This window comes from Micromonospora sp. DT227, from assembly GCF_049841835.1.
GTDB lineage: Bacteria > Actinomycetota > Actinomycetes > Mycobacteriales > Micromonosporaceae > Micromonospora.
On sequence record NZ_JBNCLA010000001.1, the window covers coordinates 1,061,226 to 1,112,821 of the forward strand.

The window sequence follows — 51,596 nt, forward strand, 5'->3', positions numbered from 1 at the left end:
ACGACGTCGTGGCCCGCCGTGGCCAGGACGGCCACGGCAGCCCTACATGCGCTCTCCACCTGAGGATCAGGTGTCGGAGCGCCCAGGGAAGGCACCCAGGCGATACGTGACGGAGCGGTTCGGGTCTCCGCCCGGTCGACGGGCAGGGACCACGGATCAAGGGGATCCGGCCCGGCCATCGTTCGGTACATCAGGGCCGCGTCCGCCACCGTGCGAGCCAGCGGTCCGGCATGCGACAGAAGCTCGGTGCTGGCCGGTACGTACGGGATCCGACCGAACGACGGCTTGAAGCCGACGACGCCGCAGAACGAGGCGGGGATGCGAATCGATCCTGCGCCGTCGGTGCCGACCGAGCCCACCCCGAATCCCGCCGCCGTCGCCGCGCCGGCGCCGGCACTCGAACCGCCCGGGGTGCGATCCCGCACCCAAGGATTGCGCGTACGCCCGACGACCCGGTTGCCGCTCGCTCCGCTCCAGCCGAACTCGGAGGTGTTCGTCTTGCCGACGATGACGGCGCCGGCCTCACGCAGCCGTCGCACCAGCGGCGGGTCGAAGTCCGGCACCCAGTCGCGGTGCAGCAACGAGCCGCGGGTGGTCCGTATCCCCTGGGTGGGGATGAGATCCTTGATCGAGATCGCCATCCCGAGCAGGGGTTGCCGCCCGAACGCGGCCGGCCCCTGTGCCCCCAGTGTCCGCTCCGCCCGGCGGGCGGAGCGCAGCGCGCCGAACCGGTCGACCGTCACGAAGGCACCGATCGCGGGATCCCGGTCCGTGATCCGGTCGAGGACGTCGGTGACGTACTCGACCGGTGAGACGGCCCGCCGACCGAACAGTTCCCGCAGGGTCGCGATGTCGGCGTGGACCAGGTCGTCAGCCATAGAACCGGCGGTACCAGTCGTTGCCGAAGTCGGAGACCACCGGCGGATCGGCCGCCATCGCCTGGTGCAACTCACCGATCAGCCGTCCCACCGCGACCGCCGACCGCAGATCCTCCGTCCGGTACGCCGGCCCCCGGGCGCGCATCAACCGCAGATCGAAGAGGCCGGGGCGCCAGCCGCCGTCGAAGTGGATGCCGACCGGCACCCGGATCGCGTAGCGGACGCCGAACATGACATGACCGGTGTGATGCTGGTCCGACCAGTCCGTGACGTCCGGCATGGTGGGCGCGAAGAACCAGTCGTCCCGCGTCCGCCCGGTCAGGCCGAACGTGTGCGGCAGGTAGTGCCACGTGTTGTAACGCATCCGGCTGCTGTAGGCCGAGAGCGCCCGGACCAGTTGGTCACGGTCGCCGGCGAAGCGCCGTTCGAAAGCCGCACTCGGCGTCACGCAGCAGTAGAACTCGCTCGTGCCCATTTTCAGCTGCACGTCCGCCGGGGCGGCGGCCCGGGACAGCGCGGCCAGCGCGCGCGGACCGCGGCCCATCGACACGTCCGACGCGGTGCTGTTCGCCACCCCGGTCAGCAGCCGGTGGAGGAACTCCTCGAAGGGAGTCGTGAAGTCCTTGACCGCGGGCGCCAGGGGGAAGCCGGCCACGATGGCGCGAAGCGCCTCGCCCGCCGGGCCGAAATCCTCCTTGACCGGTTGGCCGAGAACGTCGGCCAGAACGGCGTGCACCTCCGGCGGCACCTCGGCATAGGTGATCGGTTCGGCCAGGAGGTACTCCCGCTTGTGCAGCGTCAGGCCGTTGATGGTCCGGTAGAACAACACCCCGTTGTCGACGAGCTCGTGCCGCAGACGCGAGCAATGCTCAGCCAGCGTGTCGAGGCGGCCCAGCCGGCCGAGGTGGTGCAGGTCCGGCACCGGTCCGCCGTACGCCTCGATGCGTTCCAACAGGAAGGTCTCCACGCGGTCCGGGGTGAGCTGGACGCCGTTGAACTCCTCCGCGCGTACCGCGGGACCGGAACGCAGCAACGCCGACAGGCACGCCACGAAGACCGCATCCTCCACCGCCCATTCGGCGATGGGCGTATCACGCAGGACGGTCAGCACCGAAGCGGGCGAATCCACCCGGATCGACTTGCCCGGCAGGTTGGAGAAGGCGCCGAGGTTGCTGTAGGTGCGGTCGGCCACGTAGAGCAGCACCGGGGCCAGGTGGACCAACGAGTACCCGATCCGGGTCAGCTCCTCGTGGACCTCGGCGAGCGGCCGGGCGGCCAACTCCCGCGCGATGTCGGTGAAGATGCGGCGTTCCAGGCCACCGGCCATCTGCCAGACCCGGTCCGCCGCGGTCATCGTCGCCGGGAAGCGGATGCCGCCTAGAATCTGGTCGCCTGACAGGGGCTCCGCCTGCGGCGGCAGCACCCGGGCCCGTCCGGTAGCGGTGAGCGCCAGCCGGTATCCGTCACCCCCCTCGTCGACCAGCACGGCGTCGGCACCGACCGCCAGATCCAGCAGGCACTGCTCGGCCAGGGTGAGCGAGGCGGTTCCGATCTCGTCCGGCACCCGGCCGTCGAGCGCCTGGGCGATGCGTACGGCCTCTTGCACCTTCGCGCACTTCCGCGCTCGTTCGGCCGCCTCGGCGACCAGCGCCGCGAATCCGTCGGTTCGAAGCGTCATCATGTACGAGCCCCCGCTCTGTCTTCACGTCGTCGGAGCGACGCGACCGGGTCAAGATTCGATCGGGTCGAGCACCCAGGCCGAGTTGTGCTGCTTGAACCCCACGTGGGGGTAGTAATCGGTGGCGGCCGGCGCGGAGAGAAGGATGATCTTGGTAGTGGGTGCTGCCTCCTGAGTGGCGCGAAGCAGGTCCTTGCCCACGCCCTGCCGCTGGAAGCGGCGGTCCACCGCCAGATCGCAGAGGTACGTCGCGTAGGACCAGTCGGTCAGGCTGCGGCTGATGCCGATCAACAGGTCTTCCTGATAGGCAGCCGTGACCAGGTTGGCGTTCCTCAGCATCTCGGTGAACCGCTTCCGATCGCCGACGGGCCGCCGCTCGGCCAGCGTGGAGGCGACATACAGGGCCGCAACCTCTTCGACGTCCAGTTTCGTGCCGTCGACGATCTCAGTGCGCCACATCTAACTCGTACTCCTCGATCAGATTGGTCAGGCGTTGCCGGAGGTGTCCGCGGCTGGTCAGGAACCGCTCCGGCCGGAAATCGGATGCCCCCACCTCGACGCCGGCTTCCTTCAGGGCCTGGGTGAACTCCTGCTCGTTCTCCCACGCGTGCTTGGCGGCGGACTGCGCCAGACGGTGGGCCGACTCACGGTCGACGCCGGCGGCCACCATGTCCCGATAGGCCAGTGAGCTGTAGATGAGGCCACGGGTAGCGCCGATGTTCTTCCGCATCCGCTCGGCGTCGACCCGCGCCCCCTCGATCAGGCCGGCAGCGGTGGAGAGTTGGAAGTGGGCCACTGTCAGGCTGTCCGGCAGAATGACCCGCTCAACCGACTGGTGGGCCAGGTCACGCTCGTGCCACAGCGCGACGTTCTCCAGAGCGGCGGACGCGTTGGCCCGCAGCAGCCGCGCCAGGCCGACGAGCCGTTCGCTGGTGGACGGGTTGCGCTTGTGCGGCATGGCAGAGGACCCCTGGTAGGCGACCGCCCGGGGCTCCTCCACCTCCGCCACCTCGGTGCGCTGCAGCAGGCGGAACTCCAGTCCGATCTGTTCGACGACGGCCCCACCGACCGCTATCGCCGACAACAGCTCCGCGTGCCGGTCCCGGGCGACGACCTGCGACGGGATCGGTTCCACCGCAAGACCCAGGGCCCCGCAGACGTGCGCCTCGACGGCGGGCGGAAGATCCGCGTACGTGCCGACCGGGCCGGAGACGGTGCCGACCGCCACCGATGTCCGGGCCGCGGCGAGCCGGCGCAGGCCGCGCTCCACGGCAAACGCGAACAGTGCCATCTTCTGGCCCCAGGTCGTCGGCTCGGCATGCACGCCGTGCGTGCGTCCGATGCAGATCGTGTCCCAGTGGCGAGCCGCCTGGCCCGCCAGCGCGGTGAGCAACCGGCGCCCCTCGGTCAGCAGAAGGTCGCAGGAGGCGGCAAGGGTGTGACCGAGGCCGGTATCCACCACGTCATAACTGGTCAGGCCGTGATGCACCCAGCGTGCGGCGTCGGCTGGCATGGCCTCGGTGTAGGCAGCGAGGAAGGCCAGGATTTCATGGTCCCGCAGCTGTTCGTTGCGCCGGACCGCCTCCACGGCCGGAGCCGGGGTCGACCGGATGATCTCGAAGGCCCCGGCCGGAATGATTCCGGATCGCGCCTGCACCTCCGCGACCAGGCTCTCTATGCGAGCCCACAGAGCGTACTTCGCCTCGTCGGCCCAGAGGCGCGCCATTTCCGGCAGAGCATAACGCTCGATCACGGCCGGACTCCGCTGATTGCCGCGCCCTCGGTGGACGACCGTTGCGCATTTCCGCTGTTTCGAATCAATAATCCACTCCAGATCGGAAATCGATCATCGGGTGTCGTGGAGGCCACTCACTGGCGGGAGGTGCCACGCGTCATCGCCTCGTGGACGACACCGGCCCTGCTGATCTCCGGGCCCGCCACCGCGATTCCGGCATGGTTGGCGCGCAGGAGTCCAGCTGATGGCAGAGCAGATTCGGAAACCTGCATCAGTACTTCCCCCGTGAGATAGTCCACTGTCACAGCCCCGAAATCGTTGACAAAGGCAGACTCGGATCTGATCCATCGACGTTCGCTATACTACGACGTGGCTCGATCAACCGCCAACCCCCGCCCGCTGGCGAACCTCCGCCGTTCGCGCTCGCGCCCGCGCCTTCACCAGGACAGACAGGCGGCGAGGCGGGTTCCGTCGGCGCTCCCGACCGGTCGGGAACGACCCCTCGACTACGCAGTGGACGGACCCTCCGTCCGGTACGGGTGGCTGATAAGTTGGTCGTCGGCCCGGCGGTTGGCGAACTGTCTGAATAGCGCTTATCGTGATGAATCAATCGCCGTCATGCCAGCCCGAGGAGGTCAGAAAACATGTCAGTCCTGCGATCCCCCGGCGACGCCGTCGACCGGCGTGTCCGCCTGCTGGGTCAGCCGGTCGACGATTTCCCCGAGCTGGCGCCGGACACGGAGCACGGCGGCATCCTGCGGATCACCGAGGTCGGTGAGGCGATCCTGAGCCGCCGCTGCCGGGACGTGACCGAATTCGGGACCGCTGAGCTCGAGCAGTTGATCGCCGACATGTTCGCCACCATGTACGCCGCCCAGGGCGTCGGCCTCGCCGCCAACCAGGTCGATGTCGATCTGCGCCTGTTCGTCTACGACTGCCCGGACGACGACGGCATCCGCCACGTAGGGCACATCCTGAATCCGGAGGTCGAGCTGCCCGCCGACGATGCCCGCCGGCTCGTGGACGCCACGGAGGGCTGCCTGTCCGTGCCGGGTGCGGGGCATTCCCTCGCCCGTCCGGATCAGGTGGTGGCGCACGGCTTCGACCTGCATGGCAATCGGATTCGCATCGCCGGCACGGGCTACTTCGCACGATGCCTGCTGCACGAGACCGACCACGTCGACGGAATGCTCTACATCGACCGGCTCAGCAAGCGCAACCGCCGGGCCGTGATGCAGGAGATGAGCGAGAGGCGGGACCAGGTCTTCGCGGAGCGCGCGGCCCGAGCGGCGGCCATGGGCAAGGAGCCGGCCGAGGTCCGGCCTGGTGGCCCACTCGCTGACGGCGCCTCCGGCGACCTGGACCATTAGGTTCGGCGCCGGCAGGCCCCCCCGAAGGGGACGGTGGATACCGGCCACGCCACATCACCGCGAATCATGAGCGCTCTTCTGATTTTCATCGACCGGGATTACGCTCTGGGCCCGTCCTGAGGTGGATCACATCGGAGGTTCCCATGAAGAAGATGACCATCCGTCGCACCACTGCACTCCGCCTGGTGTCCGGCGCACGTCGGCTGTGGATCGAGTGGTGCTGGTAACTGCCGGTCCGGCGGGCGCTCCCGGGCGCCCGCCTCTGCGGCGGTGGGCACGGCGGTGACCGGCGGACCGGAGCGCTACGACTGCCACCGCGACCACGGGCCGTACGCCGGGGTTTCGGCCTTCCTCGGCCGGGTCGCCGCCGACCGGCCCCGCATCGCGGCCCGGCACACGGTCGAACTGCGCGCGATCGCCCCCCATCTCGATCCGGCGGCCCGGCCGGCCGCCGAGGAGGAGCCGATCCGGTTCCACCCCGCCCGCCGGACCGCCTGCCTGGCGTACGGCGCGGCGGAACTGGTGGAGGCATGGGCCGGTACGCTCCGGCGACCCGTGACCATCCGGTTCGATCACGTCGCCAGTGCCGACGAGACGACCGCCGAACTGCTGGACGCGCTGGGCCGCCGACTCGGGTCGACCCCGGTGCGCCTCGACCTACGCGATGGCGGAGCCCCCGACCCGACGCCCGACGAGCGCACCCCGCAGGCGTTACGGCGGGCCCTGGGTGACGGCCTGGCCGGCGGCTTCTACCACCACGCGGCCCGGGTCGCCCGGCGCGGGCGGGCGGCGGTCACCCCGGACGGCGACCTGCGGCACTGGTGGGCATTCACCACCGGCCTGGCCACCGCACTGGCAGCCCTGGACCGGGCCACCGAGGCGCTCGACCTCTACGACGAGGCGCGGGCCGGCACCGACGATCCGAAGATCACCATGTCGGCCGCGTACGCCACCGCCATGCTGCACGCCCGGCACCTGCCGGCGGCCGACCAGGACCCGGAACAGGCCCGACTCTGGCTGGAACGGGCGCTGCACCTCGCCGCCGGGCTGGCCGACCCCCGTCAGCGGCTGCTGTCGACGGTCTTCTACGAGCAGGGCCTGGCGCTGCTGGACAGCCGGGCCGGCCGGCCCGACCAGGCGCTGCGGCGCGTCGACGACGGGCTGGCCCGGCTGACGGCCGCACTCGGCCCCGGCGAGCGTCCGCAGGACCTGGCCCGGCTGCGCCACAACCGGGCGCAGGTCCACCTCGCGCTGGGCGACCCGGCGCGGGCGCTGGCCGACCTGGACACCGTGATCGCCCACGACCCCGGCAACTGCGAGTACTACGTGGACCGCGCTGCCCTGTACCGGGCCGCGGGCCGGACCCGGGCCGCGATCAAGGACTACGACGCCGCCATTCGACTGGGACCGCACCTGCCTGAGGCGTACTACAACCGGGCCATGCTCCAGCAGGAACGGGGCCGCCCCGGGCGAGCGCGCGCCGACCTGGAACGCGTGCTCGCCATCGACCCCGGTCACCTTGACGCCCGGATCGCCCTGGTCAACCTGCATGTGGAACGCGGCGCGCTCGACGCCGCCGAGGCCGGCGCGCGTGCCGGACTGGCCGGCGCACCGCAGGAGCCCGCACTGCTGTGCACCCTGGGCCTGGTCCGCGCTGAGCGTGGCGGAGCCGCCGAGGCCGACGAACTGCTGACCCGTGCCCTGAGCGAGGACCCCGAACTGGTGGAGGCATGGACGAACCGGGCCGCCGTCCGGTTCGAGCGCGGTGACGTGGCCGCCGCGCTCGCCGACCTGGACCGGGCGGTGGCGCTGTCGGCTGCCCCCGTGCCGCGCTACAACCGCGGCACCGCCCTGGCCCGACTGGGCCGGTGGGACGAGGCGGCCCGCGACTTCGCCCAGGCACTCGCCCAGCCCGGCCTGAACCGTGCCCTACGCCGGGACCTGCGCGCGGAACTCGCCCGTTGCCGCCGGGCGCTCGCTGGCTGACCCACCGGGAAGCCCGGCGTTCATCGTGCGCCGGTCTCCTCCGTCGCCCCCACCCTGTCCTCGGCGCCCCCGCCACCGAGGCAGCCGGGCGAATGGACAACGGAGAACACGGGTCCGGGGAACGTGGGTGAACGCCTGCCACTTTCTGCCACCCGGGTGAACCCCAGGTCGCGAGACTGGGCGCTCGCGCCCTCGTTGCTCGGGGGAAAGAGCATCGGTGTCCCAACCCGACGCACTGCGTGTGTCCGCAGGCTGTTGGCCTGCTGCTTCTCTCTGTCCGGGCTACCTGACCAGTCGCTCGTGCGCGCGTTCAACCTGTCCGGGCACGTGCTGCACTCGATCTTCTGGAACAACCTGTCCCCGGACGGCGGCGACCGCCCCGACGGCGAAGTGGCCGCCGCGATCGACGAGCACTTCGGCTCCTTTGACGGCTTCGCCGGGCAGCTGTCGGCGGCGACGAAGAGCGTGCAGGGCTCCGGACACTTACTCCGATCGACATGAGCAGGACAAACGGGGCGAGGAACGCAGCGTCGGCCGGTCAGCGCAGTGCGGCGGCGATCGCTTCGGCCGGGGTCGTGGTCGGCCGTCCGATCAGGCGCCGCAGGTCGCCGGAATCGGTGAACATCTCGTCGCGGCTCATGGCCAGATCAGCGTCAGCGAGAACGGGAACCAATTCGGCGGGTACACCCGCGTCGGTCAGCACCCGGGCGAACGCGTCGGCTGTCATATCGACGTACTCGATCTGCTTACCGGTGGCGGCCGAGATTGCCGCGGCCAACTCGGTGAGGGTGAAAGCTTCGTCCCCGCCCAGTTCGTACACCTTGCCGGTGTGGCCGTCGGCGGTTAGCACGACCGCCGCGGCGTCGGCGTAGTCGGCGCGGGTCGCGGCGCTGATTTTTCCCTGGCCGGTGGCCCCGACAACGGCTCCCCCCTCCAGCACCTGAGGGAGCTGGGCGGTGTAGTTTTCCAGGTACCAGCCGTTACGCAGCGACATCTGGGGGCAGCCGAGTACGGCAGCTGCCGTTCGTGATCTGAGCTGAGACCCTCGGAAACAGGTCCGGCCACCACATGATCATCTGTACGTTGTGGACAGCTTTAGACCTTTCGGTGGCCGAGAGGCTCAGCGTAGACGCTGCCCGGTGGCAGCGGCAGTAACGTCCGCGCCGCAGCCTGAAGCGGCCCGCTCTCCGCCGGCGCGACCCCATCGCGCCGGCCGCTTCACCCTGCCCATAAAGATCAACTGGAGTCACCTGGAGACTCCGTCTGCTGAAGATTAGCCGAGGGCCCGGCTTCCGATGGGGCGTTGTCTGAGTGGCCTTGCACCCGCGGCTACATGGAGGGTCTGGGTTGCTCGGGTGGGTTGCCGCGGGCCCGGACGCCGTCCGCGATGGCGACCCCCGCCAGGACGAGGGTGGCGGTGAGCCCGGCCACCAGAGTGGGTGCGAGCAGCAGAGCGGGGCCGGCGATGATCAGCGCGAGCAGCGCGACCAGCCGGGATGGTGACACCCGGCTGAACACCTCGTATTCAAATCGGGCTCGTCCGGTCAGGAACAACGCGGGGCCGCCGAGGATGACGCCGGCCAGCCAGGGGGTGGTGTGGTCGGTGGGGTGGGTGATGACGACCTCGAAGCCGGCGGAGGCGGCGACGACGCCGGCCACCATCAGCAGATGGGTGTTCGGTGCGGAACGCACGAATCCGCCGGGATCTCGGGAGGATTCGATGGTGGCCTTGAGTAGGGCGCCGGCGCGGTGGACGTAGATCTGCCACAGCAGCACGCTGACGGCGAAGGCCAGCACGAGCGCCGCTGTGCGGCCGATCGTCGCGTCGTTGTCGGAGTAGGTCAGAGTGGTGAGGAGGATGAGATCACCGAGGGCGAGAGTGAAGAACTGCTGGTAGCGCTCCGCCAAGTGGTCGGCCGCCACCGTGTACTGGGACGTAGGTACCCGACCGAGCCGGGGCGTGGGGTACCGGAGCCAGGCTGCCCCGTAGTCGACGGCGAGCGCCGCGGCCCACAGCAGACCCCGCGCCGTGCCCGCCACGAGACTGCCGGCGAGCCACGGTACTGCGGACACGACGAACCAGAAGGTGAACCGGCTGGAGCGCACTCGCGTCCTGCTGCCGTGCAGCGCGGCGATGAGGAAGATGCCACGCCCCACCTGGATCGCCACGTATGCGCCCGCGAAGATCAGGGCGTGATCGGAGAAGGCTCCGGGCAGCGAGCCAGCCATCAGGACGGTGCCGAGCATGACCCAGAGCGTCATGACGAAGATGGGTGGCCGCTGCGTGTGGTACAGGTCGGTCACCAGCGCGGTGACCGACCAGACCCACCAGATCGCCATCAGCAGCACCACGGTCTGGAAGGCCCCCACCCAGCCGAGATTCTGCGCCAGGGTTCTTGACGTCAGGGCGAGCGCGGCGACGAATACCAGGTCGAGAAACAGTTCCAAAAGGGTCGCCCGCTGGGGCCCCTCGCCCTCCCGGGCCAGCCCTACCGCTTGGTCGATCGTCATCAGGTTCCCGTCTACTGACTCCGGGTCCTCAGGACTGGAGAGGGACTGCAGTAGGGGAACTGACCGAGTCGGGTGGCAAGGAAGCCCCTGAACGACCTTATCGAGGGTGTAAGCCTCAATGCGGCAAAGATGCGGTTTGTCCTGTGCGATTGTGCCAGTCACTCGCGCCACGTGGGCTGCCCGTGACTACTGGCGGGGCCTGACCTGCCCGGGGCTGTGTCACAGATCCCGAGCAAGTGTGGTGAGTATGCCGCGGACGACCGGTTCGGCCCGCCGCACGCAGTCGCAGGTGTCGCCGTGCGCGTCGCGGTGCCAGGCGATGAGGTATTGCAGGGCGAGCTGGTTGACCTGGTAGTCGTGTTCGGCCTTCACCCGGTCGGTGTCGGCCTGGCGGTTCTGGCTCAGCAGGATCAGTGGGGCGGCGTAGGCGGCCTGGGTGGAGAAGAGCAGGTTGAGCAGGATGAACGGGTAGGGGTCCCAGCGGTGCAGCACGGCAGCGACATTGACGGCTATCCAGGCGCTCACGATGCCGGTCTGGATGATGATGAATCGCCAGGAGCCGAAGATCGAGGTGACCGAGTCGGCCAGCCGTTGTCCGGAGGTGCGGTGGTCGAGCCGGTACTGGTTAGCGGGGTGCCGGTGGTGACGTGGGTTCATGCCGACCGTCGCCCTTCCGGTTGATTGGTCTTCCGACCGGAGCCGTGCCGGAGCGGAAGTCCGCCGGCGGAGGTCGGTCGATGGCCTGGCCGGCCGGCAGCCGCGGTGCGTGCGCCGGTCCCGGGTCGTCGGTGTCGAGCATGCCGAAGCGCAGCACCAGGTACGGGTGTCCGAGGTTGGCCACCAGCCGCCGGATGGTCTGCCGGCTGTCGGCTACCTCGACGGGGGCGCTGATCGGGAGCACGGACACGCCGAGTTCGGTCGCGGTGAGCCAGGCCGACGACAGGGCCTCGCCCGCTCGTAGCCAGTCCATCGGCTGGTCGGCGCGGCCGTAGAGCACCGCGTAGGTGGCGTTGTGGTCATGCCCGGTGCTGACGGGCAGGTCGCCGCGGTGGCCGAAGTCGCGCCCGGGCACGGTCGTCTGCGGCGCATGGAGCGGAATCGCGGTGTCGGGAATGCCGGTGCCCGCCGGCCGGGAGCCGCCGGTCCAGTACGCCAGCTCCGCCTGCCACGCCGGCTCGGCGGTCTCTGTCTCCTGGGCATGGCTCGTCGCGGCGGCGAGATCCACCACCTGATCGGGTCGCAGGACGTGCAGCAACGTCGCTTCAGCCCGTGCCGCCGCGCTGATCGCCCCGAGATCGTCGGACCCGACCGGAAGGCCGGTGACGGGACGGCGGTCGGTGCGCCGGAGCCGGATGGTGTGCGTACGGCGGACGGCCTGGAGCTCGACGGGTGCCCGCCCGTCGACGCGCAGTCGCGCCAGATGGCCGGGGTCGGCCGGGTCGGGCATCCGGGCGACGGTGACGTGCCAGCCCTGCGCGGCCAGGCCGATCCGGGCGTGGTGCAGCGCGGCTCCGCAGCTCAGCGTGGCGAGCAGGGCGTCGGGGTCGGTGCTGTCGAGGACCCGGTCGTGGTCGATGAAGAGGTCCAGCCGGTTCCGGGCGATCCGCCACCGCCATGGCTGGGTGTTGAGGATCGACGGCGCGTGGCCCGCGACGGTGGCCGCATCGACCAGCGCCTGGGTCATGGATCCACTGCCGGTCGGGTGAGTCTGCGTGGACACGACGAGGTCCCTTCTCGGGCCTTCTCGCGCGGTCACCGGTACCGGCTGGTCGCAAGGGGCCCGCGTGGGCGAGGAGAGGGGAGGGGTGCACCGCGTCCGCTGAGGGTTGTCTTCCGGCCGGGGAGTGGGCCGTCATCGGGTCGGCAACCGTCAGGAAGGGCCGGCCTTGCGGTGGGTGGGACAGCCACCGGGGGCCCGGGCGACACGTTGAGCCTAGGCTCCGGTGGGACCGGTGACGAAGACCAGCGGACCGGTACCGGTGATGCCTGGTGCCGCCGATTCTCCCGCCGCCTTTTCGTACGGCAGCGCGTATGGTGGGGATGTCGCTCGGGTCCCCGGTGGCTGACCGCCCGCCGCCGCCTCCGATCCGCTCGATGTCGAGACCGACGTCCAGCGGCTTTCCCGGCAGGTGCCGAGGACCACGTCCTCCGTCGCATCGGATGTTGTGCCGGCACCGACCCACCCGTGTCCAGCAGGCCGCGGCACCGCGCGACGAGCAGAACAAGGAATGTGAGTGCGATGGCCTACATCGCCAGGAACCACAATGCAGCATTACGGAACGCCGTGCCGGCCGCCGGGTTGGCGCTGCTGGTACCGGACACCTCCGCACACCGGCCCGGCGTCGAGTCGGTGGGTGTCGGTCCGGACCGAGCCGGTGGAGCCGTGGCGAGGGCAGCGACCGAGGGCGACCCGCGGGTCGACGCCACGGTGCGGTACCTGCTCGCGGGCATCCGCCTCGCGCTGGGGTGGATATTCCTGTGGGCGTTCCTGGACAAGGCGTTCGGCCTGGGGCATGACACGACCGCCGCGAAGTCCTGGTTCAACGGAGGAAGCCCGACGAAGGGATTCCTGGGATCCGCGACGACGGGCCCGTTCGCCGATTTCTACCGCTCGATCGCCGGTGTCGGTCTGACCGATGTCCTGTTCATGGGCGCTCTGCTCGCCATCGGCGTCGCGTTGATCCTGGGCGTCGCGATGCGGCTGGCGGCCGGCGCCGGAGCACTCCTGACCCTGATGATGTGGACCGTCGTCCTCCCCCCGGCGAACAATCCGTTCATGGACGACCACCTCGTCTACGCCGCCGTGCTGGTCGTCCTGGCCCTGTCGGGCGCCGGCAACACCCTCGGTCTGGGCACCTTCTGGGCCCGGATTCCGCTGGTGCGACGCACCGGCTGGCTGAAGTAGACGACGTCAGGTGACAGCCTCCCGAGAGGAGTTCGGCATGACGGACCAGGCCGAGGAGCATGACCGGCGCATCGTGGTCGGAGTCGACGGATCACCGGGCTCACGGATCGCCCTGCGATGGGCGGTGGCCCAGGCGGAGCTGAGCAACGCACGGGTCGACGTGGTGGGCGCGTGGCACGACCCGGCGGAGTACGCATTCGCGTACGGGTGGTCGCCCGCGGTGTTCGAGGATGTGAGCATCGCGGCGATCACCGAGAAGATGCTGGTGGAGGCGGTCGCGGACGTGGCCAGCGGCGGTGCGCCCGTCCAGTTCACCACCCACGTGGTACGCGGGCATCCGGCTCAGGTGCTGCTGGACGCCGCGGACGGGGCGCAGTTGCTGGTGGTGGGCAGCCGGGGACACGGAGCCTTCGCCGGGATGCTGCTCGGCTCGGTCAGCCAGCACTGCGTACAGCACGCGTCGTGCCCGGTGGTGGTCGTTCCGTCGACGGACCGGACGGTCGACGAGGTCGGGAGCGGCTGAGGGACGCCCTGATCCGGCCTCCAGGAGCCATCGTGCCCAGCCGCTTCGAGGTTCTCGTCGCAGCCGGGCACGGTGACCGGGCCCGCGCCGTGCACCCGGTGCGCGGCGCGGCAACCCGGCACCGGCGCCGCCCGCGACGACCCGTGAGGGATGTCGCGGGCGGTGCCGGTGCACCGCCTCCACGGCGGTCGGTCAACTGCGGCTGAGGACCACCTTCGATGGCCGGCGCGATGGCGTAGGGTGGGGCGGAACGGCCGCCCTGGTCCCTGGTGGTGCCTCAGCCGCAGGCACACCACCAGGAGCATCGGATGCCTGTTTCCCCTGTCTACGTCGCCCCCGGTCCTGAATCGGTGAACGACCTCGTCAAGCGGGTCGCCGACCGTGACCGGGCCGCCTTCGGTCGCCTCTACCGCCGTCTCGTCCGCGTTGTCTTCATCCAGGTGTGTGAGGTGGTGCGCCGCCCGTCGGTCGCCGTCGCGGTGACCCGGGCGGTGTTCGTCGAGGTGTGGCAGCTTGCGCCGAGGTGCGCCGCCGGTCAGGTCGATGGTCTCGCGTGGGTGACGGCCATCGCCGATCGCCGGGCCGCGGAACGGCTTCGCGAGATCGATGGCCGCACTCCGCCCCTCGACGCCGGATACGACGAGTTCGTCGGTCGCGAACTGATCGCCGCGCTGGACGGCGAGCCGCCGGCACTGCTGGGCACGTCGGTTCCACCCACCACCGGATGACCGGCTGCCGACGGGCCTCGGCCCGGTGACACACGCGGTCACCGGGCCGAGCAGCCGTTCCTGTCGGTCAGCCCACCGGCACCGCGGCCGTCGTGGGCGCGGATTCGGGAAGGATCCGCCGGACGTCCGGCATCGTCGCTGTCTCCGCTGCCCGGGGGCGGGGCGCGACGACCGGCGCCGGCGGGGGCGTCGCGTGGTCGAGGAACCGCAGCAGTTCGACGGGGAACGGCATGACGAGGGTGCTGTTCTTCTCCGCGGCGACCTCCACCACCGTCTGCAACAGTCGCAGTTGCAGGGCGGCGGGATCGGCGGCCATGGTGGCGGCTGCCAGGGCGAGCTTCTCGGCGGCCTGGTACTCACCGTCGGCGGCGATGACCCGGGCGCGGCGTTCACGCTCGGCCTCGGCCTGACGTGACATGGAGCGTTTCATCGATTCCGGCAGCGCAACGTCCTTGACCTCGACGCGCTCGACCTTGACACCCCACGGACCCTCGGTGGGTGTGTCGATGATGCCGGTGAGTGGGTGGTGGAGAAGTCATTGGCGGGGCGGCGGCCGATCGAAGCGGTGCTGCCCCCTTCGTTGTCCCACACCGCGTCCGCGGCGGAGCCGGTCGCCGTCGCGGCCCGGGGCCCGACCGGTGCGCCGGCCAGGATGTCGGGCGCGCGCCTGAGGTTGGTCGGGTCGGCGGCGGTCGCCATCGCCCACTCGGCTGCCGCCCGTGGCGTGGCGGGCGGTACCACCAGCAGATCGACCTGTATGTCGCGGCCGGTGGTGGCGACCAGCAGGGCGGGGTCGAGGGTGTCGAACCAGCCGATTCGGACCATGTCCGGTCCGACGGTGAACCGGCGGGTACGGCCTTCCCAGGTGTGGATGTTGAGCATGAGATGCCGGATCCGGCCGTGGCGTTCGGACAGGGCGAGGACGAGGCCGGGGAGTTCGGCGGCCGGGTCCCAGGAGCGCGGCCACCACCCGCCGTCCAGGACCGCCCGGTCCCGGGTGGGGGCGAGGACGAGCCGGGGCGCGGACGGCGCCGGCGCGGGGGACGTGGCGAGTCGTCGCGGGCTGACGGACATGGCTCAGCCCCCCTCACGCGGTGGGCGGGACGGCAGCGGGACGCCGATGACGTCGGTCGTCGACGGGGGAGTCGGGCCGGACCCGGCCGGGTCGCCCGGCTGCGTGACGGGACGGCGGTCGAGCATCCTCAGCTGCACGATCCGGGCGGTGCCGGGCAGGGCGACGAGCAGGACCCCGAAGACCGCGGCCAGCAGCAGCGCCACTCCCATCGGCAGGGTGCCGTGTGCGCCGAGGAACGACACCTCGGCGCGTTGCCCGTTCTGCAGTACGAAGATCAGGAGCAGCAGGAGCACGACCGCGAACACCACGGCAGCGACCCACACGCCGCCGATTCGTGAGCGCTTCACCGGCCGCCGCGGGGGCACTGCGCGAGAAGCATCGGTGCCGCCACGGGCGCCTGGCGAGAAGGATCGAACATGACTGTTCCGAGGTGCGGTCATCACGAACCGCCGCCTTCCGATGAGGATCTGGCGCGCCTGGACGCCGTGGTGCGCTGGCGCGTCTGGATGATGACGGGCCTGCGACCGACTGTCGCGGTCCGACGTGCCGGTGCGAGGGAAATGCCTGGCCAGGAATGCGACGGAGATCCGGCGGCCTGACCGGTGCATGGGATGCGGCGGGTGGCCAGCACGGTGACCTCGATCGGTGGGGGTGCGTCCGCCAGCGGCGGACTGTCCAGCCACCGGGGTCCCGAGCGACACCGCAAGCGTACGCTTCCGCGACCGGCTCGTCAGCCGCCGGAGCCGTCGCGGGTCCGGTGGGCCGCCGGTCGCGCCGTGGCGTCACGCGGGAGTACGGTGTGACCGTCGCCCGGGACCTCGGCGCCGTACGGCAGTGCGTCCGTTCGACTGATCCGGGTCGGAGTCAGCAGTGGGCAAGGGCAATCCGGGGCGCGGCGATCCGATGAACGTCGATCGTCGGCGGCTGTGGGCTGTTCTCGTCGATGCCGCCCGGGGTGGCGCCGTCGCGGTCGATCATGTCTGCGCGGCGGCGGTCTCGGTTGCGGGCGTCGACTCCGCCGCCGTCGCAGTGGTCCTCGATGCCACGCCGCGCGAGCTGCTGTACGCCACGGACCGGACCGCGTCGGAGCTGGAAGAGCTGACCCTGACCCTCGGTGAGGGGCCCGGCATGGACGCGACCACCGGTGGACCTGTCCTGGTCGCCGATCTGACCGTGCCGGAGTGCCGGAACCGCTGGCCGGTGTTCGCGCCCGCCGCGGTGCTCGCCGGGGCCGGTGCGGTATTCGCGTTGCCACTTCGGGTGGGCGGGATCCGCCTCGGTGTCCTGGACCTCTACCGGGTCGGTGCCGGTGAACTCGGGGCGGAGCAACTGGCCGACGCACTGGTCCTGGCGGACACGGCATGCGCGGTGCTGCTCGACGACGCGACGCGCCACAGGGTGGACCAGGACGATCAGTGGCCCGAGGGGACCGGCCTGCACCACCCCGAGGTGCACCAGGCGACTGGCATGATCACGGTCCAGTTGGGAGTGACGGCGGCGGTGGCGCTCGTCCGGTTGCGCGCCTACGCGTACTCCCAGGACCGGCGCCTCCGGGACGTGGCAGCCGACGTCGTCGCCCGCCGCCTGCGTCTCGGCCCGACCGGGACACCTGGTGGCCGAAATGGGTGAACAGGGGATCGGCGCCAGTACGGCGCGTTACGGACCATCCCGCCGGGCGACCGGCGGAGACACAGATAGACGAGGTGACTGACATGGCCGAGACCCCGCTGGCCGACATTTTCGTGGAGATGGCCGACACTCTCGTCGACGACTTCGACGTGATCGAGTTCCTGCACGTGCTGACCGAGAGGTGTGTCGAGCTGCTGGGTGTGTCGGCGGCCGGGCTGCTCCTGACCGACCAGCGGGACACGCTGCAGTTGGTCGCCGCCTCCTCCGAACGCACCCGACTGCTGGAGCTGTTCCAGCTCCAGACCGACCAGGGGCCCTGCCTCGACTGCTTCCGTACCGGGCAGCCGGTGTCGGTCGCCGACCTGACCCGGACCACCGCCCGATGGCCGAGGTTCACCGCCGCCGCGGCCGAGGTCGGCTTCGCCGCGGTGCACGCCCTGCCCATGCGCCTGCGCTCCGAGGTCATCGGCGCGCTGAACCTCTTCGACGTCCGGCCGGGGGCCCTCGACGAGGACAAGCTCCGCATCGGTCAGGCGCTCGCCGACGTGGCCACCATCGGACTGCTGCAACACCGCGCCATCCACCGGCGTGACATCCTCACCGAACAGCTACAGACCGCCCTGAACAGCCGCGTCCTGATCGAACAGGCCAAGGGCGTTCTCGCCGAACGCCTACAGGTGGACGTGGGTCAAGCCTTCGCGATCCTGCGCGACGGTGCCCGCAGCCGCAACCGGCGACTGTCCGAGCTGTCCCAGGCGATCGTCGACGGCTCCGAGCAGCTCGCGCCGGGGCCGGTCACCCACCGGTCCGGCTGACGCCCGGGTTCGACACCCGAGTGCGCTTCCCAGAGCCCATCCGGGTGTCGGTCGGGGGGATGAAGGCGTACGGTTACGGTGTCGCCCGGGTCCCCGGTGGCCGCTAGTCTCGCCGCCACCAGCCCGTTAGGGGCATTGGAACAATGGTCACCTCCGCCGTGACATCCACAGCCGTTTCGTCCCCTCCACCGCTGAGCCCGACCACGGGGAACAGCGAACACCTGTTGCGTCAACGCGCAGCCCTGAACGCCGATGATCCCGACCGCGCAGGGCTGCGTAACCGGATCATCGAGGCGAACCTGCCGATGGCGGGTCGACTGGCCCGCCGGTACACCGGCCGCGGGGAGTCCTACGACGACCTGGCGCAAGTCGGCGCGCTCGGCCTGATCAAGGCCGTCGACGGATACGACAGCAGTCGGGGCGTGCCGTTCGCCGCCTATGCCGTTCCGACCATCCTCGGCGGCATCCGGAGGCACTTCCGCGACACGGCGTGGGCGATCCGGGTCCCGCGGGAGGCCCAGGAACTGGGTGCACAGGTGCCCGAGGCTCGGGGCAGGCTGGCGCAGCAACGCGGTCGCCAGCCGACGGATCGAGAGCTCGCCGACGACCTGGAGGTGACCGTCGCCCAACTCGGGGCCGCCGTCGCCGCCCTCGGTGCCTACCGCCTGGTGTCGCTGAGCGAACCGCGGCCCGGTGCCGACGGCACCGATCGTCGGGCGCTCAGCGGCGCCGCCGACGCGGGATACACCGGCGTGGACGATCAGCTCACCCTCGGGCTGCTCCTCGCGGCTCTTCCCCCACGCGAACGCCGGATCCTGACCATGCGGTTCTACGGCGACCTGACCCAGGCGCAGATCGCCACCCGGGTCGGGTTGTCCCAGATGCACGTCTCCCGGCTGCTGAGCCGTTCGCTGGCCCAACTGAGAGCCGGGATGCTCCGCTGACCGATCGCCGGCCGGACCGCTCAAGCAATCAGGCCGAATCGTCGAGATCACCAGGAGACGATGACGTGGCCGTTCGTCCGATCGCCACTACCGGGTCGCCGCCGGTCAGCGGGACATCCACCCCCTTGACCTTCGGGGGGCGGGTCAGGCGGGCCCTTGACGTCCGCGCGCTCCGCCTGCGGGTGTTCTTCCTGGTGGCCGTCCTGCTTCTGCCCTTGGTGCTCGTCGCGACGTTCGCCGACCGCTGACCGCTGACCGCTGACCACGACCGTCCCGAACGACTGATCGAGGGGATAGACGATGAGGATCGCCAGACACCGGATCGTTGCCGCGCTGCGCGAGCGCGGACAGCAGACCAGAGCCGAGTGGGTCGAGCGGGAACTGCCGGAGCGGGTGGACCCCGCCAAACACGCGGGGCTGCTCGCCACCCTGCGTCTCGATCCGGCCGACCTCGCCGACGCGCCGTCCCGGTGAGGGTTGCCCTGCTCGGTCCGGTCGCCTGGCGCACGCCGCCCCACCGCTACGGTCCCTGGGAGCACGGCCGGCTGATCCGCTCCGCCGACGTGGTCGTCCTGCCCTACGACTCCCCGCGAACAGGTCACCTCGGGGGTGCTCATCGAGGCGGTGGCCGCCGGGGTACCCGTCGTGGCCACGGCCTTCCCGCACGCCGTCGAGCTGCTCACCGGCGGCCCCGGTCTGGTCGTACCGCATCAGGATCCGGTGGCACTGGCCGACGCGATCCGGCGGATCCTGACCGAACCGGGCCTGGGCGCGCGGCTGGCCGGCCGCGTCCGGCCGCTGGCCGCGAACCTGCGCTGGCCTGCGGTGGCGGCCCGCTACGGCGCGCTCGCCGAGCGGCTCGTCGCCGCCCGCCGTCCCGCGGTCAGCGCGGCGTCGGCGTGACCGCGACCACCGGGCTGCCCAGCATGCCGGGCAGCGGCCGCCGGCATCCGACGCCCCAGCCGAGCTTCGCGCACCTGAGCCGGTTGAGTGACGACACCGGCCTGTTCGAGCACGCCCGGCACGCCATCGCCCGCCGCGAGCACGCCCGGCACGCCATCGCCCGCCGCGAGCACGGCTACTGCACCGACGACGTCGCGCGCGGCCTGGTCGTCACCTGCCGCGAGCCGGAGCCCGCAGCGGAGGTGCTCCGGCTGGCGGAGCGCTACCTCGCGTTCCTCACCCACGCGCAGGACACCCGGGGCGCCTTCCGCAACCGGCTCGGCCACGACCGGCGCTGGGCCGACGAGCCCGGGCTCGGCGACTGGTGGGGTCGCGCGCTGTGGGGGCTCGGCACCGCCGCGGCCCGCAGCCCCGCGCCGTGGATCCGCGAGGAGGCGCTCGTCGCGTTCAGCCGGGGTGCCACCCGACGCGCCCCGACCCCGCATGCGATGGTCTTCGCCGGGCTCGGCGCGGTCGAGGTGCTGCGCCGCCACCCGGCCCACGCCGCTGCGGCCGCACTGCTGGCGGACGCGGCCAGCACGATCGGCGCCCCCGGAGCCGACCCGCTCTGGCCCTGGCCACAGGCACGGCTGACCTATGCCAACGCGGCCCTCGCGGAGGTCGTGATCGCCGCCAGCCAACTGCGCCACGACGGTCCGTCCCTCGACGGCGGCCTGCGGATGCTGACCTGGCTGCGCGACCTCCAACTGCGCGACGGGCGGCTGTCGGTCGTACCCGCCGACGGTTGGGAACGCGGTGCGTCGCGGCGGCGCCACGATCAGCAGCCGATCGAGGTCGCCGCGTTCGCCGACGCCTGCGCCACCGCCGCCGACGTCACCGGCGATCCCGCCTGGGAGGCCGGGGTGCGGCAGGCGGTGGGGTGGTTCCTCGGTGACAACGACGTTGGCACGCGGATGTGGGATCCGGCGACCGGCGGCGGCTACGACGGGCTGACCGCGCACGGACCCAACCTCAACCAGGGCGCCGAATCCACCCTCGCGCTGATCTCCACCCTCCAGCACGCCCGGCGGTGGTCGTGACCGACACGTTGGCAGTCCGGCACGGCACCAGTGCCGCGCCGACGGCGAGACCATCGGCCTGACCTGCCTGGGCGGTGCGAACCGGTGGCAGGAACCGGTGCCGCTGCACGCCCCGCGGGACAGTTGGGAACTGATCCAGGTCGGCAACTGCGGATCCCCCATCGCGACCGACGCCGGCTGGCTCGTGCTCACCCACGGCGTCGGCTCATCCACGCCGACGAGCTGCGGTTGCCGTACGGGACCAGCGACGCCCGGGTCGGTTCCGTCACGGTGTTGGTGGCCGCGCTCCTCGATGCGATGGCACGATCGCCGTACCGCCCCGCCGCACCGGCAGCGGAGTAGGCTGGGGGCGTTCGCCCCGGACCCCGGCGACGTGCTTCGCGTCCATGCCGGGAGGATCCATGAGCACCATCGATCAGACAATCCCAGCGGCGCCGCCAGGGGCGCGGCGCCGTCGTGGCAGCGACTACGCCGAACTGTTGAGTCGGGTGCGCCGGGCGGGTCTGCTCGACCGTCGCCCGACCTACTACCTGGTCCTGATCGCCGCCAACGCCGCGCTGGTCGTCACGGGCTGGACGATCTTCGTGCTGGTGGGGGACTCGTGGTGGCAACTGGTCACCGCCGCGTACCTCGCCGTGGTCTTCACCCAGAGCGGTTTCCTCGGCCACGATGCCGGCCACCGGCAGATCTTCCGGTCCAGGCGCGCCAACCACCTGGTCGGGCTGGTGCACGGCAACCTGGCCATCGGGCTTGCCTTCGGCTGGTGGGTCGACAAGCACCATCGCCATCACGCCCACCCCAACACCGAGGGCCGCGACCCCGACATCGCGGGTGAAGCTCTCGCGTTCACCGGGGCGCAGGCCGACCGGCGGCGCGGTGCGGGACGGTTGCTCGCCCGCCACCAGCGGCTCCTGTTCTTCCCGATGTTGTTGCTCGAAGCCGTGTCCCTGCACGTGGCCAGCGTCCGTGCGTTGTCCCGGTCCACCTACCGGGAGCGTGGCCGGGAGGCGCTGCTGCTCGGGCTGCACGCCGCCGCATACCTCACCGCGGTCTTCGTGGTGCTGTCCCCGCCGCGCGCGGTGGCCTTCGTCGTCGTACAGCAGGGCCTCTTCGGGCTGTACCTGGGATGTGCCTTCGCCCCCAACCACAAGGGCATGCCGATCCTCGGTGCGGACGAGGAGGTGGACTTCCTCCGCCGCCAGGTCCTCACCTCCCGCAACGTCCGTGGCAACCGGCTGACCGACTTCCTGCTCGGCGGCCTGAACCACCAGATCGAACACCACCTGTTCCCCAGCATGCCCCGCGCCGCACTGCGCCACGCCCGGCCGATCGTCCGCGCCTTCTGCCGCGAGCACGACCTGCCCTACGTCGAAACCGGGCTGCTCGACTCGTATCGGCAGGCGCTGCGCCACCTGCACCGCGTGGGGCGCAACGCCCAGCCGGCCGGAGAATTCGCGTCATCCGTCGAGCTGACCGGACCGACGGGACCGACGGGACCGGCGGCGCGGCTGCGCGAGGCGGAGAACGTCGATCGTCGATGACATGCGCGTCGTCGGCCGGGGGGCGAGTAGGGCCTGAGGGGCGTCCCCAGCTTTTCGCTCAGGGCGACCTCGCTCGGGCCGGACCGGCTACCGCAGAGCACGGACTCGCCTGCTGGGCCCGGCCGCGATCGCCAAAGGGCGGGGGAGGCCCGCAGGCCACCGCGGGCGTACCGGCGTGACGCCCCGACAGCCGACGCCGACGGCAGCAGACTCCAGGAGTCTGTCCGGACCCGCGCCCAGACATCGAAAGCCCTGACCCACTACTCCCGATCACGCGCCTACTACGACAAGAAGAGAGCCGAAGGAAGACCCACCGCCAAGCCACCGCCGCCCTGTCCAGACAACGCCTCAACGTCCTCTGGCCTGCATCCGCGACAAGACCCCCTACCAGCCCAAACCGCTAAGATCAGCAGAGGTGGCGCTGTGTGACTCGCGTAGAGACACCTCCAGCGGATGCCAACCGGGGTGAACCGGTGCCGACGCGGGTCACTGCGGCCGATCGCCGGTCGCAACCGGGGTTCGTGTGCTCCGGGTGTGGTCCTGGGCTGGGCGAACGGCGGTCCGGAGAACGTGGGTGAACGTGGGCCACTCCCTGCCACCCCAGGTGAACCCCCAGGTCGCTAGACTGGGCCCTCGCGCCCTCGTAGCTCAGGGGATAGAGCATCGGTTTCCTAAACCGTGTGTCGCAGGTTCGAATCCTGCCGGGGGCACCAGGCAAAACGTAGATCCATTGATCTTGTGATCGATGGGTTGGCATCACCTTGGCATCACGACTTCTGCGACACGCCGAAATCGTGATGCCGGGCGGTGCCCGGTGGGCCCCAGCTCCCACCGGGCCGCCGGCGGTCACCGCCGAAGGCTACGCACGTTCGATCCACCGTCGCGCAACTCCGCGGCCCGCTTGTCCAGGGCTACCTGCGCGCGGGCCAGGGTGCCCTCCGCGCTTCGCATCGCGCCGAGTTGGCGCTCGACTGCGGCCACCCGCTTCGCGGTGGACCGGGCGACTCGGCCGGCCGCGGCCAGGCTGCCGCACCGCTCGTCGATAACGCCCTTCAGCTCGTCGACCGCCTCAGCGATCTGGCCGACTGACTCGCTGACGTCGGTGACCATCTTCTTGATCTCGGAGATGTCCTCCTGGGCCGACGCGCGGTTGCTGCCCTCCAGGAGCGCCGAGCTGAGCAGCAGGCACAATGCGCCGATGACGAGGGTGCCCGAGAGGACGCCGCCGACGGCTACGCCGCTGCTGGGCACTTCAACCTTCGACGCGAGGAGGGCGAGAAGCCCACCGAAGGTCATGAATCCGAGTAAACCGGCAACGAAGCCGGCGACCTTCCAAGCGAAAACCTTGCGCATGGTTGCTCCAACCAGAGTTGCGGGGAGGGGGTTGGAGGTTGTGCACCTCCTGGGCGCGGCGTCGTCTGAACGCTTGCCCCAGTGACCGCGAGGGCGGTCCTGGGCGGCATCAAGCGGGCCGGGAGCCGGGAGTCGGCTGCCGGCCGGTCGCCGTGACATCCGGGTGCCGGGTCGTGCCCACGAGCCGCAGCTCCGGGAGCGCGGGCCCGGCCGAGCGAACGCCAGCCGGACTCGTGCCAGATGCCGAAGCCTCGATCCCGCCACGCGCGGGTTGTTCCACGGGGTTGTCGCCGCCGAACTGAGGAGCATCTTCGGTTGTGTTCACGTCGCCATCTGACGCGGTGCCAGGTAGACCGGCAGCAGCCTGCCGGCATTTCCATTGCTCGCCTCGGTCAACGGACGACAACGAGGACGTAGGAACGCTGGTCCCATGGGTGGCGCCGATGGCGACGGTATGAGTGCTGGTCCCGGTCCTCGAAGCGGTAGGGGCCGGCTTGGTAGCGAGCGGGCCGCCTGGAGCGGCCTGGGGAAGGGCGGCCCGAGGCGGGGAGCCGGTTACTGGATCCGGAGTGGTCGGTGAACTGGCCGGAGGCGTGGTGAGGGCGCCACCGACGATGGGCACGCGCGGATCATTCAGCACGGGACCGGTGACCGGCTCGGTGAGATCCAGGACCGGATCCAGGACAGGTCCAACAACAGGCCCCATCTGTTCGACGATGGGCCGCAGTTGCTGGTCGACCTGCTGGACGACCTCGCCTACAACGGGTACGTCGACGACCTCGCGGAGCACCGGGCTTACGACCTTGTCGGTCACGGGACGCGTGGTGGTCAGCACCGGGTCAGTGATCGGCTTCAAGGGCTTAGTGGCGGCCTTCGTCAGCCCGCCGACGACTTCGAGGCCACCGCGGACGGGTCGGGTGCTGGCCCTTGGGGGGCGTCGCTTCGTCGGACTCGTCGGGCCATTCTGGGTGCTGGCGGCCACGCGCTGGGACTCGGGCCGTTCCGTCGCCTGCGTGCCCTTCTCGTCTCGTGTACGTGACGGGTTGCGGTCGCGAGATTGCTGGGGATGATGTCCGGCGTTCGGCTCGCTATCTGCCGCCTGCCGGTCTTCTGGCCGAGGGGCATCGCCCTTTCGGAGGTTGGGCGGCGCGGGAAGCACTACCTTGATGACGTCGCCAACGCTCACCGTGAGGTTGTGGACGACCGTTGGTCGCGGCTTGTCAGAGGCGCTGGCTTGCCCGGGTGTTGCAGCGTCGAATGCGAGGGCGGCGCCGGCCATGCCGAGGCACAGTGCGCCGAGGCGGAGCGCGGTCCTCATTGACCTCAAACGCATCGCGCCAGCACCCCCCGGTGGCTGAGACGTTCCACTTCTCTTCGTGCCGCAACCGGTTCCGCTCGATCTTCAAGGTCCCGGCGGCGGGATTGTTAAGGCTGTACCTTTTCTCAAAAGTCGCGGACAGCAACATGCAGAGAACGCACTGTTCACCATTTGCACACAGTGACTGACTTCGCCAATGTCACCCTCCCGTGCGGCTCCGTACACTCTTCGTGATCATGGACGGGCTTCGCGGGCCGATCTTCGGCCTTGCTCAACTGTCGGCAACGACCTGCGCGAACTCGAACGGTGCCGCGGGGAACCGGAAGGTGCGCCGTCCGATAAGCGCAAAATGCGCGAGGACTGCTCACGTTCAGAGCCTGCCGAGCGCTCATCTCTCGGATGACCGCGTCCCCAGCGACGCGCCGCAGCGCCTTGACTCTGCCGAGAAGTACCTACGTGCCAGCGCCGCAGACCGGTCCGATACCACCGGCATCCACGAAGCCGCAGCGGCCACAGCAGCGGCACACCAGCCACCGACAGCGAATCCCCGAGGGAGTGCGCCAGCACACCCCACCCGACTGCGGCAGGAACCCACCACCACACGCCATCGCTGGCGACCACCACCGCCACCGTCGCCACGGCAGCGAACACCGACGCCCCGAAACGGCCCCGTAGCTGCCACGGCAGCACCCCACGTACCGCCAATCCGACCGTCGCCCAGATCACCGGACCAGCAACCCACCCGCCCACCAATGCGACCCCAGAAGCAAGCAACAACGCGACGACAGCGGCGAACACCAGCGTGTGCGTGATCCCGCGATGCCCGTCGTTCAGTCCTCGCCGCGCGCAGTGCTCGCATGTAAGCACCTGCAACCGCGCCGACGCGCCCCCGATCCGCTGGGCGAGCCGCTGCGTCGCCGGGCCCCCCGACCAGGAGATGGTGGACCGCGGAAAGTCGATGTCCGGGATCAGTGATGCGCCGGCGGTTACCGCGGCGCCAGCGAGCGCCACGCTGATCGACGGGGGGTGGCCGATCGTCGGAAGGAACGCGCACCCGGCCAGCCAACTCGCTGCGCTGGTCCAGCAGTGCGTGCGCGCCATCATGGGGTGTCCGCCTTCAGGTGCACGATGACCGGTGCGGGTAGGAACCGCTCAGCGCGGGTGGAGTGGCGTTCGGTGAACTGGTGCTCGACGTCCACCACGCGGTACCGGCGGCGTCCCCACAGGCTGTGCTCCAGCACGACGGCCTGGCCCTCGGCCGGCACCGTCCCGTACTTCGTGCTGCCCACCTCTCGGCCGTCGGAGACGAAGTTCAATGTCATCAGCATCTTCTTGCTCCTACGATTCGTCGCCGCGGTAGACGTAGACGCCTCGCGGCCCGCCGGGCTGGTGGATCTTCCTGTCCTCCACGGCCTTCTTCAGGGCGGGGTAGATGGAGGTGCGTTCCTCCCAGGCAGTGCCTTCTCGGGTCATCCGAGCGAGGATCCCGCCGGGCTTGATGCCCGCCTCTCCGGCCTCCTTGATGATCTGGAGCATCCGGTCGTAGCGGCTGGCCTTCCCAGGCACCTCGGGTTCCGTCGGCTTGTACTCGACCTCGTCGGCGGTCACCTGGTCGAAGTGAGCGACGATCGCTTCCCACTCCTCGGCGTACGGATCCCGCCCGGCTGGCTTGGAGTCCGGCCGAGCTTCGCGTCGCCCGTCGCTGTCGCGGTGCCGGGTGCGCTGGAAGAACCGCCCCCCGCGCTCCCGTGCGCGCCGGTCCGGCTCTGACGCAGTCGGGGTACCGGCGGCCGGTGCTGCCGGCTTGGGCGTGACCGGCACACCGGCCGACACCAGTTGGTCGTCGATGTCCTCGTCCGTCCAGTCGTCATCGAGGTCGTCGCTGTAGAGGTGCGCGGCGCGGTCCTCGCTCCACCGGTCGTTGTAGCCCTGGCCGTCGCCGAGCGCTCGCACTGCGGCGTCGATCGTGGTGGCCCCGGCCGCGTCGAGAGGTGCGGGAAGGAGAGCGTGCTCGGTCGCAGCCCGGTAGATCAGGTCCAGGCAGTCTCGGTCGTCGCCCATGAAGAACGACTTGCCGGGGGCGATGCGTCCACCGTCGCCGTTCTGCACGAGCACTGCGCCACGGGTGGCGAAGTTCTTCAGCTTGGTCAGCAGCTTCGCCGCGACAGTGTTTCCCTGGAACACCGACTGCGCGTCCTGGGGGTTGGTCACGCCGAGGCCGATCCGCATCTCGCACTGCGACTTGAGGTCACCGCCCCCGATCATGGTGACGGTGGCGCGCTGCGTTGCGAGGACGAAGTCCACGGCCTCGCTGCGGCCGAGCTGGATGCAGGAGGTCAGCAGAGCGACCAGGTCGGACAGCTTCGGGCCGCGACCCTGCGGCTTGGCGTGCCGGCCGACGAGCGCCGCTACCTCGTCGCAGATCACGATGACGGCGGGACGCCGCCGCGTCGGCTTGACCTTGGTGCCGCCGTAGCCGGCGTTGCTGCGCTGCTCGATCAGGGCTTTCGCGGCGGTGAGCATCCGGTATGCCTCCACCGCGGTGGTGGCCACCCAGTCCAGGACGGGGCGCTTGACCGTGCCGTCAAGCCACGGCCGCAGCCACGGCTTGGCCGCACGGCCGCCCTTCAGGTCGATCATCCAGAGCACCACGTCGGTGCAGCGCGAGAGCTGGTAGATGATCACGTTGAGCAGGTTCGTCTTGCCCCTGCCCCGCACGCCGACGATCAGAGCGGCGATCTCGCGCAGCTTCAGCAGGATGGGCGCCCCGTCGGCGAACAGGCCCACGGGGAAGGCGTCGTTGACCGACAGCTCGGTGTGGTCCTCCGGCATCGGCAGCGTCTGGGTCAGGATGTCCTCGACGTCGAAGTACACCCACACCTCGCCGGCAAGCTCACGGCCGCGCGCGTCGACGGCCGGCTCCACGGTGATCGATCCGGCGGGCATGCCGGCGGCGATCTCCAGGTCCTCGGCCTTGTTCGCCAGGGTCCGCGTCTTGACCCTGCCGTTGACCGGCAGAGACATGTGGAGCGCGAAGCCGGCGCGGGTCGGAACCCGCTCCCGGAACCGCATCCCCTTGATGTTGATCGACGTGAAGAGGGCTTCCCACTTCGCGGCGTCCGGGTCGACCGGCTTCGCCGGGGTCACCTGCACCGGCGGGGGCGTGGGAGCAGTGCGGAAGGCCCGCCACCGGGCCTCGTGCAGAAGCTGGGCGTGGCGCATCCCGGGGTAGCCGGCCGTGAACAGAACCAGCCCGCCGGCCCAGATCAGCAGGGGGATCGGCCCGTACATCTGCACGATCGCGACAACGGTCAGCCAGATCCCCGAGACCGCGCCGGTCGCCCCCATGTAGAGGCGCGCGACGTCGGCGAACTTTTGGCCGGCGGCGCTGAGGACCCCGGCGACGGTAGCGAGCAGGCCGATGAAGATCGTCGCCAGGGCCAGTCCCCAGGTCGGATACTGGCCGATCTTCCGGGCGGTCTCGATGCCCGAGCCGAGCGCGAGCACAACGAGCGCGCCGAAGAGGGGATGCAGGAACGCCCGCCTGCGCCAAGGCCTACCGAGCCACGTCAACGGCTTGACCTTGATGGGCCGCTGCGTGGCCGGCGCCTTGCCGGTCTGGGTGGTCATCGCTGCATCCCTTCCTCGTCGCGTCGGGCAGTAGGGGGTCAGACGTTCGCCGACTCTTCGGCCGGCCGCGGGTCCTCGTGGCGTCGGATGTCGGCCTCCTGGACCTCGCGCCACGTGGCGTAGACGTCGTCGCCCTCTTCGCCGACTTCGGTGAGGCCCAACGCGACGTCGGCGACGTAGTCGGAGACCTCGGCCTCGGCGAAGGTGTCGCTGTCGAGCTTTTGGCCGAACCCGCCGACGACTTCACCGATCTGGCGGAACGCGGGACCCATCGTCTGGAGCAGGTGGTCGGTGTCGGGCACACCCTCACCCGGGCCGGGCATCTCCCAGTTGCCGAGCTGGTCACGGAAGGTGTCGACGATGGTTTCCCAGATGGGATGCAGGGCGACGTCGTCGGCCATGGCGGGTCCTTTCACAGGGCGAGGGGTAGGCACGGCCGGGGCGTCGAAGCGACGCGCCGGCGAGAGGAAGGTCGGGGCGGTCGACGGGGCGGGCCGCCCGGGTCGCTGCACGGCCGGCGGCTCACCGACGTGATCTGGTTTGGTCACCAGCGGAGGCTTCGCGCGCGCGGCGGCCTCCTGCCGCTGAGCCTCCAGGACGGCGGCCTTGGCGGCTCTCTGCTCTTCGGTCTCCGGCGCCCACATCCAGCCGGGGATACGCCGCAGGACGTCACCGATGGACCGGGCGAGTGACGACAGGGCCATCGTCAGGAGGGTGCCGACACCGACGACTCGCAGGATCCGGGCGAGCCGCGACGAGCGGATGCGCCTCCAGGCCGCCACGAGCGGCCGGCGAAGCTGCCGGCCGAACCAGCGAGCCGGGCGGACGGTCGCCGCGACCAGACCACGACCGACGCCGCGCCGGACGCGCACCCACCGATCCCGGCGACGCGCCCGGCGGGCGTCGGCGCGGTCACCGCCCTCCCTCAGCCGATTGCGGAGCTGGTTGACGCGGTGTTGCTGACGAGCGGCGCGCATCGGCTCCTGCCGGCGGCGCAGTCGGTCAAGTGCCCGACCGGCGAGCGTGGTCGGTCGGGCACCGGCGGGCCGACCGACCGTCGACCGACTCGCCGAACCGCGAGTCGACCGACCGACCGAACCGACCGACCCGGCCGCGTTAGTCGGCTTCCGGCCGGCCGACCGCAGTCGCCCTGCCTTAGGTGTCGCCGACGTGGACCGACCGGCTGTCGACCGCCCGCCGGTCGCTCGGCGGCCCGTCGCGGCGGAGGCAGCAGCCGCGCGTCGAGCGGCGGCGCGACCACGACGTCCGGCGAACATCCCACCAGTACGGCCGCCTGACCGGCCCGACGGGCTGGTGCGCGCGGGGCGGCGTAGCGGCCAGCCGTTGCGGTTCTGGCTCTTGCGGGGCCCGTTCTTGAGTCGCCGCTTGTAGTCGGCGAGCGCGACGGGTCCGAGGATCGCGCCCGCCCCTGCCGTGCCGCCGGCGAGGGCCAGGCCCACGCCTCCCCAGATGTTGAAGACGCCGAGGCCGGCGATCACCGCGGTCAGTAGACCCGCGCCGGCGACGAGAGCGGAGATGCCCTCGCGCGGCTGGTCGATGTCCAGCTCCGGGTCCGAGCCGGTGGGGATCCACATGGACAGGTCCGGGGCTTCCGGCATGTCATCGGGCTCGGGTGTCCAGGAGGCCGGATCGGGGAGGCTGGGCGTTTCGGCGGTGCCTCCAGGGATGGTCTCTACGGGCTCGGTGTCGGTGTCCATCGCGTCCCTCCTTCCTCCTGCTGGGGTGTCGGATGTAGGGCCGACATGTCGATTTCGCGGGTGGCTGTCGCCGTGTTTTTGCAGGTCATGGATGGCTGTTTGGGTGTGTTGTCGGGTGCCGACATACGACATCCGACATGCGCCTTCGGCACGCGGTTCGGGGACCGGGCGAGCCGGAGGCGGACGGCAGCGGGCCGTAGCGAGGGCTCGCCGGTGACCGCCACCGGCAGATGTTCATCAGGGGTCACACCCCGGCCTGGACGGGCTCGGCGCTGAGTCCGGCGTGGATGTCGGCGCGGTCGTCGTAGGCGGCGATGGCGTTCTTGGCCCGGTCGTAGGACCACTTCGTCTGCCCTCGCACATCAGCCAGAGGCGGCACCTTCCTGCCGTACTTGGCCCGCAGGATCGCGGCGTTCTTGACGGCCGCGTCGGTGTGCTGGCCCTTGGTCGCGTCGTCGGGCTTCGGTCCGTCGGTCGGCGTCGGTCCGTCGGTCGACTGCGAGTCGGAGCGACGGGAGTCGGTCGGTTCAGGTCCGTCGGTCCGTCGGTCGGTCGAGTCGGAGTCGTCCTGCCGGCCGGTCGGCTCTCGGTCGGCGCGTCGGTCGGTCGCCTCGTGGTCGGTCGACTCCTGACCTCGGAGGTCGGTCGAGCTGTCGCCGGTCGGTCCGTTGCCGGTCGACTGGGAGTCGGGCGGCGGCGCGAGGCGCGGTTGACCGCTCACTGGATCGACTTCGCGGGGCAGGTGCTCGGCGGTGATGTCGAGCTTCCGCATCGCTCGGACGATCCGCAGCGACCCGTCGGGGCACAGGTAGTGGTACCAGTCGATCGAGAGATCGACCGTGTCGATTCCCAGGAGGATCGCCGTCCGGCAGGCGCCGAAGGTGTCCTTGAACGAGCCAAGACCCGGCATCCAACGACGCCAGCCGTACGACGGCAGCGTCCGGCTGCGGCGGTTGTCGTCGCGCTGGACCCACTTGCGCACCCGACGCAGGACCAACTCCATCAGGGCCGGCCCCAGGATCGACATCAGCGGGAAGAACCACCAGGCGTCGTCCGGAGCCCCCACGCGGGTGCCGTGTCGGTAGTTGGCGAACGCGCTGGTGCTGGCGAACACCCACACGAACAGACCGAATCCGCCCGCCGGCTCGCCTCGGACGGCGCAGTAGACCATGAGCAGGACGCACACCGCCGCTGCGGCGTCCAGGGCGATGAACACCAGCGTCGCCCAGAACTTGTCCAGTCCCAGGCCGGTCTGCGCCGAGGCCCAGTCAACGAGGTCCTGCGCGGACAGCGCGACAGGTGCAGCCACGACGACGGCCATCAGCACCGCCACCACCACCAGGCCGATGCGTGCTCCCTTACCGAGCTGCGTTGGCGAATCCTGGCGGCGCGCGATCTCGCGCGTCGGCCGGGCGGGGTGGTGCCGGCGGCGGGGAGTCGGCTTGCCGTCGGTGTGTTGGTCGACGACCACAGTCGCCCGGTCGGCCCGGTTGGTCGACTCGGGGGCCGGCGAATCGACGGGGCCGACCGGGTCGGTCGACGGTCGGTCGGGCTGGTCGGCGGAGGTAGGCGCGAGGCGACCGACGGCGTCGATGAGTCGTCCCAGCCTGCGGCGCGGCCGACCGGCTGGTCGGGTGGCGGCGGGCGTGCCGACGGGAGCGTCCGACGGGCGGACCGTCGTCGGTCGCGGGAAGTCGCCCACGACGCCGCTCGGCGCCGAGGCGCGCAGCGGCAGTCGGTCGGCAGTCGGTCGATCGTTCATGCCGATCACTGTGCCACATCCGCAACATCCGCGACAACCGCAACGAGTCGACTGTGAGACGTCGACGACCGACGGACTGCCGACCGACTCGGCCTACCGACCGACTGGGATACCGACCGACCGACGGGCCGCGCATGTGACGTCTTCCCGACCGACTGCGGCCGGTGATCGCGACCGGCCCAACCGACCGCTACGATCGGCCAAACGCGAGGCGATCAAGGGGCGACGATGAGCGAAGACGGGGACCTGCGCCGTCGCCTGAGGCTCGGCCCCGAGAACGACGCGGCATGGCTCACCGTCGCGGAAGTCGCCAAGCTGTTCAGCACCCCACATCGCCCCGTCAGCCGACACGCGGTCGACCGCTGGCTGAAGGCCCCCGTCTCGATAGAGGGCGTGCGCTACGTCGTCCGCTACAAGTCGCCCCCATCCGGCAGGATCTGCCACCCGGACGACATCGCCGCGCTACTGGAGGCATCCGAGCGCGTCCGCTCGGCCGACGACGCGGGCGCCCCGCGCGAGTAGTCCGCGTCTACGCGGCGATCAGCTCGCGCAGGCGTTTCGACGTCGGCAGGCTGGTGCGGGCCCGTTGCGGGTCGAGGTGGATCACCGGCAGGCGAAGCCGGCCGGCGTTTCTCACCGCCGAGTACGTGCCGCCGTCCTTCTTGCGGGGAAGCCACACCGCGGTGACGGCCGTGGCGTCCAGGAGCATCCCGTCGTTGCGGGCGTGCAGCAGACGGACGTCGTAGCGCTGCCCGAACTCACGAACCCGGCTGGCCAGCCCTCGAAGGCGACGCCACTCCTCCTGGTCGGCGGGCTGCCACTTCGCCGGCTGCTGCGGGAACGGTACGTACGCCCACAGCTCCATGCCGGCGGCGAGCACCGCCTGGGCCCACCACGTGTCGACACCGAGCGCCATGCCGGAGATGCCGACCCGGGTGCCGTGCTCCTCGCGGAGCTTCTCCGCGACGCGCATGAGTTCGCCCCTGACCCACGCGCGCGAGTCAGGGGCGAGGTGTTGCGGCCGGTGGCCGGTAGCGCACACCACCGGCCACCGCGGCGTCTGGCTCAATCCGTCATCCAAGGAAGCAGTGGCAGCGGCTCGGGGGAGCCCGGCTCCCGACGGTGGACGCCGAGGCCCGCCAGCGCGAGCCGGAACTCCGTGCGGCTGATGGTCGCGGTGTCACCCATGCCGCGGACCTTCTCCCACCGGACCTTCAACCCGGGCAGTCGTGGGCCGCGCTCTGGCCGCTTCACCGACGAGGTCAGCGACCAGATGTAGCCATAGCGGTGCGCCCTGGTGTCGAAGCGGGTGGCAAGGCGCTCCTTGTGCACGTGCACCTGGTTGACCTGGAACTCGCCGAGCCAGCGCAGCATCTCCCCCGGCGCGTTGTGCATGGTCAGGTGGATCTCCGGGAGCGCGTCGACCCAGTCGTTGGTCTCGAAGTCGAACCGCTTTTCGTTGGGGCGGGCCGGCGATATGGCCACGTTGAAGGCGTAGAGCCCGCGCTCGGTGAAGTGGTCGAGCAGTTCGTGCATTGCAGACATGAGCTGCGGCACCTGGTGTGGTTCGACCCCGTCGACGAGCGCGGGGGCCGGAAGGGGTTGTGCGGAGGGGGTCATGGTGCTCCTTCGTCTTGCGAGGTAGGCCGGCCGTCGCCGCGCGGACGGGCTATCTGAGGGGCGCGGCGACGGCGGCTTGGGGATCAGCGGCGGGCGATGCTAAGACCGTGGACCACCCAGACCGCGCCCGCGAGGGTCGCGCGGTCGCTGTAGCGGCGGTCGTCGGTCTCGGCCACCTGCTCGATGGTCAGCTCGGACGAGCCCCGGGCCACGGACGTGATGCGCCAGATGGCGGAGTCGTTGTGGAAGATCCGCAGGATCGTGCCGTCGGAGAAAGCGAGTAGGTCGCCCTTGCTCTCGTTGTGGTAGCCGAACTCCTCGCGGATGTCGCCGTCGATTTCGATGAGGTCGTCGCTGGAGCCATAGACGGTGATCATGATTGTCCTTGGGGTGAGGATGAGGCCAAACGGATGGGTTGGGCGTGGGGGTTGCCGCGTTGCCAGACGGACACGCATGCCGGGCAGGACAGGACCCACCGATACGGGCGGATCATGCCGGTGCTCGTCAACGGCACCACGGCGGTCGCCGGCGCTTCCTCGTCATCGCAGTCGTCGAACTCGCACATCGGGAGGCTGCCCACTTCGGGGACGCCGGCCTTCGGCGTCCCCGCGTCCTCGCGGCGCCACCGCAGAGCATCGGCGAAGACCCCGGCCCAGTCCGGCCGGGTCGTCCGCTCCGGGACAACGGGAGCCTCAGTCCACGGGTGGAGCGCGCTGAGCCCGAAGCCTCGCTCGTCGTACAGCAACGCCTGCTCGATGCAGTCCCCGCATGGTGCCCCGTCGCGGTGCCCGTGGAGTTGGAGGTGGCGGGCGCTGGCCTCGATGTAGATCCGCTTCCAGTCGATGCGGCGGACCACTTCCTCGTAGAGCTGGTCAGCGGCATCTTGGACTCGGTCCCAGACCGGGCGGGGGATCGTGACGGGCTCGCCGATCAGCCCGTTCCAGACGTGCACGCCTACGACGCGCTGCACGAGTCCCCGCACGATGTTCCTGCGCACGGGCATGGTCAACCGACCGTTCGCACGCCGGCCGGCGCGGGTTGCGCAACCGCCGGCTGCTGGCTGGCGTGCACGGCGGGCAGCAGCAGGGTTTCAGCGGCGATGGCTTTGTTGGTCTGGTGGGTGGTGTCGAGGTGGTGCAGCGTGTCGCGGGCCCGGTCGACGTCGAGCGCGGGGATGCGCTCGGCTTCGGGGACCTCGCGCTCGTAGAGCGCCTGAGCGTCTGCGCTCAGACGCTGCGGTGGGCTGGCCTGGGCCGACGCGCGCGCCTCGGCGGCTGCCAGCCACAACAGCACGAGCCCGCGCGCCGTGTGGAAGGCACGCGCGTACTGGTGGTGAGCGGCGTGCCACGCCCAAGCTGTATCCAGCGCGGACCACCGGGCGCCGGCTTTGTCGATGGCTCTCTGCGCCCGCGATCGGGCTTTCTCCTCGGCGTCGACGAGCGGAACCAGGGCGTTGTGCCACTCCTGGGCATCGAAGCGGGCCACCTCCATCCACCACGATTCGAGGAATCGCTTCCACTCGGGATCGCCGCGCGGCGCGTCCGGGGACGGAATGGTGTTGCCCGCTGCGGTCCAGCGGCAGGCGAAGGATCGGACGTCCTGGACGTCACGTGCTGTGGGTCTGCCGTCAACGGCATGCAGCGAGATCGTCCTCATGGAACCTCCTGGGGGCGGGTTCGGGATCGGACCGCGCCGGGCGGCGCGGCCAGCGTTCGGCGGTCGCGGTTGCGGCGGCGCTGGGCCAGCGCGGCGGCGAGGATTGCGGGAAGAGCGAGTGCGGCCGTCAGCAGCGCGGTGACGGGTGTCGCACAGCCCCAGCCGTCGGGGTTGTAGAGACGCTCACCGTTCGGGTCGCTGGGCATCGCCGCTTCTCGGTGGCAGGAGCGCCCGGTCGACCAGCGGTGCGGGGTGAACCAGTGGCAGGGTGAGGCAGGGCAGCAGTTCCTGCATGCAGGCGACGCACGCGCACCAGGGCTGGTGCAGGGCGGAGTCGTCGTCGGTAACCGCGAGGGCGGGGAAGCTGCCCTCGGTGGCGGCCAGGGCAGGGAAGCCGCCGGTCATCGATGGGCCCGCTCAAGCTCGGCGCGTCCGATCGCGGTCAGGACATACGGGTAGTGGCCGAAAGGGCTCGGGGCGTCGAAGTCGACGTCGACCCAGCCGGCTCGGCGTAGCTCGGTTGCTTCGGCCAGCACCGTCACGGGGGCTGAGGTGGCGAGGTTGAGAACGCCGCCTTGGCCGGGCGCGTAGACCACGAACCCGTCATCGACGTCTTGCAGCAGCGCCAACCGGGCTCGGTTCGGGTGAAGGGCCGGCACCGGTATCGGGGCGTCGCTCATCGTTTCTCCCGGAGGGTGATCGAGGGCGGATCACACCTGACGTCACTCCCGTCAGTGCGCGAAAATGTGCGAGAACTTCTGCGAAGCTATCGCTCACTGTCTTGCATTGCAAGCGTGGCTTGGGTGAGACTGACGGCGACATGAGCGACATCAGGACGGAGCAGAGGCTCCTGCGGGACGCCGCCAAGCGGTACGCCGCCGACGGCGAGCGCATCAAGCGGGACCGTGCCGCCGCCGAGGCGGACCGGCGCCGCGAACGCAACGCCGCAGCGCAGCGCGCCCGGGCCAGCGGCCTGACGCCGGCTGAGATCCGGGACATCACCGGCTGGAGCAGCGAAACCGTCCGGCAAGCGCTTAACCCTGACGCCTACGACCAGGCCGTCCGGTCCCGAACCCAACGACGAAAGGCCAACAGAGTGCCACAGCCACGAGGAGACGAGCGATGAACCGCCGCCCCACGCTCACCGTCACCCGCGGCCTGCCCGCCTCCGGCAAGACCACCTTCGCCCGCCGCCGAATGGCGGAACAGATCGAGCGGGGGCAAGGCTTCGTGGCCCGCTGCAACCGTGATGAGATCCGCGACCAGCTCCACGGCAGCCGCACCTACGCCGACATCGCCGAGGCGCAGGTGACCCTGGCCCAGCACGCGCAGGTCGAGGCTCTGCTCGGCGCCGGCTCAGACGTGATCGTCGACGACATGAACCTCAACGCCGCCTACGTCAAGACGTGGATGGAGATCGCACTGCGTACAGGTGCGGACTTCGAGCTGCGCGACGAGTTCCTGACCGTGCCGCTACAGACGTGCATCGACCGCGACGCCCTGCGGCAGGGCCGCGAACACGTCGGCGAGGACTTCATCCGGAAGATGCACCGCAACTACCTGGTCCAGCACAAGGGCCGCCTGCCCGTACCGACCCTTACGGCACAGCCGGCCTGGCGTCGCTACGTGCCGGTCCCGGGAACCCCACCGGTCGTACTCGTCGACATCGACGGGACCGTAGCCCTGCGCGGCGACCGCTCGCCCTACGACATGACCAAGGTGAGCATCGACCTGCCCAACGAGCCGGTCATCCTGACCATTCGCGCGCTGCACGCCATCGGCCTCGGGATCATCTTCCTCTCCGGCCGTGACTACACCGCCCACGCCGCCACCATCGACTGGCTCGCCGAGCATGTGCAGGTTCCGTACCTGGGCCTGTTCATGCGCGAGATCGGCGACGACCGGGACGACGCCGTCGTCAAAGCGGAGATCTTCGATCGCGAGGTGCGGGAGAAGCACCGGGTCACCGTCGTGTTCGACGACCGGCAGCGCGTGGTGCGGATGTGGCGCGCCCACGGCCTGCCCGTCTTCCAGGTCGCCGAGGGGAATTTCTAGCCATGGCGCCCACACCCACCGGCGACGGGTACGCCCGCGACGTCCCACCCGAGCTGTTTGCCTCCGCCGACCGCGCTGTGCTGGCCCTGCACCGCGCCTTCGACGGCATCCCAACCGCGCTGGTCGTCACCGCGTACCGGCGCGGTCGCACCGACGAAGCCGCCGCCCATCTCCAGCGCAACGCGGTCACCGACAAGGATCTGGCCGACGAGATCCGCACCTGGCTGGCCGGCATCATCCCGCCGTGGCCCGAGGACCAGGCACTAACCGTCGCAGGGCACTTCTTCCGCGGCCCGGCCTACGGCGGCACAGCCGTCGACTTCGACTGCCACCCCGACCCGCACTCACACACGATGCCCGTCGGCGCGCTGATCCGCGCCCTGTCCGCCGCCCTCGACTACGGAGGCCCGGACACCGCCCGAGCCGTCGCCGCGGCGCTTACCGCCAACGGCGTCGACCTGCCCGAGCCGGCCGCCGGCGGCGCGGAGACGGGAAAACCGTCGTGAGCTACCTGGTGGTCAGGGAAGTCCGGGTGGGCTACGTCGGCGACACCTCCACCGGCGACCACGGGCAGGGCTGACCCGATGACCACCGACTTCGCGCACAACATCGACGGCTTCCGCGCCGCTCGCGAGTGGGCCGATCAACACGACCACGCCCAGCCCGACGACCGGATGCTCAAGGCGTACGGACGTGCCCTGCTGGCCAGCCTCGGCCGGTGCGGGGCGAGCGCCCCGACCACGCCCGCGCAGACACGGCTGGTCTGCGAACTGCCCAACGGGCATGGCGGCTGGCACCGCGACGGCGTCACGGAGTGGACCACCCAGGAGGAACCGGACCGAGTCCGCATCGAATACGGAGTACGCCTCACCTTCGACGACGGCCACCAGGAGGACCACCTCCTGCACCCGCTGAGCGCCGCAGAGACCCGCGTCCAGTACCACCGCCGCCGACGTGCCGAAGACCCCCGCTGGCGTGCGGCCAGAGCCGAAGTGATCCACAGGACGGTCACCACCTCCAGATGGTCGCTGCGCGCGGCAACCCACGCACCCGACCCGGAGGGTGCTTCACGATGACCCACCATTCGCCCGTCTGGCTGCTCGACGTCGACGGCGTCATCAACGCCTCACGCCCGGGCTGGAACGCCACCCCCTGGAAGGGCTACGCCTACGAGAACGCCACCGAGCACAAACTCCGGTGGGCGCCGCAGTTGATCACCCGGATCTACGAGCTGCACCGCTCGGGCCTGGTCGAGATCCGATGGTGCTCCACCTGGTGCGCGTACGCCGACCAGCTCGAACGCCTCTTCCGTCTGCCCCCGCTCGGCCGGGCGTTTCACGACGACGTCCGCGGCGTGGCCGCGTCGCTGGCGAAGCTCGCCGCTGTCCGCCAGGTGCTCGCCTCGGGACGCCGGCTGATCTGGACAGACGACGACGAGACACCCACCGCCGGACCGCTGCACGACGAGCTGACCGCCGACGGGCGAGCACTGCTGATCCGGCCCAAGAGCGGGCGCGGACTACGCCCCGCCCACCTGGACGCCATCGAGGCGTTCGCCCGCGACCACGAAGGAGACGCACCACGTGCGTGAGCGCCGTATCTTCCGGTACACCATCCCCGTCGACGACCAATGGCACACGATCCCGCTGTCCGGTCCCGTGGTGATGGTCGGCGCCCAGCTCGCCGACGTCGTCGAGTTCTGGGCCATCCACTCACCGGGGGCGCCCCAGCTCGCCCGGAAGTTCCGCGTCTTCGGCACCGGCCAACCCCTGCCCGACGACGCCAAGACGTACGTCGGAACCGTCGAGGTGAGAGCCCCACTCGGTCGACTCGTCTGGCACCTGATGGAACACGCCCACCCCGAGCCGATCATCTCCGAGGGTGAACCGACCCGGTGACCAGCGGAACTGAGCCCGAGTCGGCCGGCACGGTGCACGTCAGCCACCGACCGGAGCCCAACGGCGCGCGTCTCACGGCTGGCTGCGTGAGCTGCATGGTGTGCTGCCGCATCGTCAGCACCGACAGCCGCGGCCCGACCCGCCGCGGCGTTCAGCAATGCGAAGGCAAGCAAGCCCTGTCGCTACGCACCGCCCCGGCCACCCCCACCGCACCTGAACAGGGTGAACAAGTGCACGTCCTTCTGTCCGGCATCGTCGGCTCCACGGCCTACGGACTCGCCGGCCCTCAGTCCGACATCGACCGGCTCGGCGTGATCGCCGCGCCCACCACCGCGCTGGTCGGCCTTCACCCGCCGCGCGAGTCCCACGTCACCACTAAGCCCGACCGAACCCTCCACGAGGCGCGCAAGTTCGCACTCCTGTGCATCGGCGGGAACCCCACGGCCTTCGAGCTGCTCTGGCTCCCGGACGACCTCTACGAGGTGCGGACCGCTCTCGGCGACGAACTCATCGACCTTCGGTCGGTGTTCCTGTCCGCGCGACGCGTACGGGACGCCTACCTCGGCTATGCCAGCCAGCAGTTCCGCCGGCTCACCGAACGCGGCGACGGGTCGTTCTCCGCCGACCTGCGCAAGCGGACCGCCAAGCACGCCCGCCACCTGGCTCGCCTCACCCACCAGGGGGTCCACCTCTACACCACCGGCCACCTGAAGATCCGCGTCGCCGACCCGCAGTGGTACCACGACTTCGGCGACGCCGTGGCCGCCGGCGACATCACCATCGCCCGCAACCTGCTCGCCGAGGCCAGGCAGCAGATGGACGAGGCCACCTCGCCGCTGCCCGCACGCGTCGACCCGGAGCCGGTCGTCGCTTGGCTGCTACGAGTGCGCCGCGCCTACTGGAACCCGGCTGCCCAGCCGTGAGCCTGGCCGAAGCATCGACGGCCACGCTCGAAGCGATCCGCCTCAACCTTCACCGCGGACTGCAACTGGTCCTCGCTCACCGCGACGCCGGAACCCTGCACCAGGTCGGTCCGAAGGGCGCCGCGCCACCGGTCGAGTCCGGGGCGCTGACCTTCCGCCTGCTCATCGCCGTCGACGAAGAGCTGGCCCACCGAATGAACACCGAGCTGGCCGACCGAATGAACTCCCCATCCCCAACGGAAGGACCAGCATGATCGCCATCGACCAGAACACCGCCCGCAAGGTGCTCGACACCCCGATGCAGGACAACGACGCCGGCGCCGCGACGATCCGCGACTACCTGGTGGAGCTGGTCGCCGCGGTGTGGCGCGACGACGAGGGCTTCAGCGGCAAGCGGCCGTTCGGCGACAGCGGCTGGGACCACGAGCTGATCGTGCCTCTCGTCCGCGCCGGCCTGGTCGACGGGACCTTCGACAGGTGCGGCTACCTCGATCAGGTTGACGCGGGTGCGGCGCGGGAGCTGATCGCCGCGGCGATCCAAGAACTGCGGGTGCCACCGGCCGCCGCGTCTGCGGAGGCATCGGAATGAGCGCCCTCTTCTTCACCTCGCCCAGTGCCGAGAGCACCCTCGCCGGGCCGGAGCGGCACTGGCTCGGCACCCTCGCCGCAGGACCGGCGATGGCCGCGTGGAACCTCGACGTCGGGGTGGACTCGATCACTCGATGCGCGAAGATCCTCGCGATGATCCCGGAGGTTCCCGAGGGGGAGTACGGGGCCAACTACCTGCATCGGAACCTCCGGGAAGCGCAGGCCGACCGCGCGCGCTTCGACGAACAGGCGAAGCACTGGCGGCCGGGCACCCCGATGACGTTCCGGTATGACACCGCATCGCTGCATCGCACGGTCGAAGGGCTGCGGATCCGGCTCGGCGCGGCATCGTCACACGAGACGACCTTCCACGTCGCCGGCGAGGACGTGAACGCCGCCAACGTGCTGCTGAACACCGCCCTCGCCGCCGGCGCCGACCCGATCCGGCTCGCGGCGAAGCTGTACGGCTGGCACCACACCCTCATTCCCGGCAAGCACCGCGCATGGATTGCGGACATCATCGACGCCGGCCTGCACGGCGCCGGCTACCGCAGCGGCATGCGCTGGGACGGCATCGCCGCCATGCTCCGCGCCAATAACACCGAGCCGGTCGTCACGTCGCACAGCACCGGCCACGCCTTCCCCAGCGCCTACCTGGCCGGCATGTATCCGCCGATGCCGGACGGTGTCGACGAGGACGACTGGACGGCGTATGACCAACTGCCGGAAGAGGTGCGCCGTGCCAGAGAAGACGCCGTCGCTGCTGCCGACGAGGCGTGGGAGGAGCTGGACGACCGGGAGCAGTTCTGGAAGGCCCTGACCGGTCTGCTGGACAGCCGGCCGTGGTGTCGGCTCACGCCCGACACTCTCGCCGGCGAGACGTTCGGGCCCGCGATCACGGCCTACGATCTGCTCGCGCAAGACCGCGACGCGCGGATCCGAGCAGCAGTTGAGCAGAGGAGAACCCGGTGAGTGGCCGCCGACGGCAGGCCGGCGTCGGCCGGGACCGCGTCGCCGAGCTGGAGCAGCTCTACGCGCAGCTGCCGCAGATCCAGTGCAAGGGCTTCTGCGTCGAGTCGTGTGGCCCGATCGCCATGTCCCCGCTGGAACGTCAGCGGATCAAGGAACGGGGAATCGAGATCACCCCGCTCGCGCCGACCTGCCCGGCACTGGCGCAGATCGGGCTGTGCTCGGTGTACGAGGTGCGGCCGATGATCTGCCGGCTGTGGGGTTTGGTCGAGCAGATGGCCTGCCCGTGGGGTTGCCGGCCGGAGGGCGGCTTCCTCGACGACGTCACTGCCAGACGGATGCTCCAGCGTGCTGATCGCATCGGGGCAAAGGACACCACCGGCCGGCAGTGAAGCGCCGGTAGTCACTCCGCGATCAAGTCCTCGTCGAACCCCTCTAGCTCCAGCGCCCGTCTCGCCACCGTCCGAGCGGTCCTTCCCAACCGCGCGCACTGCCCGTTGTAGGCGGTCCGCCAAGTGGTGTCGGCGCGCACGACTCGATAGAGCACGGTCACCGAACCGGCGACCTCGAAAGTCAGGTCCTCTGAGTAGAGAAGGTCGGCTGTCACAGGCATGATCAGGCAGCCGCGCGGGTAGCCAGTTGCCGCGCTGACCTGGTCCAGAGTCGGGTCCAGGAAAATTCCTTGCTGCGGTGCGAACAGGAAGAGATGCCCGGCGCCGTCCCAGAGCGCGGTGGAGGGCGAGCGCAGCGCCGAGCCGCCGGGAAGAAGAGGGATCACACCGTTGACCGCCTCACCGAGGAGGCATGAGCCAGCCGGCCCTTGCACGGCGACGGCGACGGGCACCGGCTCGACCCTGACGTGAAGCAGGTCAGCGACACGGTCGAGCAACGCGACCCTCTCGATGCACTGAGGCTTACCGCCATTGACTGCGGCAACGACGCGGCCAGCGCGTTGGAGGGCCGTTGCCCGCTCTTCACGGCTGAGGGCGCGGACACCCATGCTCTTGGTCCTCTTGCGGCCTGCTCTACCCATCGGGGTCCCTTCGATCGGGGCTGCACATGCCTGTTCTCACGTCCGGTGGCCGCCTGCGGGAAGCCGAGTGCCGGAGGAAGTATCAACCGGCGGCGGATCGACCGACACCTCGGTGTCGGCCACCAGCTCCGCGAGCTTCGACCTCGCGTCCTGAAACCGAATCGGGTGCGCCAGGGTGCCCTCCAGGATCGTCACCATAGGCACGGCCAGCGAGTGCACCATCTCGGCTTGTCGGTGGCGAGTTCGCGGCGACAACACCACGCCCTTGACGCAGTTCAGGTACAGGAACACCGCCTCCCGCTTGGCGCCCTTGTACGCCCGCGCGTACCGGCCCGCGTCGTCGTGGAGTGCGTTGATCGCCGTACTCATCCGCTCGTAGTGGCGTCTGCGTTCCTCGCGCAGTGCCTGCTTGACCTCGGCCGGCGCGTCGGCGGGGATGTCGATGAGAAGCATGGACGCCGACAGGGTGAGATTCATGATCGCGGTGGCGAGGTCTCGGCGCAGCCGCGCATCTTCGAGGATCCACTCCTTCCGGGCCTCCAGCGCTGGCTTCGCGAGGTACTCCACAGCGAGGGTCACGAACACGGCGGTCGCGCCGGCGGTGGCCACGGTATTCCACTCGATCGACGGCACGCCCAACAGTGTGCACCGCACCCCTGACGCTCCGCGTATTCTCGGCTGGCCACCGAGCCAGGAGGACGCGGTATGGGCCGGACGTTCGGCATGGACATCGTGGTCAACGACGTCCCGGTGAGGGACCTCGTACTGACCTGGGATCTGATCCCGACGGTCCGCTCTCGTCGCCGCGGTGAGCCTCTGCGCGTCGAGTCGCCGGCCGACGGCTGGGGCGTCGATGTGCCTGGCGTTCTCGGCCTCATCGAGGCGATCGAGCGCACGGGCGGGGGCATAGGCCAGCTACGCGAGGTGCTGCTCGGCAGCATCGACAAGCTCGTGCCGCACGGCTGCTGCCCGGACTGCGAGGAGGCTCTGCCCAGCTACAAGCAGGCGCTCGCTGCGTACGCGGAAGCGGCGGAGCGGATGGTCGAGCGGCAGGCGTCGGTTACCCCGGAGACGCATCCGTTTGTCGTCACGCGTAGTTCGGCGATCCACCTGTGGAACTGTCCGTCCTCGCCGAGCGAGGACCTGGTCCATCCAGGCGACACCCTTGCTGAGTGGACCCACGGCAAGGTGATCGACGGGTTCCTGGTGCCAGTGCGGTCATACGACTGGGAGCCGACGAACGAGGTCCGGCGGATGACCGGCGAGGAGCTGGCCGACTGGATCCGGTCGGTGCGTGGTCCGCAGGGTGGCCTGAACTATCGGCGCTGTAAGCGATGTCAGCCCGCATTGCCGGTCGCGTACACGTCGTCCGCTGGCGACGTGTACCTCAACGACTGACCCGCACTCAGAAGGTACGTGAGTGTGACTCCGGAATATCCATTGCCAACCGTGGACGTCGGCCGTACCTTGAAATGGCAAGGCCAACCGGACCAGACCAAGGAGTTCCCCGTGTCGCAGTACGCCTCCACCGAAACCACGCGGTTCATGCCGCGCGGCGGTGTCGTGCTGCCCTCGATCGGGCGAGCCCACGACCTCTGCGCGAGCGAGCAGAACTGGAAGCCGGGGTGGCGGCGCGAATAGCGCCAGCGCAAGCTGCGAAGCCGCCCACCCCGCCAGGGATAGGGCGGCTTTTTCGTAACCCGAACAACTTCATAGGGGCGTAGCTCAACTGGTAGAGCGCCGGTCTCCAAAACCGAAGGTTGCAGGTTCAAGCCCTGTCGCCCCTGCTTTTCGTCCCGACTGCGGTCGGCGGCGTTGTTGATTCTCAATTCCACAGTGGATGGCATAGAAAGACCCCCGGCCGGTGCCTTCACGGGCCGGCCGGGGGGCAGCACCTCCGGGACGAGGGAGACGGCTGACCCGCTCGCTTTGGGAGCGAGAGACACGGGGTTCGACACCCCGGTCCCGGACCATGGGGTTGTAGCTCAACTGGCAGAGCAGCGGTCCGGCAGGCCGCAGGTTAGGGGTTCGAGTCCCCTCTTCTCCACGTACCGATGCCCTCCTGGCGTAACTGGTAGCGCACGGGAGTGAAGTCCCCGAGGACTCCGTTCGAGTCGGGGGGAGGGCACGTTGGCGGGGATCGCGGGCGCGCGACCACGATTCCCGCCGGCTCCACGGGCCGTTGGAGCAAGCTGGCAGCTCGCCTGGTTCTCAGCCAGGAGGTTACGGGTTCGAGCCCCGTACGGCCTACGCACATGCCCTGCGGTCGTGGTGAACTCGGCGGACACGTCGGTCTTCCAAACCGAAGCAGCGGGTTCGATGCCCGCCGGCCGCTCTCGTTCCGGGATGCTCTGCTGGCCGGGCGCCCCGACTTTGGATCGGGAGGACGCAGGTTCGATTCCTGCTCCCGGAGCTCAACGTTCAGGTGAGTGAACGGCGCGGCTGGATTGCCCCGGTGGCCCAATGGAAGAGGCGGCCCGTTCAAGGCGGGCGAGTTGGGGGTTCGACTCCCTCCCGGGGCACGCACCAACCCTGCACGGGCAGCGCTCGTGGATATCCTCCGCAGCAGGGGGACCAAACATGACCAGTACCAACAGCCCGCAAGACCGATTCGCGGCTTTCGTCCGTTCTGCTGTCGACGCCGCCACCTTCGAGAACGACTGCTCCATCAAGGACCTGGTGAAGGGTCACATCGGCCGCTCGACTGTCTTCCGATGGCTCGCCGGCGACTGGCAGGATTACCCCGAACTGGCGAAGGTGAGGGACTTCTGTACGGCTACTGGCGCTGACTACGACCAGGCCATGGCAGCACTACGCGGGATGGCGCCGCAGCCGCCGAGAAGTCGACCCCAGCCCACGACGCCGGAACAGCCGGCGGTGCGGCAAGCCCCGGGCCGCTGCGGCTGCCATCACTGCACCGCTGGCAAGCCCCGAGCACCCGAGCGCCTCACCGTGATCGACACCAACCGCATCGCGATGCTGACCGAGTCGGTACGTCGGGCGCTTCCGCCGAAGTTCCACCGCCCGCACTGGGACGGGGTGCGCCGGAAGTGGAAGTGTCGAGTCTGCCCGCGGGCCACCTGGCCATGCCCCGTCGCCCAAGCCCACGGTGACGAGGTCGGCATCTCAATCACCTAGAAAACTCGCCGTCGTAGCTCAGTTGGTAGAGCAGCGCCATGGTAGGGCGCAGGCCGCCGGTTCGACCCCGGCCGACGGCTCCACGCGGACGTAGCGCAGTTGGCAGCGCGGCTGGTGACCGCCACCATGCCCATGATGGTAGTCATGAGCAGAGACACCACCACCGTCGGAAACCGCACGGAGGGCATCGTCCTGGCCGCCTTGATGCAGGCGGGCAAGTCAGTGCTTCTGCCCTTCGGTGGTGGGCACGCTTACGACCTGGCCGTAGACGACGGCGGCACGCTAATCCGCGTGCAATGCAAGACAGCATTCTTCAAGGCCGGCAGCATCGTCTTCAACGCCCGCAGCGTCAACGCGGCGAGCCGGGCGAACATGCCCTACCAGGGGCGCGCCGACGTATTCGGCGTCTACTCGGCGCACACGGGCAAGGTCTACCTGGTCCCGGTAGCTGAGATCGGAACGGCGCAGGGATATCTCCGGGTTGACCCCGTGCGCAACGGTCAGTCCGTCGGCATCCGGTGGGCAGCCGACTACGAACTTGCGGCAGTAGCTCAGTAGGTAGAGCGCGACGTTGCCAACGTCGAGGTGGCGGGTTCGATCCCCGTCTGCCGCTCGCACACCATCAGACACGACCATGGAAGGAGGGCCCGGTGGACGCCGTTCTCGTCCTCAACGCCGACCTGGGACCGCTGCACCGGGTCCCGATCAAACACGCGATCCGGATGCTCATGCGCCAGGTCGCCGAGATCCACGAAGCCGAGCCGGACCGACACCTCGGCATCTTCCCGATGCCTCGCGTGCTCCGGCTTGTCCGGTACGTCGTCACCCGGTGGCGCTACACCCACGGGCCCGCCTGGAGCAAGGGCGGCGTCCTGCGCCGCGACGGCCACCGGTGCGGCTACTGCCCCGCGCCGGCGACCACGGTCGACCACATCCTTCCCCGCTCCCGCGGCGGGCGGAACACGTGGCAGAACACGATCAGCGCGTGCTACGCGTGCAACCAGCGCAAGGCGAACCTCGCCCCCGCCGAGGCGGGGATGCAGCTGCTCCGGCAGCCGACGGTTCCCTCCTGGTCGAGCATGATGCAGCGCTGATCCCGGCCGGCGGGACCGCGGCCCGCCGGCCACCCTTCCCGGGTCGTCTAGTCGGCAAGACGCCGCACTCTGGATGCGGAGAGCTGGGTTCGAATCCTGGCCCGGGAGCGCAGATGCCCTCGTAGCCCAACGGTAGAGGCCCGACGTTGAGGACGTCGCCAGTGCGCGTTCGACTCGCGCCGAGGGCACCACGCCGGCGAGCCCCGGCGGGCGCACCGGCCTTGTAAGCCGGTCGTCGCGGGTTCGACACCCGCCGCCGGCTCCACCCGCTCGGATGGGCCGCTCGCGGGCCGGGGCGCCAGGAAGAAGGCAGGGATGTCGCGCCCCTGCCGGCGATCCGTCGGTGAAACGACGGCGCCGGCCCGGCACGCGAGAGACCCACCGAGCCTCACGCCAGCGCAGCACGACAGGCGGTGCACCGGCTTCGTAACCCGGAGGTAGGGCGTTCGAGTCGCCCCGCTGGCTCCCTTGCCGACGTAGCTCAGGTGGTCAGAGCGCTCCGCTCATAACGGAGAGGCCCCCGGTTCGAGCCCGGGCGTCGGCACGCAACACATGCCCGGGTAGCCCAACGGCAGGAGGCACCCCGTTCAGGGCGGGGACAGTGCGCGTTCGAATCGCGCTCCGGGTACGCATGGGGTCGTAGCTCAGTTGGTAGAGCGCTGCTTTCGCAATGCAGAGGCCGGCGGTTCGACTCCGCCCGATTCCACGTCCCTCGCCCTGTCTCCGGCTGTACGGGGAGCGAACGAGGACCAGGTGCCGACCGTGATGCTCGCGACGCGAGCGGCGGCGCCGTAAATCAGCCGGTCCAGTCGGCGTGGCCTAGCGGCTAAGGCACCTCGTTGTCAGCGAGGGGAGCGCGGGTTCGAGTCCCGTCGTCGGCGCGCAAGATCATGGAGGGGTGGCATGAGCGGTCTATGGCGCTGCCCTGCTAAGGCAGTACGGGGGCAACCTCGTCCCGGGTTCGAATCCCGGTCCCTCCGCCAGGTCGTCGTAGCTCAGCAGGTTGGAGCGCTTCCCTGATAAGGAAGAGGTCGGCGGTTCGATCCCGCCCGGCGACACCATGCCCCCGTGGCTCAGCGGATAGAGCACTGGATTACGGATCCAGAGGTCGCGCGTTCGAATCGCGCCGGGGGTGCGTATCGGGATGTGGCGCAGTCGGTAGCGCGCCGGTCTGGGGGACCGGAGGTCGTCGGTTCGAGCCCGGCCATCCCGACCAACGGGCTGTAGCGCAGTTTGGTAGCGTGCCGCGTTCGGGACGCGGAGGTCGTCGGTTCGAATCCGGCCAGCCCGACTCATGGTGAGGCCACCCGATAGGTGACGGGCGCCGCCTCGAAAGCGGACAGGGTCGCAAGGCCTTGGGGGTTCGACTCCCTCCCTCACCGCCATGCGCCGCTAGCTGAGTGGCTTAGCACCGGACTCTTAATCCGGGGAGCGGAGTTCGATCCTCCGGCGGCGTACCAACTTGCCCCGCTAGCTCAGCGGATAGAGCACCGCTCTCCTAAAGCGGGTGTCGCTGGTTCGAGCCCAGCGCGGGGCTCAGCACGATGCCGCCGGCGCCTGATGGCCGGGCTCCGGACTTTTAATCCGGACTGCGGGGGTTCGATTCCCTTCGGCGGCACTTGCGGGGTAGAGGAGTTCGGTCGTCCTCGCCGGCCTCATAAGCCGGAAATCGCGGGTTCGAATCCCGCCCCCGCTCCCGCCGCGGTAGCTCAGCGGGAGAGCAACGCCTCGACAAGGCGTAGGCCGCTGGTTCGATCCCAGCTCGCGGCACGCAGACGCGCGTTCGGTTATGGGTAGGCCCCTAGCCTTTCAAGCTGGTGAAGCGGGTTCGAGTCCCGCACGCGCGACCATTCCGGCGTCGCCCAATCGGTAGGGCAGCGGACTGTTAATCCGTACAGGTGCTGGTTCGAGTCCAGCCGTCGGAGCCATGGAGAAGCCGGCGGTTGCGGGAACGCCGTTGGAAGCGGCGTAGGGGCGCGTGAGCGTCCCTCGTGGGTTCGAATCCCACCTTCTCCGCCATGCCCATGCCCGTGTAGCTCAGCGGAACGAGCGCTCCGTTCACACCGGAGAGGGCCCGGGTTCGATCCCCGGCGCGGGTACTGGCCCTTGGGCCGAAGTTGTGGCTGAAGCTCTGTGGCCGAGCGCCCGGTTGTGGTCCGGGAGGTCGCGGGTTCGAATCCCGCCAGTCACCCCAAGTCGGTGCGCCACCGATGGCGAGGTGGGGCGGTCTGTAAAGCCGTTGCGTTCAGCGCTCAGGGGGTTCGAGTCCCTCCATCGACACCATGCCCGCGTAGCTCAGGGGATAGAGCACCAGCTTCCGGAGCTGGGTGTCGGGGGTTCGATTCCCTCCGCGGGCGCTCCAGCTTGGTCGTGTGCCCGAGTGGCCAGGGAGCGGTCTGCAAAACCGCGTACGCCGGTTCGATTCCGGTCACGGCCTCGACTGCCATCCACTGCGGATAGCGAGCGGGATGCTACTCCGATAGGGGAGCCGATAGGCTATCCACCTGCGGTTTTGCATTTCTCGAACAGTTGCCGCGAGCGGCCCGGAAATGGGGTTGGACGCGGACGCAGTTCGACTGCTAACGTCACCCGTGCATCCTTCCGGTGCGCCGACTGCGGTTACTTCTCTTCTGCTGAAAAACACCGCCGTCAACTTGACCACCGGGGGGCATAATTTCACAGCGTGTACCGGGCCGGTGCGCAGATTGCGGATACTTCTTCAACGGATAATCCTTAGGTCGCAGGTTCAAATCCTGTCGCCAGCCCGGCTGGCGTAGCTCAGAGACAGAGCAAAGGAACAGAAAAACGCCGCCGTCGCCTTGACCACCGGCCCGGTACACCTGTCGAAGATGCTCCCCCGCAACCAGGGGTTGAGCCCATGTCGAAGTTCAACGCGACCCGCATCCGCCCGGCCGTCACCTCGCCGGTCACCACGACCGCGCCGGCAACCAACGCCCACGGCCGCCCGGGACACGTCCGCGACGAGCGCTCCGAGCTGTTCCTCCTCGGCGTCGCGCTGCGCGACGTCAGCAAGGACACCTTCTACGAGTGCGCCGACGCCCGCGTCGACCGGTTCCGCGTCCTCGTCGGTGGCCTGGCCATGAGTGACCCGGCCTGGCTGACCGACTTCCTGCGCTGGCTGCGCGGCGACGGGAACCTGCGTACCGCGCCGCTCGTCGCCGCGGCCGAGTTCACCGCCGCGCGTCGCGGCATGCCGGACCCTGACCAGCTCGTCGCCACCGTGGTCGACGCGGTCCTCCAGCGCGCCGACGAGCCGGGCGAGCTGGTCGGCTACTGGACCAGCCGGTACGGCAAGGCCATGCCAAAGGGCATGAAGAAGGGCATCGCGCGGGCCGTGATCCGGCTCTACGACGAGTACAGCCTGTCGAAGTACGACCGAGTGGGGCTCGGCTTCCGCTTCGCGCACATCCTCGACCTGATCCACCCCGACCGGAAGACGTACGCCGACGTGCTCGAACCGCCGGCCGACCTCGACGGCCCGCCGGACATCTGGCTCGCCAGCGCCACCGAGCGGAAGCGGGCGCTGTTCGACTACGCCCACGCCGAGGCTCGCGGCCGGCAGACGGAGATCCCGGCCGAGCTGACCATGCTGCGCGCCCGGGCGGAGCTGACCGCGCTGCCGGTCGCCGAGCGGCGCGCGGTCCTCACCGGACCGGGCGGCGTCGGCCGACTCCGCGCGGCCGGTATGACCTGGGAGGCCGTCGCGGGCTGGCTGCACGGTCCGATGGACGCCGCCGCCTGGGCGGCCGTCATCCCGATCATGGGCTACGGGGCGCTGCTGAAGAACCTGCGGAACTTCGATGACGCGGGCGTGCCGGATGAGGTCGCCGAGCGGGTCGCCGCGCGGCTGGCCGACCCGGAGCGGGTGGCGAAGTCGCGGCTTTTCCCGTTCAACTTCTACGGTGCTCACAAGGCGGTCGGGTCGCTGCGCTGGGGCGCCGCGCTGGAGAGGGCGCTCCAGGCGTCGCTGGCCAACGTGCCGGCGCTGCCCGGCCGGACCCTCGTCGTGGTCGACCAGTCGCCGTCGATGTTCCCGGGCTACTCGTTCTCGTCGAAGCAGCAGCACCAGCACATCACCAACGCGGACCTGGCGAAGCTGTTCGGGTCCGCGGTGGCGCTGCGCGCGGCCGACGCGACGATGGCCGGGTACGGCAACACCTCGTACCGGGTGGACTTCCGCAAGGGCGATGCGCTGCTGCGGGTCATGGAGCGGTTCCACTCGGTCGACGGAACGGACACGTTCGGAGCCGTCGCGGCGCACTTCAAGGGCCACGACCGGGTGCTCATCGTTACCGACGAGCAGTACAACAGCGGCCGGTACAGCTCGGTCGACCAGGTCGTGCCGAAGAGCGTGCCGGTCTACACCTGGAACATCGGGGGCTACCGGGTCGGCGCGAATGCGTCGGGCACCGGCACCCGCCACACGGTGGGTGGGCTGACTGACCACGCGTTCCGACTCGTATCTCTCCTGGAGGCCGGCCGGAACGCGGCCTGGCCGTGGCTGGTCGAGTCGGCCGGAT

57 protein-coding genes, 36 tRNA genes and 2 pseudogenes (2 of these 95 cut by a window edge) are annotated in these 51,596 nt (G+C 70.1%); 69 read left to right on the forward strand and 26 right to left on the reverse strand.

Annotated features, from left to right (window positions below):
• The 4 genes in view from ACLQ2W_RS05215 to purB are tightly spaced (at most 48 nt apart) and all read right to left on the reverse strand, a layout consistent with a single transcriptional unit that may run on beyond the window.
• A protein-coding gene (locus ACLQ2W_RS05215) for an amidase (protein WP_425785426.1) crosses the window boundary here: on the reverse strand, positions 1-878 show its 5' portion. The gene continues 517 nt to the left of window position 1, outside the view; 878 of the gene's 1,395 nt are visible here — the first part of the coding sequence; the start codon lies at positions 876-878; the stop codon falls past the left edge of the window.
• On the reverse strand, positions 871-2,559 hold the full coding sequence (locus ACLQ2W_RS05220) for a hypothetical protein (protein WP_425785427.1): 1,689 nt from the start codon (positions 2,557-2,559) through the stop codon (positions 871-873). The genes ACLQ2W_RS05215 and ACLQ2W_RS05220 overlap by 8 nt, the downstream gene beginning before the upstream one ends.
• Positions 2,560-2,607: 48 nt before the next feature.
• Positions 2,608-3,015 carry a GNAT family N-acetyltransferase gene (locus ACLQ2W_RS05225; RefSeq protein ID WP_425785428.1) on the reverse strand — a complete coding sequence of 136 codons (408 nt, stop codon included), beginning with the start codon at positions 3,013-3,015 and terminating at the stop codon, positions 2,608-2,610.
• A complete protein-coding gene (purB, locus tag ACLQ2W_RS05230) occupies positions 3,002-4,309 on the reverse strand; it encodes an adenylosuccinate lyase (RefSeq protein ID WP_425785429.1) in 1,308 nt (435 codons plus the stop codon). The genes ACLQ2W_RS05225 and purB overlap by 14 nt, the downstream gene beginning before the upstream one ends.
• Positions 4,310-4,935: 626 nt before the next feature.
• Here purB and def point away from each other — a divergent pair.
• From def to ACLQ2W_RS05245, 3 genes are all read left to right on the forward strand, one after another.
• Positions 4,936-5,661 carry a peptide deformylase gene (gene def, locus ACLQ2W_RS05235; RefSeq protein ID WP_425785430.1) on the forward strand — a complete coding sequence of 242 codons (726 nt, stop codon included), beginning with the start codon at positions 4,936-4,938 and terminating at the stop codon, positions 5,659-5,661.
• Positions 5,662-5,943: 282 nt separating this feature from the next.
• Positions 5,944-7,647, forward strand: a complete 1,704-nt coding sequence (locus ACLQ2W_RS05240) for a tetratricopeptide repeat protein (protein WP_425785431.1) — start codon at positions 5,944-5,946, stop codon at positions 7,645-7,647.
• 300 nt (positions 7,648-7,947) lie between these two features.
• Positions 7,948-8,148 carry a Fe-Mn family superoxide dismutase gene (locus ACLQ2W_RS05245; RefSeq protein ID WP_425785432.1) on the forward strand — a complete coding sequence of 67 codons (201 nt, stop codon included), beginning with the start codon at positions 7,948-7,950 and terminating at the stop codon, positions 8,146-8,148.
• Positions 8,149-8,185: 37 nt separating this feature from the next.
• Here the strand turns inward: ACLQ2W_RS05245 and ACLQ2W_RS05250 are convergent, their stop codons facing one another.
• The 4 genes from ACLQ2W_RS05250 to ACLQ2W_RS05265 all read right to left on the reverse strand — a co-directional run bounded on the left by ACLQ2W_RS05250 (position 8,186) and on the right by ACLQ2W_RS05265 (position 11,878).
• On the reverse strand, positions 8,186-8,641 hold the full coding sequence (locus ACLQ2W_RS05250; RefSeq protein ID WP_425785433.1) for a hypothetical protein: 456 nt from the start codon (positions 8,639-8,641) through the stop codon (positions 8,186-8,188).
• Positions 8,642-8,976: 335 nt separating this feature from the next.
• The gene (locus ACLQ2W_RS05255; protein ID WP_425785434.1) at positions 8,977-10,158 is read right to left on the reverse strand and encodes a low temperature requirement protein A; all 1,182 of its coding nucleotides are present in this window, start codon (positions 10,156-10,158) and stop codon (positions 8,977-8,979) included.
• A gap of 219 nt (positions 10,159-10,377) precedes the next feature.
• Entirely contained in the window at positions 10,378-10,815 is a 438-nt protein-coding gene (locus tag ACLQ2W_RS05260; RefSeq protein WP_425785435.1) for a DUF1003 domain-containing protein, read from the reverse strand.
• Complete coding sequence (locus tag ACLQ2W_RS05265) at positions 10,784-11,878, reverse strand: Acg family FMN-binding oxidoreductase (RefSeq protein WP_425785436.1); 1,095 nt, start codon at positions 11,876-11,878, stop codon at positions 10,784-10,786. The genes ACLQ2W_RS05260 and ACLQ2W_RS05265 overlap by 32 nt, the downstream gene beginning before the upstream one ends.
• 519 nt (positions 11,879-12,397) lie before the next feature.
• On the opposite strand from ACLQ2W_RS05265, the gene ACLQ2W_RS05270 reads away from it, so the two are divergent.
• The 3 genes from ACLQ2W_RS05270 (at position 12,398) to ACLQ2W_RS05280 (ending at position 14,314) form a co-directional block, all read left to right on the forward strand.
• Entirely contained in the window at positions 12,398-13,063 is a 666-nt protein-coding gene (locus ACLQ2W_RS05270) for a hypothetical protein (RefSeq protein WP_425785437.1), read from the forward strand.
• 37 nt (positions 13,064-13,100) lie between these two features.
• A complete protein-coding gene (locus ACLQ2W_RS05275; RefSeq protein WP_425785438.1) occupies positions 13,101-13,586 on the forward strand; it encodes a universal stress protein in 486 nt (161 codons plus the stop codon).
• 272 nt (positions 13,587-13,858) lie between these two features.
• Positions 13,859-14,314: a hypothetical protein gene (locus tag ACLQ2W_RS05280; protein WP_425785439.1), complete on the forward strand. Its 456-nt coding sequence runs from the start codon at positions 13,859-13,861 to the stop codon at positions 14,312-14,314.
• Positions 14,315-14,381: 67 nt separating this feature from the next.
• Here ACLQ2W_RS05280 and ACLQ2W_RS05285 read toward each other — a convergent pair.
• The 3 genes and pseudogenes from ACLQ2W_RS05285 to ACLQ2W_RS05295 all read right to left on the reverse strand — a co-directional run.
• Positions 14,382-14,834, reverse strand: a pseudogene (locus ACLQ2W_RS05285) (SPFH domain-containing protein); the annotation flags it as partial.
• Complete coding sequence (locus tag ACLQ2W_RS05290) at positions 14,741-15,388, reverse strand: DUF5994 family protein (protein ID WP_425785440.1); 648 nt, start codon at positions 15,386-15,388, stop codon at positions 14,741-14,743. The pseudogene ACLQ2W_RS05285 and the gene ACLQ2W_RS05290, both read right to left, overlap by 94 nt.
• A 3-nt stretch (positions 15,389-15,391) precedes the next feature.
• Entirely contained in the window at positions 15,392-15,712 is a 321-nt protein-coding gene (locus tag ACLQ2W_RS05295) for a LapA family protein (protein WP_425785441.1), read from the reverse strand.
• 580 nt (positions 15,713-16,292) lie between these two features.
• Between ACLQ2W_RS05295 and ACLQ2W_RS05300 the strand changes: the two genes are divergently transcribed.
• The 10 genes and pseudogenes from ACLQ2W_RS05300 (at position 16,293) to ACLQ2W_RS05345 (ending at position 23,013) form a co-directional block, all read left to right on the forward strand.
• Positions 16,293-17,018, forward strand: coding sequence for a GAF and ANTAR domain-containing protein (locus tag ACLQ2W_RS05300; protein WP_425785442.1), 726 nt, complete (start codon positions 16,293-16,295; stop codon positions 17,016-17,018).
• Between the two features lie 83 nt (positions 17,019-17,101).
• A complete protein-coding gene (locus ACLQ2W_RS05305) occupies positions 17,102-17,833 on the forward strand; it encodes a GAF and ANTAR domain-containing protein (RefSeq protein WP_425785443.1) in 732 nt (243 codons plus the stop codon).
• A gap of 224 nt (positions 17,834-18,057) precedes the next feature.
• The gene (locus tag ACLQ2W_RS05310) at positions 18,058-18,777 is read left to right on the forward strand and encodes a SigB/SigF/SigG family RNA polymerase sigma factor (protein WP_425785444.1); all 720 of its coding nucleotides are present in this window, start codon (positions 18,058-18,060) and stop codon (positions 18,775-18,777) included.
• A gap of 65 nt (positions 18,778-18,842) precedes the next feature.
• Positions 18,843-19,025, forward strand: a complete 183-nt coding sequence (locus ACLQ2W_RS05315; RefSeq protein WP_425785445.1) for a hypothetical protein — start codon at positions 18,843-18,845, stop codon at positions 19,023-19,025.
• A 52-nt stretch (positions 19,026-19,077) separates the two neighbouring features.
• Entirely contained in the window at positions 19,078-19,251 is a 174-nt protein-coding gene (locus tag ACLQ2W_RS05320; RefSeq protein WP_405093210.1) for a hypothetical protein, read from the forward strand.
• Positions 19,252-19,386: 135 nt separating this feature from the next.
• On the forward strand, positions 19,387-19,680 hold the full coding sequence (locus tag ACLQ2W_RS05325; RefSeq protein ID WP_425785446.1) for a glycosyltransferase: 294 nt from the start codon (positions 19,387-19,389) through the stop codon (positions 19,678-19,680).
• Positions 19,681-19,703: 23 nt separating this feature from the next.
• Positions 19,704-20,759: a glycosyltransferase gene (locus ACLQ2W_RS05330; protein WP_425786018.1), complete on the forward strand. Its 1,056-nt coding sequence runs from the start codon at positions 19,704-19,706 to the stop codon at positions 20,757-20,759.
• 410 nt (positions 20,760-21,169) lie between these two features.
• On the forward strand, positions 21,170-22,300 hold the full coding sequence (locus tag ACLQ2W_RS05335) for a fatty acid desaturase family protein (RefSeq protein WP_425786019.1): 1,131 nt from the start codon (positions 21,170-21,172) through the stop codon (positions 22,298-22,300).
• Positions 22,301-22,549: 249 nt separating this feature from the next.
• A pseudogene (locus ACLQ2W_RS05340) lies at positions 22,550-22,769 on the forward strand (hypothetical protein); the annotation flags it as partial.
• A 168-nt stretch (positions 22,770-22,937) separates the two neighbouring features.
• Positions 22,938-23,013, forward strand: a tRNA-Arg gene (locus ACLQ2W_RS05345).
• Between the two features lie 133 nt (positions 23,014-23,146).
• Here the strand turns inward: ACLQ2W_RS05345 and ACLQ2W_RS05350 are convergent.
• From ACLQ2W_RS05350 to ACLQ2W_RS05375, 6 genes are all read right to left on the reverse strand, one after another.
• Positions 23,147-23,653 (reverse strand): hypothetical protein, encoded by a 507-nt coding sequence (locus tag ACLQ2W_RS05350; RefSeq protein ID WP_425785447.1) that lies wholly within the window; start codon positions 23,651-23,653, stop codon positions 23,147-23,149.
• Positions 23,654-25,205: 1,552 nt separating this feature from the next.
• Positions 25,206-26,075, reverse strand: a complete 870-nt coding sequence (locus tag ACLQ2W_RS05355) for a metal-dependent hydrolase (RefSeq protein WP_425785448.1) — start codon at positions 26,073-26,075, stop codon at positions 25,206-25,208.
• Positions 26,072-26,299, reverse strand: a complete 228-nt coding sequence (locus tag ACLQ2W_RS05360; RefSeq protein WP_425785449.1) for a hypothetical protein — start codon at positions 26,297-26,299, stop codon at positions 26,072-26,074. The genes ACLQ2W_RS05355 and ACLQ2W_RS05360 overlap by 4 nt, the downstream gene beginning before the upstream one ends.
• A 10-nt stretch (positions 26,300-26,309) precedes the next feature.
• Positions 26,310-28,601 (reverse strand): hypothetical protein, encoded by a 2,292-nt coding sequence (locus tag ACLQ2W_RS05365; RefSeq protein WP_425785450.1) that lies wholly within the window; start codon positions 28,599-28,601, stop codon positions 26,310-26,312.
• Between the two features lie 38 nt (positions 28,602-28,639).
• Positions 28,640-30,451 carry a hypothetical protein gene (locus ACLQ2W_RS05370; RefSeq protein ID WP_425785451.1) on the reverse strand — a complete coding sequence of 604 codons (1,812 nt, stop codon included), beginning with the start codon at positions 30,449-30,451 and terminating at the stop codon, positions 28,640-28,642.
• A 112-nt stretch (positions 30,452-30,563) separates the two neighbouring features.
• Positions 30,564-32,081 carry a hypothetical protein gene (locus ACLQ2W_RS05375; RefSeq protein ID WP_425785452.1) on the reverse strand — a complete coding sequence of 506 codons (1,518 nt, stop codon included), beginning with the start codon at positions 32,079-32,081 and terminating at the stop codon, positions 30,564-30,566.
• A gap of 228 nt (positions 32,082-32,309) precedes the next feature.
• Here ACLQ2W_RS05375 and ACLQ2W_RS05380 point away from each other — a divergent pair, with 228 nt between their 5' ends.
• Positions 32,310-32,603 carry a hypothetical protein gene (locus ACLQ2W_RS05380; RefSeq protein WP_425785453.1) on the forward strand — a complete coding sequence of 98 codons (294 nt, stop codon included), beginning with the start codon at positions 32,310-32,312 and terminating at the stop codon, positions 32,601-32,603.
• Between the two features lie 7 nt (positions 32,604-32,610).
• Here the strand turns inward: ACLQ2W_RS05380 and ACLQ2W_RS05385 are convergent, their stop codons facing one another.
• The 7 genes from ACLQ2W_RS05385 to ACLQ2W_RS05415 all read right to left on the reverse strand — a co-directional run bounded on the left by ACLQ2W_RS05385 (position 32,611) and on the right by ACLQ2W_RS05415 (position 36,037).
• Positions 32,611-33,054, reverse strand: a complete 444-nt coding sequence (locus ACLQ2W_RS05385) for a hypothetical protein (RefSeq protein ID WP_425785454.1) — start codon at positions 33,052-33,054, stop codon at positions 32,611-32,613.
• 92 nt (positions 33,055-33,146) lie between these two features.
• Positions 33,147-33,626: a hypothetical protein gene (locus ACLQ2W_RS05390; protein ID WP_425785455.1), complete on the reverse strand. Its 480-nt coding sequence runs from the start codon at positions 33,624-33,626 to the stop codon at positions 33,147-33,149.
• A 158-nt stretch (positions 33,627-33,784) separates the two neighbouring features.
• Positions 33,785-34,078, reverse strand: coding sequence for a hypothetical protein (locus tag ACLQ2W_RS05395; RefSeq protein ID WP_425785456.1), 294 nt, complete (start codon positions 34,076-34,078; stop codon positions 33,785-33,787).
• Complete coding sequence (locus ACLQ2W_RS05400; RefSeq protein WP_425785457.1) at positions 34,075-34,704, reverse strand: hypothetical protein; 630 nt, start codon at positions 34,702-34,704, stop codon at positions 34,075-34,077. The genes ACLQ2W_RS05395 and ACLQ2W_RS05400 overlap by 4 nt, the downstream gene beginning before the upstream one ends.
• Before the next feature lie 2 nt (positions 34,705-34,706).
• Positions 34,707-35,357: a hypothetical protein gene (locus tag ACLQ2W_RS05405; protein WP_425785458.1), complete on the reverse strand. Its 651-nt coding sequence runs from the start codon at positions 35,355-35,357 to the stop codon at positions 34,707-34,709.
• Complete coding sequence (locus tag ACLQ2W_RS05410) at positions 35,354-35,563, reverse strand: hypothetical protein (protein ID WP_425785459.1); 210 nt, start codon at positions 35,561-35,563, stop codon at positions 35,354-35,356. Before ACLQ2W_RS05410 ends, ACLQ2W_RS05405 begins: the two co-directional genes overlap by 4 nt.
• A gap of 195 nt (positions 35,564-35,758) precedes the next feature.
• Positions 35,759-36,037, reverse strand: coding sequence for a hypothetical protein (locus tag ACLQ2W_RS05415; RefSeq protein ID WP_425785460.1), 279 nt, complete (start codon positions 36,035-36,037; stop codon positions 35,759-35,761).
• A 140-nt stretch (positions 36,038-36,177) separates the two neighbouring features.
• Here ACLQ2W_RS05415 and ACLQ2W_RS05420 point away from each other — a divergent pair, with 140 nt between their 5' ends.
• The 11 genes from ACLQ2W_RS05420 (at position 36,178) to ACLQ2W_RS05470 (ending at position 42,182) form a co-directional block, all read left to right on the forward strand.
• Positions 36,178-36,483: a hypothetical protein gene (locus tag ACLQ2W_RS05420; protein WP_425785461.1), complete on the forward strand. Its 306-nt coding sequence runs from the start codon at positions 36,178-36,180 to the stop codon at positions 36,481-36,483.
• The gene (locus ACLQ2W_RS05425; protein WP_425785462.1) at positions 36,480-37,412 is read left to right on the forward strand and encodes an AAA family ATPase; all 933 of its coding nucleotides are present in this window, start codon (positions 36,480-36,482) and stop codon (positions 37,410-37,412) included. The genes ACLQ2W_RS05420 and ACLQ2W_RS05425 overlap by 4 nt, the downstream gene beginning before the upstream one ends.
• Positions 37,413-37,414: 2 nt before the next feature.
• Positions 37,415-37,918 carry a hypothetical protein gene (locus tag ACLQ2W_RS05430; RefSeq protein ID WP_425785463.1) on the forward strand — a complete coding sequence of 168 codons (504 nt, stop codon included), beginning with the start codon at positions 37,415-37,417 and terminating at the stop codon, positions 37,916-37,918.
• 78 nt (positions 37,919-37,996) lie between these two features.
• Entirely contained in the window at positions 37,997-38,488 is a 492-nt protein-coding gene (locus ACLQ2W_RS05435) for a hypothetical protein (RefSeq protein WP_425785464.1), read from the forward strand.
• Positions 38,485-39,003: a hypothetical protein gene (locus tag ACLQ2W_RS05440; protein ID WP_425785465.1), complete on the forward strand. Its 519-nt coding sequence runs from the start codon at positions 38,485-38,487 to the stop codon at positions 39,001-39,003. Before ACLQ2W_RS05435 ends, ACLQ2W_RS05440 begins: the two co-directional genes overlap by 4 nt.
• Positions 38,996-39,310, forward strand: coding sequence for a DUF7352 domain-containing protein (locus ACLQ2W_RS05445; RefSeq protein WP_425785466.1), 315 nt, complete (start codon positions 38,996-38,998; stop codon positions 39,308-39,310). The genes ACLQ2W_RS05440 and ACLQ2W_RS05445 overlap by 8 nt, the downstream gene beginning before the upstream one ends.
• 176 nt (positions 39,311-39,486) lie before the next feature.
• Entirely contained in the window at positions 39,487-40,233 is a 747-nt protein-coding gene (locus ACLQ2W_RS05450) for a nucleotidyltransferase domain-containing protein (RefSeq protein ID WP_425786020.1), read from the forward strand.
• Complete coding sequence (locus tag ACLQ2W_RS05455) at positions 40,230-40,487, forward strand: hypothetical protein (protein ID WP_425785467.1); 258 nt, start codon at positions 40,230-40,232, stop codon at positions 40,485-40,487. The genes ACLQ2W_RS05450 and ACLQ2W_RS05455 overlap by 4 nt, the downstream gene beginning before the upstream one ends.
• Positions 40,484-40,822: a hypothetical protein gene (locus tag ACLQ2W_RS05460; protein WP_425785468.1), complete on the forward strand. Its 339-nt coding sequence runs from the start codon at positions 40,484-40,486 to the stop codon at positions 40,820-40,822. Before ACLQ2W_RS05455 ends, ACLQ2W_RS05460 begins: the two co-directional genes overlap by 4 nt.
• Complete coding sequence (locus tag ACLQ2W_RS05465; RefSeq protein ID WP_425785469.1) at positions 40,819-41,793, forward strand: hypothetical protein; 975 nt, start codon at positions 40,819-40,821, stop codon at positions 41,791-41,793. The genes ACLQ2W_RS05460 and ACLQ2W_RS05465 overlap by 4 nt, the downstream gene beginning before the upstream one ends.
• The gene (locus ACLQ2W_RS05470) at positions 41,790-42,182 is read left to right on the forward strand and encodes a hypothetical protein (protein WP_425785470.1); all 393 of its coding nucleotides are present in this window, start codon (positions 41,790-41,792) and stop codon (positions 42,180-42,182) included. Before ACLQ2W_RS05465 ends, ACLQ2W_RS05470 begins: the two co-directional genes overlap by 4 nt.
• Before the next feature lie 11 nt (positions 42,183-42,193).
• On the opposite strand, the gene ACLQ2W_RS05475 is transcribed toward ACLQ2W_RS05470, so the two are convergent.
• Both ACLQ2W_RS05475 and ACLQ2W_RS05480 read right to left on the reverse strand, forming a co-directional pair.
• Positions 42,194-42,790, reverse strand: coding sequence for a hypothetical protein (locus tag ACLQ2W_RS05475; RefSeq protein WP_425785471.1), 597 nt, complete (start codon positions 42,788-42,790; stop codon positions 42,194-42,196).
• 69 nt (positions 42,791-42,859) lie between these two features.
• Positions 42,860-43,456: a hypothetical protein gene (locus tag ACLQ2W_RS05480; RefSeq protein ID WP_425785472.1), complete on the reverse strand. Its 597-nt coding sequence runs from the start codon at positions 43,454-43,456 to the stop codon at positions 42,860-42,862.
• A 72-nt stretch (positions 43,457-43,528) separates the two neighbouring features.
• Here ACLQ2W_RS05480 and ACLQ2W_RS05485 point away from each other — a divergent pair, with 72 nt between their 5' ends.
• The 41 genes from ACLQ2W_RS05485 to ACLQ2W_RS05685 all read left to right on the forward strand — a co-directional run.
• A complete protein-coding gene (locus ACLQ2W_RS05485) occupies positions 43,529-44,221 on the forward strand; it encodes a hypothetical protein (protein ID WP_425785473.1) in 693 nt (230 codons plus the stop codon).
• A gap of 111 nt (positions 44,222-44,332) precedes the next feature.
• Positions 44,333-44,464, forward strand: a complete 132-nt coding sequence (locus ACLQ2W_RS05490) for a hypothetical protein (protein ID WP_354968761.1) — start codon at positions 44,333-44,335, stop codon at positions 44,462-44,464.
• 73 nt (positions 44,465-44,537) lie between these two features.
• Positions 44,538-44,610: transfer RNA gene (locus ACLQ2W_RS05495), tRNA-Trp, on the forward strand.
• Between the two features lie 110 nt (positions 44,611-44,720).
• Positions 44,721-44,796: transfer RNA gene (locus ACLQ2W_RS05500), tRNA-Pro, on the forward strand.
• 203 nt (positions 44,797-44,999) lie between these two features.
• Positions 45,000-45,073: transfer RNA gene (locus ACLQ2W_RS05505), tRNA-Glu, on the forward strand.
• 12 nt (positions 45,074-45,085) lie between these two features.
• Positions 45,086-45,158 (forward strand) — tRNA-Gly (locus tag ACLQ2W_RS05510).
• Positions 45,159-45,163: 5 nt separating this feature from the next.
• Positions 45,164-45,236 (forward strand) — tRNA-Gln (locus ACLQ2W_RS05515).
• 36 nt (positions 45,237-45,272) lie between these two features.
• Positions 45,273-45,345, forward strand: a tRNA-Leu gene (locus ACLQ2W_RS05520).
• A gap of 58 nt (positions 45,346-45,403) precedes the next feature.
• On the forward strand, positions 45,404-45,961 hold the full coding sequence (locus ACLQ2W_RS05525; protein WP_425785474.1) for a hypothetical protein: 558 nt from the start codon (positions 45,404-45,406) through the stop codon (positions 45,959-45,961).
• A 7-nt stretch (positions 45,962-45,968) separates the two neighbouring features.
• Positions 45,969-46,044: transfer RNA gene (locus tag ACLQ2W_RS05530), tRNA-Thr, on the forward strand.
• A gap of 61 nt (positions 46,045-46,105) precedes the next feature.
• Positions 46,106-46,519 carry a group I intron-associated PD-(D/E)XK endonuclease gene (locus ACLQ2W_RS05535; protein ID WP_425785475.1) on the forward strand — a complete coding sequence of 138 codons (414 nt, stop codon included), beginning with the start codon at positions 46,106-46,108 and terminating at the stop codon, positions 46,517-46,519.
• Positions 46,502-46,574, forward strand: a tRNA-Gly gene (locus ACLQ2W_RS05540). The genes ACLQ2W_RS05535 and ACLQ2W_RS05540 overlap by 18 nt, the downstream gene beginning before the upstream one ends.
• 37 nt (positions 46,575-46,611) lie before the next feature.
• On the forward strand, positions 46,612-47,055 hold the full coding sequence (locus tag ACLQ2W_RS05545) for an HNH endonuclease (RefSeq protein WP_425785476.1): 444 nt from the start codon (positions 46,612-46,614) through the stop codon (positions 47,053-47,055).
• Between the two features lie 36 nt (positions 47,056-47,091).
• Positions 47,092-47,163 (forward strand) — tRNA-Gln (locus ACLQ2W_RS05550).
• A 7-nt stretch (positions 47,164-47,170) separates the two neighbouring features.
• A tRNA-Leu gene (locus tag ACLQ2W_RS05555) sits at positions 47,171-47,246 on the forward strand.
• Position 47,247: 1 nt separating this feature from the next.
• Positions 47,248-47,320 (forward strand) — tRNA-Thr (locus ACLQ2W_RS05560).
• A gap of 127 nt (positions 47,321-47,447) precedes the next feature.
• A tRNA-Thr gene (locus tag ACLQ2W_RS05565) sits at positions 47,448-47,520 on the forward strand.
• A 5-nt stretch (positions 47,521-47,525) separates the two neighbouring features.
• Positions 47,526-47,599, forward strand: a tRNA-Met gene (locus tag ACLQ2W_RS05570).
• A gap of 10 nt (positions 47,600-47,609) precedes the next feature.
• A tRNA-Leu gene (locus tag ACLQ2W_RS05575) sits at positions 47,610-47,683 on the forward strand.
• A 5-nt stretch (positions 47,684-47,688) separates the two neighbouring features.
• Positions 47,689-47,761, forward strand: a tRNA-Ala gene (locus ACLQ2W_RS05580).
• A 102-nt stretch (positions 47,762-47,863) separates the two neighbouring features.
• Positions 47,864-47,936, forward strand: a tRNA-Asp gene (locus ACLQ2W_RS05585).
• 11 nt (positions 47,937-47,947) lie between these two features.
• A tRNA-Ser gene (locus ACLQ2W_RS05590) sits at positions 47,948-48,038 on the forward strand.
• Between the two features lies 1 nt (position 48,039).
• A tRNA-Ile gene (locus ACLQ2W_RS05595) sits at positions 48,040-48,116 on the forward strand.
• 1 nt (position 48,117) lies between these two features.
• Positions 48,118-48,190: transfer RNA gene (locus tag ACLQ2W_RS05600), tRNA-Arg, on the forward strand.
• 5 nt (positions 48,191-48,195) lie between these two features.
• Positions 48,196-48,271: transfer RNA gene (locus ACLQ2W_RS05605), tRNA-Pro, on the forward strand.
• A gap of 1 nt (position 48,272) precedes the next feature.
• Positions 48,273-48,346, forward strand: a tRNA-Pro gene (locus ACLQ2W_RS05610).
• Between the two features lie 5 nt (positions 48,347-48,351).
• Positions 48,352-48,440: transfer RNA gene (locus ACLQ2W_RS05615), tRNA-Ser, on the forward strand.
• Position 48,441: 1 nt separating this feature from the next.
• Positions 48,442-48,515, forward strand: a tRNA-Lys gene (locus ACLQ2W_RS05620).
• A gap of 4 nt (positions 48,516-48,519) precedes the next feature.
• Positions 48,520-48,592, forward strand: a tRNA-Arg gene (locus tag ACLQ2W_RS05625).
• A 9-nt stretch (positions 48,593-48,601) separates the two neighbouring features.
• Positions 48,602-48,673 (forward strand) — tRNA-Lys (locus tag ACLQ2W_RS05630).
• Positions 48,674-48,675: 2 nt separating this feature from the next.
• Positions 48,676-48,751: transfer RNA gene (locus tag ACLQ2W_RS05635), tRNA-Met, on the forward strand.
• 2 nt (positions 48,752-48,753) lie between these two features.
• Positions 48,754-48,825, forward strand: a tRNA-Val gene (locus ACLQ2W_RS05640).
• 6 nt (positions 48,826-48,831) lie between these two features.
• Positions 48,832-48,905, forward strand: a tRNA-Glu gene (locus ACLQ2W_RS05645).
• Position 48,906: 1 nt separating this feature from the next.
• Positions 48,907-48,983: transfer RNA gene (locus ACLQ2W_RS05650), tRNA-Asn, on the forward strand.
• 1 nt (position 48,984) lies between these two features.
• A tRNA-Ser gene (locus ACLQ2W_RS05655) sits at positions 48,985-49,074 on the forward strand.
• A 7-nt stretch (positions 49,075-49,081) separates the two neighbouring features.
• Positions 49,082-49,154: transfer RNA gene (locus ACLQ2W_RS05660), tRNA-Val, on the forward strand.
• Between the two features lie 20 nt (positions 49,155-49,174).
• Positions 49,175-49,249 (forward strand) — tRNA-His (locus ACLQ2W_RS05665).
• A 1-nt stretch (position 49,250) separates the two neighbouring features.
• Positions 49,251-49,338 (forward strand) — tRNA-Tyr (locus ACLQ2W_RS05670).
• 1 nt (position 49,339) lies between these two features.
• A tRNA-Arg gene (locus ACLQ2W_RS05675) sits at positions 49,340-49,412 on the forward strand.
• A gap of 9 nt (positions 49,413-49,421) precedes the next feature.
• A tRNA-Cys gene (locus ACLQ2W_RS05680) sits at positions 49,422-49,492 on the forward strand.
• Positions 49,493-49,933: 441 nt separating this feature from the next.
• A protein-coding gene (locus ACLQ2W_RS05685; RefSeq protein WP_425785477.1) for a TROVE domain-containing protein crosses the window boundary here: on the forward strand, positions 49,934-51,596 show its 5' portion. 2 nt of this gene lie beyond the right edge of the window; the window shows 1,663 of its 1,665 coding nt (coding positions 1-1,663); the start codon lies at positions 49,934-49,936; the stop codon is cut by the window's right edge — 1 of its three bases falls inside, at position 51,596.

Coding starts and splice junctions, on each gene's coding strand:
- ACLQ2W_RS05260 (WP_425785435.1), bottom strand. CDS start 10,815: ATGAACCCACGTCACCACCGGCACCCCGCTAACCAGTACCGGCTCGAC.
- ACLQ2W_RS05250 (WP_425785433.1), bottom strand. CDS start 8,641: ATGTCGCTGCGTAACGGCTGGTACCTGGAAAACTACACCGCCCAGCTC.
- ACLQ2W_RS05485 (WP_425785473.1), top strand. CDS start 43,529: ATGGGCCGGACGTTCGGCATGGACATCGTGGTCAACGACGTCCCGGTG.
- ACLQ2W_RS05385 (WP_425785454.1), bottom strand. CDS start 33,054: ATGCGCGTCGCGGAGAAGCTCCGCGAGGAGCACGGCACCCGGGTCGGC.
- ACLQ2W_RS05425 (WP_425785462.1), top strand. CDS start 36,480: ATGAACCGCCGCCCCACGCTCACCGTCACCCGCGGCCTGCCCGCCTCC.
- ACLQ2W_RS05375 (WP_425785452.1), bottom strand. CDS start 32,081: ATGAACGATCGACCGACTGCCGACCGACTGCCGCTGCGCGCCTCGGCG.
- ACLQ2W_RS05440 (WP_425785465.1), top strand. CDS start 38,485: ATGACCCACCATTCGCCCGTCTGGCTGCTCGACGTCGACGGCGTCATC.
- ACLQ2W_RS05225 (WP_425785428.1), bottom strand. CDS start 3,015: ATGTGGCGCACTGAGATCGTCGACGGCACGAAACTGGACGTCGAAGAG.
- ACLQ2W_RS05435 (WP_425785464.1), top strand. CDS start 37,997: ATGACCACCGACTTCGCGCACAACATCGACGGCTTCCGCGCCGCTCGC.
- ACLQ2W_RS05525 (WP_425785474.1), top strand. CDS start 45,404: ATGACCAGTACCAACAGCCCGCAAGACCGATTCGCGGCTTTCGTCCGT.
- ACLQ2W_RS05395 (WP_425785456.1), bottom strand. CDS start 34,078: ATGATCACCGTCTATGGCTCCAGCGACGACCTCATCGAAATCGACGGC.
- ACLQ2W_RS05220 (WP_425785427.1), bottom strand. CDS start 2,559: ATGATGACGCTTCGAACCGACGGATTCGCGGCGCTGGTCGCCGAGGCG.
- def (WP_425785430.1), top strand. CDS start 4,936: ATGTCAGTCCTGCGATCCCCCGGCGACGCCGTCGACCGGCGTGTCCGC.
- ACLQ2W_RS05430 (WP_425785463.1), top strand. CDS start 37,415: ATGGCGCCCACACCCACCGGCGACGGGTACGCCCGCGACGTCCCACCC.
- ACLQ2W_RS05370 (WP_425785451.1), bottom strand. CDS start 30,451: ATGTCGTATGTCGGCACCCGACAACACACCCAAACAGCCATCCATGAC.
- ACLQ2W_RS05350 (WP_425785447.1), bottom strand. CDS start 23,653: ATGCGCAAGGTTTTCGCTTGGAAGGTCGCCGGCTTCGTTGCCGGTTTA.
- ACLQ2W_RS05330 (WP_425786018.1), top strand. CDS start 19,704: ATGCCGGGCAGCGGCCGCCGGCATCCGACGCCCCAGCCGAGCTTCGCG.
- ACLQ2W_RS05365 (WP_425785450.1), bottom strand. CDS start 28,601: ATGACCACCCAGACCGGCAAGGCGCCGGCCACGCAGCGGCCCATCAAG.
- ACLQ2W_RS05410 (WP_425785459.1), bottom strand. CDS start 35,563: ATGCCCAGCGACCCGAACGGTGAGCGTCTCTACAACCCCGACGGCTGG.
- ACLQ2W_RS05535 (WP_425785475.1), top strand. CDS start 46,106: ATGAGCAGAGACACCACCACCGTCGGAAACCGCACGGAGGGCATCGTC.
- ACLQ2W_RS05465 (WP_425785469.1), top strand. CDS start 40,819: ATGAGCGCCCTCTTCTTCACCTCGCCCAGTGCCGAGAGCACCCTCGCC.
- ACLQ2W_RS05275 (WP_425785438.1), top strand. CDS start 13,101: ATGACGGACCAGGCCGAGGAGCATGACCGGCGCATCGTGGTCGGAGTC.
- ACLQ2W_RS05300 (WP_425785442.1), top strand. CDS start 16,293: ATGAACGTCGATCGTCGGCGGCTGTGGGCTGTTCTCGTCGATGCCGCC.
- ACLQ2W_RS05270 (WP_425785437.1), top strand. CDS start 12,398: ATGGCCTACATCGCCAGGAACCACAATGCAGCATTACGGAACGCCGTG.
- ACLQ2W_RS05460 (WP_425785468.1), top strand. CDS start 40,484: ATGATCGCCATCGACCAGAACACCGCCCGCAAGGTGCTCGACACCCCG.
- ACLQ2W_RS05475 (WP_425785471.1), bottom strand. CDS start 42,790: ATGGGTGTCCGCGCCCTCAGCCGTGAAGAGCGGGCAACGGCCCTCCAA.
- ACLQ2W_RS05400 (WP_425785457.1), bottom strand. CDS start 34,704: ATGCCCGTGCGCAGGAACATCGTGCGGGGACTCGTGCAGCGCGTCGTA.
- ACLQ2W_RS05415 (WP_425785460.1), bottom strand. CDS start 36,037: ATGAGCGACGCCCCGATACCGGTGCCGGCCCTTCACCCGAACCGAGCC.
- ACLQ2W_RS05305 (WP_425785443.1), top strand. CDS start 17,102: ATGGCCGAGACCCCGCTGGCCGACATTTTCGTGGAGATGGCCGACACT.
- ACLQ2W_RS05380 (WP_425785453.1), top strand. CDS start 32,310: ATGAGCGAAGACGGGGACCTGCGCCGTCGCCTGAGGCTCGGCCCCGAG.
- ACLQ2W_RS05255 (WP_425785434.1), bottom strand. CDS start 10,158: ATGACGATCGACCAAGCGGTAGGGCTGGCCCGGGAGGGCGAGGGGCCC.
- ACLQ2W_RS05320 (WP_405093210.1), top strand. CDS start 19,078: ATGAGGATCGCCAGACACCGGATCGTTGCCGCGCTGCGCGAGCGCGGA.
- ACLQ2W_RS05360 (WP_425785449.1), bottom strand. CDS start 26,299: ATGCTGATGACATTGAACTTCGTCTCCGACGGCCGAGAGGTGGGCAGC.
- ACLQ2W_RS05390 (WP_425785455.1), bottom strand. CDS start 33,626: ATGTCTGCAATGCACGAACTGCTCGACCACTTCACCGAGCGCGGGCTC.
- ACLQ2W_RS05290 (WP_425785440.1), bottom strand. CDS start 15,388: ATGTCCGTCAGCCCGCGACGACTCGCCACGTCCCCCGCGCCGGCGCCG.
- ACLQ2W_RS05405 (WP_425785458.1), bottom strand. CDS start 35,357: ATGAGGACGATCTCGCTGCATGCCGTTGACGGCAGACCCACAGCACGT.
- ACLQ2W_RS05420 (WP_425785461.1), top strand. CDS start 36,178: ATGAGCGACATCAGGACGGAGCAGAGGCTCCTGCGGGACGCCGCCAAG.
- ACLQ2W_RS05355 (WP_425785448.1), bottom strand. CDS start 26,075: ATGATGGCGCGCACGCACTGCTGGACCAGCGCAGCGAGTTGGCTGGCC.